Origin of the sequence: Kitasatospora sp. NPDC058048, assembly GCF_042885555.1 — a bacterium.
Lineage (GTDB): Bacteria > Actinomycetota > Actinomycetes > Streptomycetales > Streptomycetaceae > Kitasatospora > Kitasatospora lactacystinica.
In genome coordinates this window covers 1-54368 of sequence record NZ_JBHVRT010000015.1, presented here as the reverse complement: position 1 = coordinate 54368, position 54368 = coordinate 1, and the positions used below count along the sequence as shown (strand labels likewise).

Annotated in this window: 55 protein-coding genes and 2 pseudogenes (1 of these 57 running past the window's edge); 33 read left to right on the top strand and 24 right to left on the bottom strand. The window is 74.1% G+C overall.

The features are described from left to right. Window positions 1-94 (top strand): annotated as a pseudogene (locus ACFVVA_RS17700) (lasso peptide biosynthesis B2 protein); its annotated part reaches 245 nt to the left of the window's first position; the annotation flags it as partial. Between the two features lie 213 nt (window positions 95-307). On the opposite strand, the gene ACFVVA_RS17695 reads toward ACFVVA_RS17700, so the two are convergent. Beyond that, on the bottom strand, window positions 308-1093 hold the full coding sequence (locus ACFVVA_RS17695; RefSeq protein ID WP_387690472.1) for a MerR family transcriptional regulator: 786 nt from the start codon (window positions 1091-1093) through the stop codon (window positions 308-310). 4 nt (window positions 1094-1097) lie between these two features. Continuing rightward, window positions 1098-2270, bottom strand: coding sequence for a serine hydrolase domain-containing protein (locus ACFVVA_RS17690; RefSeq protein WP_387690470.1), 1173 nt, complete (start codon window positions 2268-2270; stop codon window positions 1098-1100). A gap of 406 nt (window positions 2271-2676) precedes the next feature. On the opposite strand from ACFVVA_RS17690, the gene ACFVVA_RS17685 reads away from it, so the two are divergent. Continuing rightward, window positions 2677-3267: a hypothetical protein gene (locus ACFVVA_RS17685; protein ID WP_359906603.1), complete on the top strand. Its 591-nt coding sequence runs from the start codon at window positions 2677-2679 to the stop codon at window positions 3265-3267. 52 nt (window positions 3268-3319) lie between these two features. On the opposite strand, the gene ACFVVA_RS17680 is transcribed toward ACFVVA_RS17685, so the two are convergent. The 3 genes from ACFVVA_RS17680 to ACFVVA_RS17670 all read right to left on the bottom strand — a co-directional run bounded on the left by ACFVVA_RS17680 (window position 3320) and on the right by ACFVVA_RS17670 (window position 6180). Further along, the gene (locus tag ACFVVA_RS17680) at window positions 3320-3952 is read right to left on the bottom strand and encodes a flavin reductase family protein (RefSeq protein WP_359906600.1); all 633 of its coding nucleotides are present in this window, start codon (window positions 3950-3952) and stop codon (window positions 3320-3322) included. A 183-nt stretch (window positions 3953-4135) separates the two neighbouring features. Then, a complete protein-coding gene (locus ACFVVA_RS17675) occupies window positions 4136-4714 on the bottom strand; it encodes a carbonic anhydrase (RefSeq protein ID WP_387690730.1) in 579 nt (192 codons plus the stop codon). A 293-nt stretch (window positions 4715-5007) separates the two neighbouring features. Beyond that, window positions 5008-6180, bottom strand: a complete 1173-nt coding sequence (locus ACFVVA_RS17670; RefSeq protein ID WP_387690468.1) for a PP2C family protein-serine/threonine phosphatase — start codon at window positions 6178-6180, stop codon at window positions 5008-5010. Window positions 6181-6453: 273 nt separating this feature from the next. Here ACFVVA_RS17670 and ACFVVA_RS17665 point away from each other — a divergent pair, with 273 nt between their 5' ends. Together ACFVVA_RS17665 and ACFVVA_RS17660 are read left to right on the top strand one after the other, a co-directional pair. After that, window positions 6454-6924, top strand: a complete 471-nt coding sequence (locus ACFVVA_RS17665; protein WP_387690728.1) for a helix-turn-helix transcriptional regulator — start codon at window positions 6454-6456, stop codon at window positions 6922-6924. A gap of 5 nt (window positions 6925-6929) precedes the next feature. Further along, on the top strand, window positions 6930-7346 hold the full coding sequence (locus tag ACFVVA_RS17660) for a VOC family protein (protein ID WP_387690467.1): 417 nt from the start codon (window positions 6930-6932) through the stop codon (window positions 7344-7346). 38 nt (window positions 7347-7384) lie between these two features. On the opposite strand, the gene ACFVVA_RS17655 is transcribed toward ACFVVA_RS17660, so the two are convergent. Beyond that, the gene (locus ACFVVA_RS17655; RefSeq protein ID WP_387690465.1) at window positions 7385-7768 is read right to left on the bottom strand and encodes a VOC family protein; all 384 of its coding nucleotides are present in this window, start codon (window positions 7766-7768) and stop codon (window positions 7385-7387) included. A 149-nt stretch (window positions 7769-7917) separates the two neighbouring features. On the opposite strand from ACFVVA_RS17655, the gene ACFVVA_RS17650 reads away from it, so the two are divergent. Then, window positions 7918-8310 (top strand): RidA family protein, encoded by a 393-nt coding sequence (locus ACFVVA_RS17650; RefSeq protein ID WP_380633774.1) that lies wholly within the window; start codon window positions 7918-7920, stop codon window positions 8308-8310. Between the two features lie 173 nt (window positions 8311-8483). Then, a complete protein-coding gene (locus ACFVVA_RS17645; RefSeq protein WP_387690463.1) occupies window positions 8484-10700 on the top strand; it encodes an MMPL family transporter in 2217 nt (738 codons plus the stop codon). A gap of 73 nt (window positions 10701-10773) precedes the next feature. Here the strand turns inward: ACFVVA_RS17645 and ACFVVA_RS17640 are convergent, their stop codons facing one another. Beyond that, window positions 10774-11580: an NAD(P)-dependent oxidoreductase gene (locus ACFVVA_RS17640; RefSeq protein ID WP_387690461.1), complete on the bottom strand. Its 807-nt coding sequence runs from the start codon at window positions 11578-11580 to the stop codon at window positions 10774-10776. 65 nt (window positions 11581-11645) lie between these two features. On the opposite strand from ACFVVA_RS17640, the gene ACFVVA_RS17635 reads away from it, so the two are divergent. After that, window positions 11646-12533: a LysR family transcriptional regulator gene (locus ACFVVA_RS17635; protein ID WP_387690459.1), complete on the top strand. Its 888-nt coding sequence runs from the start codon at window positions 11646-11648 to the stop codon at window positions 12531-12533. A gap of 157 nt (window positions 12534-12690) precedes the next feature. Here ACFVVA_RS17635 and ACFVVA_RS17630 read toward each other — a convergent pair whose 3' ends face one another. Further along, a complete protein-coding gene (locus ACFVVA_RS17630) occupies window positions 12691-14238 on the bottom strand; it encodes an alpha/beta hydrolase (RefSeq protein ID WP_387690457.1) in 1548 nt (515 codons plus the stop codon). A 141-nt stretch (window positions 14239-14379) separates the two neighbouring features. On the opposite strand from ACFVVA_RS17630, the gene ACFVVA_RS17625 reads away from it, so the two are divergent. Both ACFVVA_RS17625 and ACFVVA_RS17620 read left to right on the top strand, forming a co-directional pair. Beyond that, window positions 14380-14844: a MarR family transcriptional regulator gene (locus ACFVVA_RS17625; RefSeq protein WP_387690455.1), complete on the top strand. Its 465-nt coding sequence runs from the start codon at window positions 14380-14382 to the stop codon at window positions 14842-14844. Window positions 14845-14964: 120 nt separating this feature from the next. Further along, on the top strand, window positions 14965-15468 hold the full coding sequence (locus tag ACFVVA_RS17620) for a cupin domain-containing protein (protein WP_359906572.1): 504 nt from the start codon (window positions 14965-14967) through the stop codon (window positions 15466-15468). A gap of 314 nt (window positions 15469-15782) precedes the next feature. Here ACFVVA_RS17620 and ACFVVA_RS17615 read toward each other — a convergent pair whose 3' ends face one another. Then, the gene (locus ACFVVA_RS17615; protein ID WP_387690453.1) at window positions 15783-16565 is read right to left on the bottom strand and encodes a hypothetical protein; all 783 of its coding nucleotides are present in this window, start codon (window positions 16563-16565) and stop codon (window positions 15783-15785) included. Window positions 16566-16785: 220 nt separating this feature from the next. Here ACFVVA_RS17615 and ACFVVA_RS17610 point away from each other — a divergent pair, with 220 nt between their 5' ends. Beyond that, window positions 16786-17184: a bleomycin resistance protein gene (locus ACFVVA_RS17610; protein ID WP_387690452.1), complete on the top strand. Its 399-nt coding sequence runs from the start codon at window positions 16786-16788 to the stop codon at window positions 17182-17184. A gap of 49 nt (window positions 17185-17233) precedes the next feature. On the opposite strand, the gene ACFVVA_RS17605 is transcribed toward ACFVVA_RS17610, so the two are convergent. The 3 genes from ACFVVA_RS17605 to ACFVVA_RS17595 form a co-directional block, all read right to left on the bottom strand. After that, the gene (locus ACFVVA_RS17605; RefSeq protein ID WP_387690450.1) at window positions 17234-17734 is read right to left on the bottom strand and encodes a hypothetical protein; all 501 of its coding nucleotides are present in this window, start codon (window positions 17732-17734) and stop codon (window positions 17234-17236) included. Between the two features lie 91 nt (window positions 17735-17825). Further along, window positions 17826-18482: a hypothetical protein gene (locus tag ACFVVA_RS17600; protein ID WP_387690448.1), complete on the bottom strand. Its 657-nt coding sequence runs from the start codon at window positions 18480-18482 to the stop codon at window positions 17826-17828. Between the two features lie 157 nt (window positions 18483-18639). After that, window positions 18640-19596: an alpha/beta hydrolase gene (locus tag ACFVVA_RS17595; RefSeq protein ID WP_387690446.1), complete on the bottom strand. Its 957-nt coding sequence runs from the start codon at window positions 19594-19596 to the stop codon at window positions 18640-18642. Window positions 19597-19639: 43 nt separating this feature from the next. Here ACFVVA_RS17595 and ACFVVA_RS17590 point away from each other — a divergent pair, with 43 nt between their 5' ends. The 7 genes from ACFVVA_RS17590 to ACFVVA_RS17560 all read left to right on the top strand — a co-directional run bounded on the left by ACFVVA_RS17590 (window position 19640) and on the right by ACFVVA_RS17560 (window position 24900). Then, window positions 19640-20122 carry a MarR family winged helix-turn-helix transcriptional regulator gene (locus ACFVVA_RS17590; protein ID WP_387690444.1) on the top strand — a complete coding sequence of 161 codons (483 nt, stop codon included), beginning with the start codon at window positions 19640-19642 and terminating at the stop codon, window positions 20120-20122. A gap of 128 nt (window positions 20123-20250) precedes the next feature. Further along, window positions 20251-21264, top strand: coding sequence for a questin oxidase family protein (locus ACFVVA_RS17585; protein WP_387690442.1), 1014 nt, complete (start codon window positions 20251-20253; stop codon window positions 21262-21264). Between the two features lie 206 nt (window positions 21265-21470). After that, a complete protein-coding gene (locus ACFVVA_RS17580) occupies window positions 21471-21695 on the top strand; it encodes a holin (RefSeq protein WP_387690440.1) in 225 nt (74 codons plus the stop codon). A gap of 210 nt (window positions 21696-21905) precedes the next feature. Then, window positions 21906-22895 carry an SDR family NAD(P)-dependent oxidoreductase gene (locus tag ACFVVA_RS17575; RefSeq protein WP_387690438.1) on the top strand — a complete coding sequence of 330 codons (990 nt, stop codon included), beginning with the start codon at window positions 21906-21908 and terminating at the stop codon, window positions 22893-22895. Window positions 22896-23337: 442 nt separating this feature from the next. Then, entirely contained in the window at window positions 23338-23586 is a 249-nt protein-coding gene (locus ACFVVA_RS17570; RefSeq protein ID WP_387690437.1) for a hypothetical protein, read from the top strand. Window positions 23587-23604: 18 nt separating this feature from the next. Further along, a complete protein-coding gene (locus tag ACFVVA_RS17565) occupies window positions 23605-24390 on the top strand; it encodes a helix-turn-helix transcriptional regulator (protein WP_359906539.1) in 786 nt (261 codons plus the stop codon). Window positions 24391-24486: 96 nt separating this feature from the next. Further along, a complete protein-coding gene (locus ACFVVA_RS17560; protein WP_387690435.1) occupies window positions 24487-24900 on the top strand; it encodes a sigma factor-like helix-turn-helix DNA-binding protein in 414 nt (137 codons plus the stop codon). 60 nt (window positions 24901-24960) lie between these two features. On the opposite strand, the gene cynR is transcribed toward ACFVVA_RS17560, so the two are convergent. Next, entirely contained in the window at window positions 24961-25869 is a 909-nt protein-coding gene (cynR, locus tag ACFVVA_RS17555) for a transcriptional regulator CynR (RefSeq protein WP_387690433.1), read from the bottom strand. 126 nt (window positions 25870-25995) lie between these two features. Between cynR and ACFVVA_RS17550 the strand changes: the two genes are divergently transcribed. From ACFVVA_RS17550 to ACFVVA_RS17505, 10 genes and pseudogenes are all read left to right on the top strand, one after another. Continuing rightward, window positions 25996-26583: a carbonic anhydrase gene (locus ACFVVA_RS17550; RefSeq protein WP_387690431.1), complete on the top strand. Its 588-nt coding sequence runs from the start codon at window positions 25996-25998 to the stop codon at window positions 26581-26583. A gap of 78 nt (window positions 26584-26661) precedes the next feature. After that, window positions 26662-27132 (top strand): cyanase, encoded by a 471-nt coding sequence (gene cynS / locus ACFVVA_RS17545; RefSeq protein WP_387690429.1) that lies wholly within the window; start codon window positions 26662-26664, stop codon window positions 27130-27132. 120 nt (window positions 27133-27252) lie between these two features. After that, window positions 27253-27768, top strand: a complete 516-nt coding sequence (locus ACFVVA_RS17540) for a nucleoside deaminase (RefSeq protein ID WP_387690428.1) — start codon at window positions 27253-27255, stop codon at window positions 27766-27768. Between the two features lie 20 nt (window positions 27769-27788). Beyond that, entirely contained in the window at window positions 27789-28358 is a 570-nt protein-coding gene (locus ACFVVA_RS17535; RefSeq protein ID WP_387690426.1) for an ATP-binding protein, read from the top strand. A 54-nt stretch (window positions 28359-28412) separates the two neighbouring features. Beyond that, entirely contained in the window at window positions 28413-29015 is a 603-nt protein-coding gene (locus ACFVVA_RS17530) for a hypothetical protein (protein WP_387690425.1), read from the top strand. Between the two features lie 214 nt (window positions 29016-29229). Next, window positions 29230-29550 (top strand): annotated as a pseudogene (locus tag ACFVVA_RS17525) (trypsin-like serine protease); the annotation flags it as partial. 127 nt (window positions 29551-29677) lie between these two features. After that, the gene (locus ACFVVA_RS17520) at window positions 29678-29977 is read left to right on the top strand and encodes a trypsin-like serine protease (RefSeq protein ID WP_387690726.1); all 300 of its coding nucleotides are present in this window, start codon (window positions 29678-29680) and stop codon (window positions 29975-29977) included. A 65-nt stretch (window positions 29978-30042) separates the two neighbouring features. Continuing rightward, on the top strand, window positions 30043-31053 hold the full coding sequence (locus ACFVVA_RS17515; protein ID WP_387690724.1) for an aldo/keto reductase: 1011 nt from the start codon (window positions 30043-30045) through the stop codon (window positions 31051-31053). 92 nt (window positions 31054-31145) lie between these two features. Then, window positions 31146-31970 carry a DUF4253 domain-containing protein gene (locus ACFVVA_RS17510; protein ID WP_387690423.1) on the top strand — a complete coding sequence of 275 codons (825 nt, stop codon included), beginning with the start codon at window positions 31146-31148 and terminating at the stop codon, window positions 31968-31970. Between the two features lie 228 nt (window positions 31971-32198). After that, entirely contained in the window at window positions 32199-33458 is a 1260-nt protein-coding gene (locus tag ACFVVA_RS17505; RefSeq protein WP_387690722.1) for an SLC13 family permease, read from the top strand. 135 nt (window positions 33459-33593) lie between these two features. Here the strand turns inward: ACFVVA_RS17505 and ACFVVA_RS17500 are convergent, their stop codons facing one another. From ACFVVA_RS17500 to ACFVVA_RS17490, 3 genes are all read right to left on the bottom strand, one after another. Then, window positions 33594-34019: a spore-associated protein A gene (locus ACFVVA_RS17500; RefSeq protein WP_387690421.1), complete on the bottom strand. Its 426-nt coding sequence runs from the start codon at window positions 34017-34019 to the stop codon at window positions 33594-33596. Window positions 34020-34261: 242 nt separating this feature from the next. Further along, complete coding sequence (locus tag ACFVVA_RS17495) at window positions 34262-36076, bottom strand: beta-galactosidase family protein (protein WP_387690419.1); 1815 nt, start codon at window positions 36074-36076, stop codon at window positions 34262-34264. Window positions 36077-36170: 94 nt separating this feature from the next. Next, entirely contained in the window at window positions 36171-36644 is a 474-nt protein-coding gene (locus ACFVVA_RS17490) for a hypothetical protein (protein ID WP_387690417.1), read from the bottom strand. Between the two features lie 343 nt (window positions 36645-36987). On the opposite strand from ACFVVA_RS17490, the gene ACFVVA_RS17485 reads away from it, so the two are divergent. Beyond that, a complete protein-coding gene (locus tag ACFVVA_RS17485; protein WP_387690416.1) occupies window positions 36988-37539 on the top strand; it encodes a hypothetical protein in 552 nt (183 codons plus the stop codon). Here the strand turns inward: ACFVVA_RS17485 and ACFVVA_RS17480 are convergent, their stop codons facing one another. Then, window positions 37540-38277 carry an MBL fold metallo-hydrolase gene (locus ACFVVA_RS17480; RefSeq protein WP_387690414.1) on the bottom strand — a complete coding sequence of 246 codons (738 nt, stop codon included), beginning with the start codon at window positions 38275-38277 and terminating at the stop codon, window positions 37540-37542. A gap of 131 nt (window positions 38278-38408) precedes the next feature. Between ACFVVA_RS17480 and ACFVVA_RS17475 the strand changes: the two genes are divergently transcribed. Then, a complete protein-coding gene (locus ACFVVA_RS17475; protein ID WP_387690412.1) occupies window positions 38409-39254 on the top strand; it encodes a class I SAM-dependent methyltransferase in 846 nt (281 codons plus the stop codon). Window positions 39255-39445: 191 nt separating this feature from the next. On the opposite strand, the gene ACFVVA_RS17470 is transcribed toward ACFVVA_RS17475, so the two are convergent. Next, entirely contained in the window at window positions 39446-40390 is a 945-nt protein-coding gene (locus ACFVVA_RS17470; RefSeq protein ID WP_387690410.1) for an NAD-dependent epimerase/dehydratase family protein, read from the bottom strand. Between the two features lie 251 nt (window positions 40391-40641). On the opposite strand from ACFVVA_RS17470, the gene ACFVVA_RS17465 reads away from it, so the two are divergent. Further along, complete coding sequence (locus ACFVVA_RS17465; RefSeq protein WP_387690408.1) at window positions 40642-42027, top strand: ALF repeat-containing protein; 1386 nt, start codon at window positions 40642-40644, stop codon at window positions 42025-42027. 97 nt (window positions 42028-42124) lie between these two features. On the opposite strand, the gene ACFVVA_RS17460 is transcribed toward ACFVVA_RS17465, so the two are convergent. Further along, a complete protein-coding gene (locus ACFVVA_RS17460) occupies window positions 42125-42340 on the bottom strand; it encodes a hypothetical protein (RefSeq protein ID WP_387690406.1) in 216 nt (71 codons plus the stop codon). A gap of 171 nt (window positions 42341-42511) precedes the next feature. Here ACFVVA_RS17460 and ACFVVA_RS17455 point away from each other — a divergent pair, with 171 nt between their 5' ends. From ACFVVA_RS17455 to ACFVVA_RS17445, 3 genes are all read left to right on the top strand, one after another. Continuing rightward, window positions 42512-43033 (top strand): peptidylprolyl isomerase, encoded by a 522-nt coding sequence (locus tag ACFVVA_RS17455; protein WP_387690404.1) that lies wholly within the window; start codon window positions 42512-42514, stop codon window positions 43031-43033. A 4-nt stretch (window positions 43034-43037) separates the two neighbouring features. Continuing rightward, entirely contained in the window at window positions 43038-43439 is a 402-nt protein-coding gene (locus tag ACFVVA_RS17450) for a hypothetical protein (protein WP_387690402.1), read from the top strand. A gap of 223 nt (window positions 43440-43662) precedes the next feature. Next, window positions 43663-44160, top strand: a complete 498-nt coding sequence (locus ACFVVA_RS17445; protein ID WP_387690400.1) for a hypothetical protein — start codon at window positions 43663-43665, stop codon at window positions 44158-44160. Window positions 44161-44220: 60 nt separating this feature from the next. Here the strand turns inward: ACFVVA_RS17445 and ACFVVA_RS17440 are convergent, their stop codons facing one another. From ACFVVA_RS17440 to ACFVVA_RS17420, 5 genes are read right to left on the bottom strand one after another with little or no spacing between them, the layout of a single operon-like run. After that, a complete protein-coding gene (locus ACFVVA_RS17440) occupies window positions 44221-47055 on the bottom strand; it encodes a hypothetical protein (RefSeq protein WP_387690398.1) in 2835 nt (944 codons plus the stop codon). Between the two features lie 31 nt (window positions 47056-47086). Further along, the gene (locus tag ACFVVA_RS17435) at window positions 47087-50392 is read right to left on the bottom strand and encodes a hypothetical protein (protein ID WP_387690397.1); all 3306 of its coding nucleotides are present in this window, start codon (window positions 50390-50392) and stop codon (window positions 47087-47089) included. Between the two features lie 18 nt (window positions 50393-50410). Continuing rightward, window positions 50411-50830: a hypothetical protein gene (locus ACFVVA_RS17430; protein ID WP_387690396.1), complete on the bottom strand. Its 420-nt coding sequence runs from the start codon at window positions 50828-50830 to the stop codon at window positions 50411-50413. Between the two features lie 13 nt (window positions 50831-50843). Next, a complete protein-coding gene (locus ACFVVA_RS17425; RefSeq protein ID WP_387690395.1) occupies window positions 50844-53750 on the bottom strand; it encodes a hypothetical protein in 2907 nt (968 codons plus the stop codon). 36 nt (window positions 53751-53786) lie between these two features. Next, window positions 53787-54260 carry a phage tail protein gene (locus tag ACFVVA_RS17420; protein WP_387690393.1) on the bottom strand — a complete coding sequence of 158 codons (474 nt, stop codon included), beginning with the start codon at window positions 54258-54260 and terminating at the stop codon, window positions 53787-53789. Window positions 54261-54368 lie beyond the last annotated feature (108 nt).

Genomic DNA, 54368 nt, shown 5'->3' with positions numbered 1-54368 from the left:
GCGCACCGCCCCCTTCCGCGCCCACGCCTGGATCGAGGCCGAGGGCGAACCCGCCGCCGAACCCGCCGAACTCGCCGAACTCGCCCACTTCCAGCGGCTGATCACCGTCGCACCGCAGCCCCGCCCGGGGCACCCGGGACGCCCGGGACGCCAGCCGGGCCCGGCCGAGCGGCGCAGGAAGTCGGCGGGGCCGACTTCTCGTGCGTTCGGGGTGCGGGTTCGCCGTCCGGGTGTCGGGCGCCGCCGGTCGCGCCGGTACGTGGGAAGTCGGGCGGGCCGACTTCCCGTGCGCGCCCGGCCGGGGCCGCTACCGGTGCGGGGCCGGGACGCCGGCGGCGCGCAGCCTGGCCTCGGTGAGGGCGGTCAGCCGGGCCGAGACCGGGGCCTCGTCGTCGCGGTGGCGGTCGATCAGGCGGTACTGGACGGAGGCCCTGGCCCAGGCCCGCAGGCTGTCGGGGTCCCCCAGGAGCGCGGGGTTGGCGAGGCAGCGGTCGGCCATGGCGGCGGCGAGCTCCTCGATCCTCGGATCGTCCGGCGCCCAGGCCTCGGCCTCCTGGCCGCGTCTGGCCAGATCGACGAACTCCGGGTCGTCCAGGCGGTGTTCGAGCTGGGCCAGGAAGCCGTCGAAGCCCTCCGGCACCAGGGCCCGCGCCAGCACCAGGGCCTCGCGCTGCGCCGCCACGTAGTCGGGGCCGAAGCCGAGCCCGGGCATCCGCTCCAGGGCCGCGCAGGCGCGGTCGGGCAGCAGGGCCCGGTCGCCGTCGGCGAGCCGGTGCAGGGTGTCGCGGCGCGCGGTCAGTTCCGCGATCCGCTCGTCCAGCCGCCGCTCCACGTCGGCGAGGGCGGCGGTGAACCGCTCGCCGTCGGCGCCGAGCAGCGGCCCGATCTCCGCCAGCGGCACCCCGGCGGCGGCCAGCGTCCGGACCTGCACCAGCCGCAGCAACTCGCCTGACCCGTACCGCCGGTAGCCGGAGGCGTCGCGCTGCGGCTCGTCGACCAGCCCCTGCCGGTGGTAGTGCCGCACCGTCTTCACCGTGACGCCGACGTACGCCGCCGCCTGCCCGATCGTGACTCCGTCGAATCCGTTCGTCATTCGTTCAGCCTGCCGTACGACCGGATGCCGCGGGGCCGGTCCCGGTGCCGAACACCTCGTCGACGAGCCGCCGCTGGGCGTCCTGGAACGCCGCCGCGATGGACACGTCGGCGTCGTCGACATAGTTCAGCCCGGCGGTGAGGGTCGTGCCGCCGTCCGGCGAGCCGTACATCAGCGCCGCGGAGCCGATGGTGGCGCCGTTGTGGTGGAAGACGGTGCCGCCCTCCCTCTCCTGGGCGAACAGCCCCAGTCCGTAGCCGACCGTCGCCTCCGGCGTGCGCATCTCGGCCAGCAGGCCGGGCGGCAGCAGCCTGCCGCCGAGCAGCGCGGAGACATAGGTGTGCAGGTCCCGGGTGGTGGAGATCATGTCGCCGCCGGCCGCGACCCAGGACGGGTCGTGGCGGGTGACGTCGAGCGTCCGCTCCCGTCCGGCGTCCTCGTAGCGGTAGTAGCTGCGGGCGTGCGGCGCGGGGACCTCCGGCGAGGCGCCCGGCGCCACCGTGCCGGTCAGCCCCAGCGGATCCAGGACCAGCCGCCGCAGCTCCTCGGCGAAGGGGCGGCCGCCGACCCGCTCGACCACCAGCCGGGCCAGCACGTAGTTGGTGTTGGAGTAGCTCCAGCCCGCCCCCGGCGCGAACCGCGCCGGCCGGGACAGCGACAGCCGCACCAGCTCCTCGGGCGGGTACGTGCGGAAGCGGGCGTCCACCCACTCCTTGCCCCGCCACGGGACGCCCGGCACGAACGTCCCGTCCTCGGTCAGCTCGCCGGTGTGGTTGAAGATCCCGCTGGTGTGCTGCAGCAGCATCCGCACCGTGATCCGCCGGTCCAGCCCGAACCCGGGCAGGTGGTCGCCGGCCGGGTCGTCCAGGGCCAGCCGCCCCTCGGCGACCAGCAGGAGCACCGAGGTCGCGACGAAGCTCTTGGTGACGCTGCCGACGCGGAAGTGCCCGTCGGCCGGCGGCCTGCCGTCGCGGCCCAGCTCGCGGGCCCCGGCGCTGCCGACCCACTCGCCGTGCGCGTCGTTCACCCGCACCTGCACCCCGAGGAAGCCGGATGCGGCGATCTCCTCGATCGCCCGCCGCAGCTCCGGGCGGTCCGGACCGTGGCCGAGGTGGTGGCCGAGGTGGTGGCCGAGGTGGTGGCCGACGTGGCGGGTGGAGTGGTGGGTGGTGGACATGCTGCCCCCTCGTATCCGTGGGGCCCGCGTGGTCGTCGTCGGGCCCGATGAGGGGAGCCTGCACCCTGACCCGAGGTCAACCTCAACCGTGATCCGGCTCACAGCCGCAGCGTGGACGGGGGACGGGAGGACGGGGGGCGGGAGGACCCGGGACCGGGGCCGCCGTCGGCACGATCGGGAAGACGGCGGCCCCGGCCCCGGTACGGGTCCGTACGGGCGGGGCATCGACCGCGGGGTTGCCCGTACGGCTGCGGTCGGCACCCATTCCACGACTTCAACAGGACTTGAAGTCAAGCCCCGTCCGAGGCGAGGCCCCGCCCGAGGGTGCCGTTCCGGGGCGGGGTAGCCTCGCTGCGGCGGGGGACTGCGGAGGACAGACACGGACAAGACGGACAGGGGCGGGCGGATGACGGAGCAGCACAGCTACTGGCGGGTGTCGGACGGCGCGGCGGTCGGCGCCACCCAGGCGCACATCGTGTGGACCAGGGCGGCCTACCCCGCCCTGGTGGAGGTGGCGCGCCGCTACCACGCGGTGATCAGCTACGCGGACCTGGCCGAGGCGGTGCAGGAGGCCTCCGGCGTACGCACCCGGGTCAACCAGCGGCACTGGATCGGCAAGGTGCTGTCCCTGGTGATCCGCGAGGCGCACCGGCGCGGCGACCCGCCGCTGACGGCCCTGGTGGTGCACGCCACGGACGGCCGGGTCGGCCCCGGCTACCAGGAGGTGCTGGCGGTGGCCGGACAGCCGCCGGTGGCCGCGGAGATGGACCGCGAGCAGCACGCGGCCGCCGCCCGCCTGGCCTGCTACCGGCACTTCGGCGCCGACCTGCCCGCCGACGGCGGCACCCCCGCCCTGGCCCCGCGCCTGCGCGCCTCGGTGGAGCGCAAGGCCGCCGTCGCCGCCCCGCCGCGCCCGCCGGCGATCTGCCCGACCTGCTTCCTGGAACTGCCCGCGACGCGGGTGTGCGACTCCTGCGGGGCGACCGTCGCGCCGTGAGCGGGGGAGCGCGGCCGTGAGCCGGCGGCCCGAGGGCTGAGCGGACGTCCCGTCACACGGCGGCGGGCAGCCGCCCGGGCATCTGCCAGCCCTCGGCGAGGCGGGACGGGGACAGGCGCCGCCCGTCGCCGAAGAACTCGCAGAACTTCATGATCAGCGGGTCCCAGCCGACCGGGTCGACGTAGTGGTCGCTGCCGGGCACCAGCAGGCTCTCCTCGACGTGGGCGCGCACCACCGACACCTCGAAGGCGGTGCGCCCGCCGCCCGTCAGCGCCGTCGCCGACTCCACCCGGCACTCCAGCTGCACCGGGCACTCGGCCGCGCGCGGCGCCCGCACCAGCTCGCCGGGCAGCTCGGTCATGCCGGCGGCGGCGAACTTCCGCCGCTCGTGGCGGTAGCCCTGCTTCAGCCGGTACTCGGCGATCCGCGGGGCGGCGGTCAGCAGCGCGAGGGCGTCCACGGCGTCCACCTGCGCGGAGGAGGGCAGGTTGAGCACGCACTCGCCCTCGCGCCGCAGGTTGGCGGCGGTCTGGGAGCTGTCGCCCAGGCCCAGCACGCAGGACTGCCCCAGCCACCACGCCGAGGACATCGGCATGAGGTTGGCGCTGCCGTCCTCGTTGCGGGATCCGATCAGCACCACCGGGGTGCCGAAGTAGAGAACCTTGAGATCGATGACCTTGTGCACGGGAACTGCCGTCCTCGGGATGGGGAATCGTTGCGGTCACCGACTCTGCCCCGGCCCGGCCGGGGGCGCTGGCGGTGATCGGACATCGCGTTTCCGCAGGTCCCGCAGCTCCCGTAGGTCCCGAAGCTCCCGCAGGTCCTGCGGTTCCCGAGGACGGCACGGCCCGCCGCGGCGGGCGCTCCGTCAGCCCACCGGCCCCCGGGCGGCGACCAGCCGGGCCCGGCCGTCGCGCAGCCGGTAGGACAGGCCCACCACGGACACCTTCCCCCCGGCGACCTTCGCGGCCAGCGCCTGCGAGCGCTCCACCAGCAGGTCCACGGTCTGGCGGATGTGCTCGTCCACGATCCCGTCGCTGTCCTCGATGCCCGCCGCCTTTGCGGACAGCACGCTCGGGGTCACCCGCTCCACCACGTCCCGGACGAAACCGCCCGGCAGCTGCCCCTGCTCCAGGGATTCCAGCGCCGCCGCCACCGCACCGCAGGAGTCGTGGCCCAGCACCACCACCAGCGGGCAGTCCAGCACGCTCACCCCGTACTCGATGCTGCCCAGCGCCTCCGCACCGGTGACGTGCCCGGCGGTGCGCACCACGAACAGGTCGCCCAGGCCCTGGTCGAAGATGATCTCGGCGGCCAGCCGGGAGTCCGAACAGCCGAACAGCACCGCGAAGGGCCGCTGCGCCGGGGCGAGCGCCGCGCGGCGCCCGGCGTCCTGGTTGGGGTGCTCGGGGTTGCCCGCGACGAACCGGGCGTTGCCCTGCATCATCACCCGCAGCGCCTGGGCGGGGTCGGTCAGGAAGTCGTCCGTGGGGCCGTCGAGCGGGCCGGGCTCGGGCGCGGATATCGGTGTGGGGATCATGTCTGCACCCTAGATCGCCGCAGGTCGAGCCCGCAGCCGGGGGTCAAGGGTCGGACGGCCCCACGGACGGGCCCGTACGACCCCGTGTGATCCGCACGCGACCCCCGTACGGCCTCATGCGCCCCGTGCGGGTTCGTACCGCTCCGACGGGCCCCGGCCGCGGGTCCGTCGGCCATGGGGCGGGGCCGCGGGTCCGTCGGCTACGGGGCGGGGCGCAGGGCGAGGACGGTGACGTCGTCGCGGCTGTGGCCGCCGCTCCAGCGCCGGGCCCGCCGGTCGAGGGCCTCGGGCAGGGCGTCGGCGGGGGTGGCGGCGAGGTCGGCCAGGCCCTGTTCGACCGGGTAGAACGTGCCGGAGTTGTCCTGGGCCTCGGTGATGCCGTCGGTGAGCAGGACCAGCACCCCGTCCCCGGGCAGCGCGAAGCGCCGTACGGGGCGCGGCTCGCCGGGGGCGGCCAGGGCGGCGAGGCCGAGCGGGATGCCGGCGTCCAGGGGGACGGGCTCCACGCGGCCGTCGGGGTGCAGCAGGTAGGGGGAGAGGTGGCCGCAGTTGACGGCCCGTACCTCGGTGGCGGAGCCCTCCCGGGCCCGGGACCCGATCCCGTCCGCGTTCCCGTCCGCGTTCCCGTCCCCGTTCCCGTCCGGGCTGCCGACGCACAGCACGGTGGCGGTGACGAACCGCTCCTGCTCGCCGCTCTGCACCGCGTACGCGTTGTGCCGCTCCACCGCCGCCTCCAGGGCGTCGGCGACGGCGGGCAACCGCGCCTCGCGGAAGGCCGCCTCCCGGAAGGCGCTCAGCACCGCGAAGCCCGTCCCGATCGCGGGCAGGCCCTTGCCCTGGACGTCGCCGACCAGCACCCGGGTGCCGTGCGGGGTCTCGGCGACGTCGTACAGGTCGCCGCCGACCATGGCGTCCTCCTCCACCGGCCGGTACAGCCCGTCCAGGCGCACGTCCGAGGTGGTGACGGGCAGCGGGCGCAGCAGCTGGCGCTGGAGGGCGACGGCGCTCTGCCGCATCCGCGACAGCTGCCGCTCGCGCCGCACCCGCCGCGCGCACAGGCCGATCACGGCAGCCTCGGCGGCGACCACGCCCACCAGGGTGCCCAGCCGGGCCGGCAGGTCGCCGGGCGGGACCACCAGCGAGTGGAGCACGACCACGGCGGTCACCCACACCGAGACGGCCACCGTCTGGGCGATGGTGCCCAGACCCGCCATCAGCGCGGGCAGGAACACCAGCAGCAGCACCAGGCGGGAGCTGGTGCCGCTGGCCGCCTGGACCAGCAGCACGGCGGCGGTGGCGGCCAGCACGCCGAGCACCACCGTCCGGTTGGCGGGGGCACGCGGGGCGGCGGGCTGCTGATCGTTGCGGTCCACCCCTGCCGTCCTCTCCGCCGCCCGGCCGTCCCTCCAGGGTGGTCGGCGCGGCGGGGCGGGCGCGAGCGGGCTGCGCCGGGCGGGGGACGGCGACTGTCGGCGGCACTCGGTACGGTGGCCGGTGTGTCCTCCCCGTCCCCGTCCCCGCCCCCGTCAGCGCCAACGCCGCAGCCTGTGTCGCCGCCCCCGCCTGTGCCGCCGTCCTCCCGTGCGACCCCGGCGGGCCGGGTGCCGATCGACGACCTGGTGCGGCTGCGCCGGGCCCGGGACCGGATGGACCGCGAGTACGCGCAGCCGCTGGACGTGCCGGCGCTGGCCCGTACCGCGCTGATGTCCTCCGGCCACTTCTCGCGCAGCTTCCGCACCGCCTACGGCGAGACCCCGTACAGCTACCTCATGACCCGACGGATCGAGCGGGCCAAGGCGCTGCTGCGGCGCGGGGACCTGAGCGTGACCGAGGTGTGCATGGCGGTGGGCTGCACCTCGCTGGGCTCCTTCAGCACCCGCTTCACCGAGCTGGTCGGGCAGAGCCCCAGCGCCTACCGGGTCGGCGACCACGAGCCGGGCGCGGCGATCCCGGCCTGCGTCGCCAAGGTCCGCACCCGCCCGGTGCGCCGCGCGGAGGCCAAGGGGGCGAAGGAGGTCGAGGAGGCCACGGGGGCCAAGGGGACCAAGGGGGTCAAGGGTGCCGAGGACGCCGAGGGTGCCCGGCGGGACGGCGGCCCCGGCGCTCCCGTAGCGTGACGCGCATGAGCATCGAACTCGCGCAGTGCTTCATCGCCGTCGACGACCACGACCGGGCGCTCTCCTTCTACCGCGACGTCCTCGGCTTCGAGGTGCGCAACGACGTCGGTTTCGAGGGCATGCGCTGGGTCACCGTCGGCTCGCCCGACCAGCCCGGCGTGGAGATCGTCCTGGAGCCCCCGCTGGCCGACCCGCACGCCTCCGAGAACGACCGCCTGGCCGCCGCCGAACTCCTCGCCAAGGGCCTGCTGCGCGGAGTCATCTTCCGCACCGACGACTGCGACGCCACCTTCGAGCGGCTGCGGGCGGCCGGTGCCGAGGTCCTCCAGGAGCCGATGGACCAGCCCTACGGGGTGCGCGACTGCGCCTTCCGCGACCCGTCGGGCAACATGCTGCGCTTCAACCAGCCGCGCACGAGGTAGCGGCCGGCCGGCCCTCGGCCTGTGCGGCCTGGGGCGGGTCAGACGGGCTGGAGCCGGGTGCGCAGGAGGCAGAACTCGTTGCCCTCCGGGTCGGCCAGGACGTGCCAGGCGGCGTCGGCGGGCTGGCCGACGTCGACCGGCACGGCGCCGAGCGCGAGCAGCCGCTCCAGCTCGGCGTCCTGGTCGCGGTCGGTGGGGTTGACGTCGATGTGCAGCCGGAGCTTGCCGGGCCGCGGCTCGCTGTTGGGGAGGAAGAAGAGGGTGGGCTGCGGGCCGCCGAAGCCGGTGCCGGGCGGCCCGATCTCGATGGTGCCGCCGCCCTCGCGGCCGACTTCGACGTAGCCGAGGACCTCGCTCCAGAACGCGGCGAGCCGCTCGGGGTCGGCGGTTTCGATGACCAGTTCACTGATGCGGCATGCCATGGTCCGTCAGCCTACGTCGATCATGTCGCGGCGCAAGGGAATTGATCCGCCCGCCCGGACGACGGGGCGCCTCGGGGGCCGGGCGGCGCGCGGGGGCGTTCGCGCAGGCGGACGGCCCGGCGCGCACCCCGGTGCGGCACGATGGGGCGATGGAGAGCACTCGACAGACAGTCAGTTCCGGCTCGCCCCTCGAACCGCGGATCGGTTTCTCCCGGGCCGTGCGCAAGGGCGATTACGTCGCGGTCGCGGGCACCGCCCCGATCGGCGAGGACGGTGCGCCGGTCGGCCAGGGCGACGTCCACGCCCAGACCGTCCGCTGCCTGGACATCGCCGAGGCCGCCCTGCGGGAGACGGGCGCCACACTCGCGGACGTCGTGCGGACCCGCATCATGCTCACCGACATGAGCCAGTGGCGGGAGGCGGCGCGCGCCCACGGCGAGCGCTTCGCGCAGATCCGCCCGGTCACCACCTTCGTGGAGGTGTCGCGCTTCATCGACGAGCGGTGGCTGGTGGAGGTCGAGGTGGACGCGGTGATCGGCTAGCGGGCCGGCCGGGCCGACCGGCGGCCCCCTGGCGGCACCGGGCGGGGCCGTCGGGCGGTGGCCGGCCGGTGGGGGAATGAATCGCGGGATGGGTGCTGTTGTCGCAGGTCGAGATACCCCCACCCGTATTTTTTCGGGCGTCCGTACCCCGGACACCCGAGAACGGAGCCCCCGTGAACCGCCCCGCCGAAGCCGTACGGCCCGACGCCCCGCCCCCCGACGCCCCCGCGAGCGGAGGCGCCCCCGAGGGCGGCCGACCCGGGCCGCTCGGCCGCCTCGGCGTCTGGTCCACCCGGCACTTCAAGGCCGTCCTGGTCGGCTGGCTGATCGTCGTCATCGGCCTCGGCGCCTTCGCCCCCAAGGTCACCACCGCACTGTCCGGCGCCGGCTGGCAGGCCAACGGCTCCCAGTCCGTCCAGGTCCGCGAACTCGCCGAGCGGCACTTCGCCGGCAACGCCTCCTCCGCGATCCAGATCGTCGTGGCCGCCGACCGCCCCGTCACCGACCCGGCCGTCCAGCAGGTGATCACCGCGGCCGGCGCCCTCGCCGCCGCCGACCCCCGGGTCTCCACCGTCATCGCCCCCCAGCCCGGCGCCACCATCAGCCCCGACGGCCGCACCGTCGTCCTGCTCGCCGGCGCCAAGGCCTCGCCCGACGACATGGTCCGCGCCGCCGACGACCTCAAGGAACCGCTGGGCGCCCTGTCCACCGACGGCGTCAGCGTCCACGCCACCGGCGCCTCCGTCCTGTGGAGCGACTTCAACAAGGCCAACCACGACGCCATGATGAAGTCCGAGTTCATGTCCTGGCCGGTCACCCTCGCCATCCTGGTGCTCGCCTTCGGCTCCCTCGTCGCCGCCGGCCTGCCCCTGCTGCTCACCATGGCCGGCCTCGCCGCCTCCGCCGGCTCCCTGGTACTGATCAGCCACCTCTTCCCGGTCTCCGTCTGGGCGATGAACTTCGCCATGATGTTCGCCCTCGCCCTGGGCATCGACTACGCGCTCTTCCTCGTCGTGCGCTTCCGCGCCGCCCGCCGGGCCCCCACCGCGCGCGGCGCCGCCGGGGCCGCGGACGCCGTGCGCGCCGTCGCCGAGACCATGGACACCGCCGGCAAGGCCGTCCTGCTCTCCGGCGCCACCGTCCTGATCAGCCTCTCCGCCGTCATGCTCGTGCCCTCCCCGGCGTTCCGCTCGATGGCCGGCGGCATCATGCTCGCCGTCCTCTTCGTCCTCGCCGCCACCCTCACCCTGCTGCCCGCCGTCCTCGGCCGGCTCGGCCACCGCGTCGACGCCCTCGCCCTGCCCCGGTCCAAGTCCGCCCGATCCGACACCTCCGCCTCCCCGCGCTTCGCTGCCTGGGGCGAACGCCTGTGGAAGCACCCGCTGCGCTACGGCGCCCTCGCCCTCGCCGCGCTGCTCGCCCTCGCCGCCCCCGTCATCGGCCTGCGCACCGCGATGCCGTCCATCACCGTCCTGCCCGAGGACGCCAGCGCCCGCGCCGGCTACACCGCCGTCCAGCAGGCCTTCGGCCCCGGCGCCCCCGGCACCCTGCAGATCCTCACCCCCACCGACCGGGCCGCCGACGTCACCGCCCGGGTCGCCGCCACCCCCGGCATCGCCGCCGCCATGCCCGCCCAGCCGGCCGCCGACGGCTCCGGCTGGTCGATGATCCAGGCCGTGCCCACCGTCGACCCCTCCAGCCCCGACCTCTCCGGCACCGTCCAGACCCTGCGCGCCGAACTGCCCGCCGACACCATGGTCGGCGGCGCCGCCGTCGAGAACCTCGACCTGCAGCACCTGCTCACCGAGAAGACCCCGCTGGTCATCGGCGTCGTCATGGCCCTCGGCTTCCTGCTGCTGCTCGCCGCCCTGCGCGCCCCGCTGATCGCCGCCCTCGGCACCGCCGCCAGCCTGCTGTCCACCGGAGCCGCCTTCGGCGTCGCCCGCCTGGTCTTCCAGGACGGCCACGGAGCCGGCCTGCTGGGCTTCACCCCGCAGGGCTTCCTGGACGGCTGGGCACCGGTGTTCTTCTTCGCGATGATCTTCGCCATCGCGATGGACTACACCGTCTTCCTCCTCGCCTCCGCCAAGGAGCACTACGAACGCACCGGCGACCCCAAGGCCGCCATGACCGGCGCCCTGGCCCACTCCGGCCGGGTCGTCTTCGCCGCCGCCGGCGTCATGGTCGCGGTGTTCTTCACCTTCGCCCTGTCCGGCCCGCTGCCGCCCAAGGAGATGGGCATCGTGCTCGGCACCGCCGTCCTCCTCGACGCGGCCCTGGTGCGGCTCGTCCTGCTGCCCGTCCTGCTGCGCCTGACCGGGCGCGCCGCCTGGCACACCCCGCGCTGGCTGGACCGGGTGCTGCCGCGGATCACCTTCTCGCACGACTGACGGGCCACCCGCCCCGCGCACCGGTGCCCCGGCCCCCCGGTCGGGGCGCCGGTGCGCGGGGCGGTGGGCCGTCCTACCGGCCGCGCCGCAGCGCCCCCGGCACCGCCGACAGGTCCTGCTCGGCGATCTCCGGGTGCGCCAGCAGCACCTCGCGGGCCGCCGCCAGCACCGGTCCGCCGCCCGCCAGGGCGAGGTCCTTGGCGGCCAGCCGGACCGGAAAGTCCGACCCCGTGCCGAACGCCCGGGCCGCCACCCCCGCGAGCGGCCCGGCCGACAGCACCTCCCGCGCCTGCTCCTGCGGCACGCCCAACTCCTCGGCCACCGCCAGGACTTCGCCCAGGGCGGTGACGCAGGCGACGATCGCGCCGATCACCACCACCTTCAGCGCCGCGCCCGAGCCCGGGCCGCCGCAGCGCCGCACCCGGCCCAGCTGCTCCAGGACCGGCTGCGCGCGGTCCAGGTCCGCGTCCTCTCCGCCCGCGAAGACCGTCAGGCCGCCGGTGGCCGCCGGGCCCGTGCTGCCCAGCACCGGGGCGTCCACCAGGGCGACGCCGTCCGGCAGCCCGGCGCGCAGGTCGGCGGTGGCCCGCGGGCCGATCGAGGACATGTCGATCCACAGGGTGCCCGGGGCCAGCTCCGCCGCGCACCGCCCGGCCACCTCGGCGACGGCCGCCGGGTCGGACAGCATCGTGACGACGACGTCCGCGCCGCGCACGGCCTCGGCCGGGGTGGCGGCCTCGGTGACCCCGGTGACCCCGGCCAGGTCCTCGGCGCGGCCGGGGGAGCGGTTCCAGACGGTCAACGGGTAACCGGCGGCGGCGAGTCGGCGGGCCATCGGCAGGCCCATCCGGCCCAGTCCCAGAAAAGCGATCTTCTTCATGGCCGCCACGCTAGGCAGCCACGAGCCAGGCGACAAGCGAATGTCCGGCATGGTAGTCATGCGCAATGGACATGGCTTGGCTGGACGTCTTCCGCACCGTCGCCCACCTGGGCTCCTTCACCGCCGCCGGTGAGCGACTGGGCTACACCCAGTCCGCGATCTCCCGCCAGATCGCCACCCTGGAAGGCGAGTTGGGCACGCCGCTGTTCGACCGGCTGGCGCGCGGCGTACGGCTGACCGAGCACGGCCGCGCCCTGCTGCCGCACGCCGAGGCGATGCTGCAACGGCTCGACGCCACCCGGCGCGACCTGACCGCCCTCACCGAACTCACCGCCGGACGGCTGCGGGTGGGCGCCTTCGACAGCGCCAACGCCGACCTCGTCCCCGGCGCCCTCGCCGCCTTCCGCGCCGCACACCCGGACGTGGAGACCGGCCTCACCGAGGGGCTGGCGGCGCACCTGCTGGACCTGCTCGCCGAGGGCGCCGTCGACCTCGCCCTCGTCGCCTCGTACACCGAACCCGCCGACGACGGCGACCGCTTCGACTTCCGCCCGCTGATGGACGACCCGGTGCTGGTCGCCCTCCCGCGCGGGCACCGCCTCGCCGGACGCCGCCGACTGCGACTGGCCGAACTCGCCGACGAACCCTGGATCGCCGCCCGCCGCCACGCCGAATCCACCCTCCTCGCCGCCTGCGTCCGCAGCGGGTTCCAGCCCCGCATCGAGTACACCGTCGCCGCCTGGACCGCCAAACTCGGCCTGGTGGCAGCCGGGTTGGGCGCCACCCTGATCCCCTCCCTCGCCGCCCGCGTCAGCCGCCCCGGCATCGCCCTCGTCCCCCTGCACCCGGACGACACCCCGGTCCGGCAGGTGTACACGGTGACGCGGCGCGGGCAGCGGGTGCCCCCGGCGGTGGCGGCCTTCGAGGCGATCCTGCGCGAGGGAGCCGGTTAGCGGCGCACGGCGAGCCCGGCGGTCAGGGCACTGACCGCCGGGCCGCCGAGGAGCAGGACGGCCGGATGGCGGGGCCGGGACTGCACGGTCGGGCGGAAGCCGCCCACGCGGAACTCCAGGAACGGGCGAGGGGGACCGCTGTGCAACGAGCGCCGGCTCAGCAGGCGGTGTCCGCGTCCGGCAGCGCCCCCGTCGACAGGTAGGCGTCCACCGCCGCGTTCGCGCACGGGCTGTAGGCGTTGAGGTAGAGGGTGTGGACGCGGCCCGGGACGGTCACCAGGCGGGAGCCGGGCAGACGGGAGTGCAGCGCCAGGGCGCCCCGGTAGGTCGCGTGGGTGTCGCCGGTGGCGTGGAGCTGGAGGGCGGGGACGGCGTTGCGGACCTCGACGGGCGGCTCCAGCGGGGCGCTGCGCCAAGCGGCGCACGGCACGGGGGCGTTGTAGACCGGGCCGAAGACCGGTTCGGCGGCGCGGGAGCGCTCGACGGCGTCGCGGTACCAGGGGGCCGAACGCGGCATCGCCACGTCGTCGCACAGGATGCCGAGGGTGGACGACAGGCCGGCGCCGGCCTCCGGGCCCGGGGCGAGGAGCATGGTCAGCAGCTGGTGCAGGGCCGGGCCCGCCTGGACCGGCCGGCCGTCGGCGGCGTCCAGCAACTGCCGCAGCACGTCCGCGCACAGGGCGCCGTCGCGGTCGTCGCTCAGGCAGACCGCGAGCAGCACCGGCAGCAGCGCCCCGTCGAGCCGGAAGCCGTCGACGGCGATCGGCGCCGCCTCGGCCCGGCGCGCCAACTGCTCGACGGTGGCCCGCACCGCCGCCGGGGTGGCGCCCAGGTGGTAGGCGCCGTCTTGCGGCGCGGCCCAGGCGGCGAAGTCGTCCAGGGCGCGCTCGTTGGCGCCGGCCATGTCCTGGAACGCCCCCATGCCGTACCGCGCCGGGTCCAGGGCGCTGTCCAGCACCAGCCGGTCGACGCGCTGCGGGAACAGCTGCGCGTACACCGCGCCCAGCATCGCGCCGTAGGACTGCCCGAAGAAGGAGGTCCGCTGCTCGCCCAGCGCCGCGCGCAGCACGTCGACGTCCCGGGCGGTGTTGCGGGTGGTCAGGTGGGGCAGCAGATCGGGATACTTGTTCCAGCAGGCGTCCGCGTCGGCCTTGGCCAGGCGCCAGGCCTGCTCGAAGCCCGCCCGGCCGCTGCCGGCCGAGCGCAGCCACGTGCCGCGGGTCAGGCCGCAGTCCGGGCCGCCGGCGCCGACCCCGCGCGGGTCCATGCCGACGATGTCGTAGGCCGCCGCCGTCCCGGGGGCCAGCTGCTCCCGCAGCGCGACCGGCATGTCCAGCCCGCGGTCGCCGGGGCCACCGGGGTTGGTCTGCAGGACGCCCCGGCGCTTGGCCGGGTCCGCGGACCTGATCCGGGAGACGGCCAGGGACAGGGTGCGGCCCCGCGGCTCGCGGTAGTCCAACGGCACGGTCAGGGAGGCGCATTCGGCGCCGGCGGCGGCCAACTGCGGCTCCTGGCAGGCGGACCAGGCGAGCGGCTGGCGGCGGTAGGGCTCCAGCTGATCGGCGCCGGCCGAGGAAGCGGGGGCGGCCGAGGAAGCGGAGGAGGCGGGGGCGGCGAAGGGCGCCGAGGAGGCGGGGACGGCTGCGGTGAGCACGGTGGCCGCGGACAGGGCGAGGGCGGTGGCGAGCGCCGGTGCGGTCTTCATGTCGGCCAGCCTAGAAGGGAGTTGGCCACCACCGGGGATCCGGCCCGCCGATCCGCCTTGACCTCAAGTCGGCTTGAGGTCCTACGGTCGGTCGCGTCCTGACGATCAGTCGATCGTCGATCGGCCGAAGGAGCACCGGACATGACGATCAAGACCTACGAACCGCAGATCATCGCCGCCCAGCCCATCGGGGCATGGACGGGCGAGGTCTACCGCCGCCTGGTGGTGGACGGCCTGCGCGAACAACTGGCGGTGGAAGACCTCACCCAGCCCCACTGGTGGACGCTCAACCACGCCGCCGGCCGCCCCGGCGGATGGACCCGCACGACCCTGACCGAGCGGCTCACCCCCTACGACGACCAGGACACCGCCTTCGACACCGTCTACGACGACCTGATCGCCCGCGGCTGGCTGACCGAGGACGCCGACGGCGCCCTCACCCTCACCGAGGAGGGCGAGGCCGGCCGCCTGCGCGCCCGCGAACGCAACCTGAGGATCAGCGAACGCGCCCACCAGGGCATCGACACCGACGAGTTCGTGACCACGATCAACGTGCTGCGCCGCATGGTGGCGAACCTGGGCGGCAACGGCAACCTCCCCGACTGACCGCCCTGGCAGGACGGTACGGCAGGACGGTACGGGCCCGGTCGCAGGACGGAATTGACCCATGGAAACGATCGCCGATTGCCACCCGATCAGCGGTCTTTCCGCCCATAGGCTGGTCACATGACGACGACGAAGAACACCGCCGCCCCCGTCCTGACCCGCTGCGCCGAGGCCGAGACCTGCACCGACCCGAGCTCCACCATGACCCTGCTGGCCGACTCGGCCCCGGAGGAGGGCGGCTTCACCGTCTACCGCTCCACCTTCGCCGCCGGCGCCCCCGGAGCACCCGCCCACTTCCACACCCGGGCCTGGGAGCTGTTCTTCGTGATCAGCGGTTCGCTGCGGGTGCTGGTCGGCGAGGAGGTCTCCGTGCTGGGCGCGGGCGACTTCCTCGCCGTGCCCCCGCACACCCCGCACGCCTTCGCCGCCGCCCCCGGCGCCGAGGCCGACGTGCTGTGCGTGTTCACCCCCGGCATGGACCGCTTCGACTACCTGCGCCTGCTGGGCAGCGTCATGCGCGGCGAGAGCGACCCGGGCGCGATCGCCGCCTCGGCGGAGCGCTTCGACAACCACTACGTGGACAGCCCGGCCTGGCGGGCGGCCCTGGCGGGCGACGGCGCCTGAGCCCCGCACACCGCCGCCGGACGGGGCCGGGCCGCCCGACGGCTCCGGTCCGCTCGACGGGCCGGGCCCGCCCGGGTGTGGAACGGTGGTAGCCCGGGAGCGTCCCGGTCGCGAGAGGAGTGGCCATGTCGTCGAAGCGCCGCCGCAAGAAGAAGGCCAGGGCCAGGCGCGGGGCCAACCACGGCCGCCGCCCCCAGTGCTGAGCCGCGGCTGAACGGGTGAGGCGCGCCCGGGCGGCCTTCCCGGCCGCTCCGGGCGCCGCCCGGTCGCTGTCCGGGCGCCGCCCGAAGAGCCTTTGCCCCCGGAGCCCCGGCTCAGAGCCGCCCGCGTCCCAGGAAGCCGCCGCGCGCCACCTTGTGGTACTGGCAGTAGCCGACCCAGTTCGCACCGAACGCCAGCTCCAGGACCACGCCCCGCCCGTCCGCGCGGACCTCGCTCAGCAGCTGCGCCGCGTCCACGTCCGCCGGCGTCTGCTCGAACACGTAGAGCCGGTTGATGTACGGGCCCGCCGGGATCGGGTCCCGGTGGGGGATGCCGTCCCGGTCCCAAGTCAGCGTCGTGCCGGGGCTGGACAGGCAGGGGGACTGCATCCGCCAGCCGTCGGCGTCGACTCCGCCGTCGCGGTGCCAGCGCAGCGCGTGGTCGAGGCTGCCGGCCGGGTCCGGCCCCTGGCCGTGGGCCTGCCACGGGACCACGTTCGCCGCCTCGATCCGCCGCAGGACGTCGAGGACGTCCCCGGCGTCCCCGGCGTCCTCCCGGACGACGAAGTAGGCGCGGGCGTAGATCCGGCAGACCAGCAGGGTGTCCCGGGGGTGGTCCAGGCCGTAGGAGGACGGGAGGGTGGACTGGTCCAGGACCTGGGTCAGCACGTGCTCGACCCCCTCCACCGCCCCCAGCGCCTCGACCAGCCCCCGGATCCGCTCCCGCTCCGCCGCCCGGGCCGCCCGCGCCGCCGGCGAGTCGATCAGTTTCAGCCTGCGCCGCTCGGTGGGCCAGTGCATCGCCCGCAGCGACTGCACACCGTTGAGGACCGGGTTCACCAGCATGACGACGAGATGGACGAGGCTCGTGGCCACGTCCTTCAGCAGCTTCTTCACCAGCAGGGGGTCCTCTCGGGTCGCACGCGCGTCTGCGCCCCACACCCTGTCCCGCCCGGACCCGGCCCCGCAATCCGCGCCCGTACTCAACTCCCCTCCGTCCCCGGCCGGTTGCCGAGCGCGTCCACCGCCGGCCGCCGGGTCGATTCGGAGCGGTCTGGCCGCAGCGGCCACCGGTCCACCGGTCAACCGCCCCGGCGGCGGGGCGATCGTCGGCGGCGTGACCTACGGTGGCGCCATGGACGAGTACGCGGTGCCGGTCCTGCCCAGCCGGGACCTGGACGAGACCCAGGAGTTCTACGCCCGCCTGGGCTTCGAGCCGCGCGGGCGCTGGGACGGCGAGGACGGCTACCTGATCCTGGTCCGGGGCACGGTCGAACTGCACTTCCGCCACGACCCCGGGGTGGACCCGCTGTCCACCGCCGCCGGTTGCTACCTGCAGGTGCGGGACGCGGACGCACTGCACCGCGACTGGGCCCGGCTCGGCGTGCCCACCGACCCGGCCACCGGCAGCCGTCTGACCCCGCCCGCCGACACCGCCTACCGGATGCGGGAGTTCGCCCTGGTCGACCGCAGCGGCAATCTGCTGCGGATCGGCAGCCCGCACGGGCCCCGGTAGGCCCGGGCCGCTTAGGTACGGCGACCCGTTCGCGAGGGCCCGCGCATGCTCAGGGGCTCGCGGGCTCCGCGGGCCGGTCCCCGGGGGCCGGGGACGGCGTACGGGAGCGGCTTCGCACGCCGGTGACGACGAACCACAGGCAGGTCAGCAGGGCCATGGCGGAGAACGTCGCGATGAGCAACTGGGTGTCGGGCATGTCGTCGTCGGGGTAGTGGGTACCCAGCACGCGGGCCGTCGCCGGGTGGTCCGCGGCCACCTCCAGGGGAACGGTCACGCCGACGGCCGGGTGGGCGACGGCGCGCCCGACCTTGAGCGAGGTCGTACTGTACTCGCGCTCGCCGACCCGGTACGTGAGGGTGCGCTCCACCCCGCTCTTCTCCCTGTTCCGCTCGGCGCTGATCGTGGCGTCCACGCGCAGTGGCGAGGCGTCGATGCGGTCCGCCGCCCGGTGCTGCGCGAGCATGCCGGACAGGCTCAGGCCGAACACCAGCAGCGCGAGCGCCGCGCCCGCCAGCGGCAGCGGCCACCTCCGGCGGATCAGTTCCTTCATGGCCCGACGGTATCCGCCACGACCCGGGCGGGTCCACGGAGTTGAGCGAACGGACGCCCATGTGATCGCGCGTCATCGCTCGTCGGCGCCGTCAGCGCGTGGCCACGGTGGTCGTCACGCGGACGAGCGAGGGCCGCCGCGGGGTGGAACCGAAGCCGAACCGCACCGGTGCGACCGGTGCGAGCGGGCCGAGCCGTCGGCCGTCGAGCACGGCGGTCACCGCGGTGACCGCGTGGAGGTCGCGGACGCCGTACCACTCGCGCCGGCCCCGGCCCGCGGTGCCCCGGGTCCGCACGCCGAGCAGGAGCCGGGCGAGCGGGTCGGTCACCGCGGTCCAGCCGGGCCGGGCCGCGATCGGCCCGGGCACCGCCCTGAGCGCGAGCCCCAGAACGCCGCGCCGCCCGGTGGTGAAGCGCAGGTCGAGCGGGCCCGCCGTGACCCGCCAGCGCGTCGCGCCCCGCTGCACCGCGACCGGTACGACCCGCACCCGGTCGAAGGCGTACGTGCCGGCGATGAACTCCGCCGTCCCCTCGGTGGGCGCCAGCAGGATCCGGGTCCCGTCGGCGTGCTCGACCATGACGTCGGAGAACGGCCCGAACGGCGAGGCCGCCCAGTGGCCCACGACCACGCGCGTGCCGGAGGCGGTGCCGATGCCGGCGATCCAGCCGTCGAACCGCAGCCGGCGCGGGCCCGCAGGCCCCCGGGCGGTCGCCGGGCGACGGGCCCGGGCCGTGTGCGGTGGATCCATCGTTCCTCCTCGCCCGCCCGGCGGGACGCCTGCGGCATCCATCCTCGACGGCTCCCCGGACCGTGTCCACGCGGGACCGGGCGGCGCCCGGGGGAGGGGGCCGGGCCCCGGGCCGCTCGGCCCCGCCCGGCCCCGCGGTCGGGGCCGAACCGGCTTGCTACACCGTGCCGTTGGTTCGTGGGGCGGCTGCCGCGCGGACTCGCCGGCGCAGGAACAGGGCGGCGCGGTCCAGCGCCTCGTCCGCCTCGTCGAGGACGCCGGCGAACGCCTGGAACACGTGCGGCACGTCGGCGGTGACGTCGAGGACGACGTCCACGCCCGCCGCGCTCGCCCGGGCGGCCAGGCGGGTGGAGTCGTCCAGCAGCATCTCGTTGCCGCCGACCTGGATCAGCATCGGGGGGAAGCCGGTCAGGTCGGCGCAGACGGCCGGGCTGAGCAGCGGCTGGTGCGGGTCGGCCCCGGCGAGGTACATGGCTCCGGTGCGTTCCAGGCCCGCGCGGGTGAAGACGGGGTCGACGCCCTCCCTGGTCTCCATGCTCGCGCCGCTGCGGGTCGCGTCGAGGCCCGGGGAGAAGGCCAGCAGGGCGGCGGGCAGCGGCAGGCCCGCGTCCCGCGCGGCGAGGCAGGTGGTGACGGCCAGGCCACCGCCGGCGGAGTCGCCCGCGAAGACGACGGCCGAGGGGTCCTCGCCCCGGTCGAGCAGGGCGCGGTAGGCGCTCAGGGCGTCCTCGATCGCGGCCGGGAAGGGGTGCTCGGGGGCGAGCCGGTAGTCCAGCGAGTACGCCCCGAGGCCGGTCCTGGCCACGAGGTTGCCGGTCAGGGAGAGGGCGGTCCCGGGCGAGCCGAAGACCCAGCCGCCGCCGTGGAAGTAGAGGATCGTCCCGGCGGCGCCCGGGGCCGCCCGCTCTCCCGTGCCGGGCCCGCCGACCGGCTCCACCCGCAGGGCGGGGCGGCCGCCCAGCGTCGTCGGGGCGGTGCGGATGCTGTCGTGGGGCACGATCATCCGGGCCATCAGCTCCCGGAATCCGGCCCGGACCTCCTCGACCGACCGGGGCCCCGCGGGGCCCTGCTGCCGCAGGATCCCGTCGACCCGGATGCGCTGCTCCCTGCTCATGGGCGTGCTCCTGCCGTAAGTAGCTTCCGGTACACTATATGCCGTGGAATATACATCGAGCGGTGACCGTGCCGGGGCCGGGCTCCCCGGGCTCTTCGCCGACCTGGTCCGGTGCGAGACACGCCTCTACAACGACCTCGGCGAGCGCCTGCGCGAGCGGCACGGGATCGTCCTCTCGCAGTACGAGTTCCTCGGCTACCTGCGCGACCACCCGGGCTGCCGAGTGGCTGACATCGCCGCCGAGTTCGCCATCGGCGTCGGCGCGACCAGCAAGGGCGTCGACCGCCTGGAGAAGCAGGGATGGGCGGCCCGCCGGCCCAACCCCTCGGACCGCCGGTCCTCGCTCCTGGACCTCACCGACGCCGGCGCGCGGCTCGTCCGGGACGCCGAGCGGACCTACACCGGCGGCCTGGCCGAGCTGCTCGGCGGCGCCCTCGACGCCCCCGCGCTGGCGGCGGTCGCACAGGCCCTGTCGACCCTGCGGTCCGCCCTCGAACGCGACCGGGTCGGCACGCCCACCGGCTGACCGGGGCCCGGCCCGGGAGCCCGCGCCCCGACGTCCGAGGTGGCCGGACGGGCAGGCGGGCGGCCCGCGCCGGGCCTAGGACTCCAGCCCGTTACGCCGCCCCGGCGTCCCGCCTACGGTCCTTTCCCGTGGACACGACAGGGATTCTGGACGAAGCGCTCCAACGACTGCACGCCTGCGGGCCCGAGCGGCTCGGACGGCTCACCAACCACGCGCCGATGGCCGTCGAGGCCCTCACCGCCCGCGGACAGGCGCCGTCGGTGCACCGCTGGCTCGACCTCTACGCGCGCAAGCTGGAGGACCTCCCGCCCCGCGTCGAGCCGGTGACGGACACCAACTGGCGTACGGCGCTGGGCGATCCGAGGCGTGCGGCCGACTGGATCGGCCACTTCGAGCGGGAGGTCGCCGAGCGTCCCTGGCGCGAGGTGCTGGCCCGGTGGTGGCCGCGGCTGCTGCCCGGCCTGTACGGCGGGTCGACGCACCCGGTGATCCGGGTGGGCCACGCGGTGCGCACGCTGCTGGCCGGTGAGGCCACCGGGCCGCGCCTGGCGGAACTCGCCCACGGCCTGGGCTACTGGGCGGCCCGCCACCGGAGCGTCGCGGTGCCCGCCCGCCTGCCGGGTGCCGCCTCCGCGGCCGCCGCCCTCGACGCGGTGCCGGCCGTCGACGTCCGGGACGGGGGCTTCCCGGAAAGGCTCGGCCGCGTCACGGCCCTGCCGGTGTGGGCCGGGGCCGAGGCACCCCTTCCGGGGGAGGTGCCCGGCCGCCTCGCCGAACTGGTCCGGGCGGCGACCCACCGCTACGCCACCCACGGCCACGGCGAGGAGACGATGCTCGTCCACGCGGCCACGGCCCCCAACGCCGTGCTGCGCACGCTGCCCGCGCTGCCGCGGGCACTGTGGCCGGCGAGCCTGCGGGCGGCCTGGACGGCCTCGGCGGCGGTGACGGCGATGTACGCGCCCGCCGCGCCGGCCGGGTACGTCCCGCCCGGCGCGTTCGCCCCCGAGGAGGTCTTCGAGCGGGCGCTGGCGCACGGCGACGAGCACGTCATCAAGCTGACGGACACGGCCCTGGACGTCGGCGACGCACCGGCCCTGACGGCGGCCCTGCGCGCCATGGAGCTGAGCACCCCGCTGGGATGAGGCGTACGGCGCGGGGCCACCGGAATCGCCCGCCGGAATCGCCCGCCGGGACCGTCGTCGGAATCGACGGCGTGAACGTGTACATGAGGGGCGGCAACTCCCCGACGGCGCCTGCCGCATGCCTTCCGAACGCCGACCCCGACGCCCGCGCGACCGTCGCGCACAGACCGGCACCTCACCGCCTCCACCGCGAAGGAGTCCTGACCATGCGGAAGTTCATCCTCGATCTGGTCGAGCGCACCGTCGCCACGTACGCCGCGGCGTTCCTCGGCCTGCTGCTGGCCGACAGGTTCGACCTCACGTCGATCAGCTCACTCAAGGCGGCGGCGGTCGCGGCGCTGCCGGCCGCACTGACCGTGCTCAAGGGGGCGGTGGCGACCCGCGTCGGCGACCCGAGCTCGGCCGCCCTGCTGGGCCGCCCCCGCGAGTAGCCGGACCGGCCGGCGAGGGGCGGGGCGCGCCACGGGGCGCCCCGCCCCTCGCCTCGGGCGTGCCCGGTGCCGGTGGGCCGACAGTGAGGACGGTGAGCTGCCGGTGGGATGCGAGTGGCCCGCGGGAGCGTGGGAACCGGGCGGGACCGGCGGCGATGCGCGGGTCCGCCCGTACCGCCGGATCACCGTGCCGAGTTCCAGGAGCCCGCCATGCCCTCCCAGCCCCAGTCCCAGTCCCAGCGCCAGGCCCAGTTCCAGGCCCGGCGCCAGGATTCGCCGTGGGACGTCCACCGGCTGCCCCGGGCCGAGGGGAGGAACGTTCTGGTCACCGGCGGCAACGCGGGCATCGGGTACTTCGTCGCCGAGCAGCTCGCCGCCGCCGGGGCCACGGTCGTCCTCGGCAGCCGTGACCGGGCGAGGGCCGAAGCGGCGATCGCCTCCATCGGCTCGCGCGTCCCCGGGGCCAGGGTGGAGCACCTGCCCCTGGACCTGGCCGACCTCGCCTCGCTCGGCCCGTCCGTGGACGCGCTCGGACTGGACCGGCTCGACGCGGTCGTCCACAACGCCGGCGTGGCGCTGGACCACCCGCCGCGCCGCGAGACCGCCGGCGGCCACGAGCTGATGCTCGCCACCAACCACCTCGGGCACTTCGCGCTGACCCACCACCTGGCACCCCTGCTCGCGGCCGCCCCCGCAAGCCGCATCGTCACCACCGGCAGCTTCGCCGCCAAGTCCGAACGCCTGGACCTCGACGACCTCCAGAGCACCCGCGACTACCGGCCCAAGCGCGCCTACGCGCGCTCCAAGCTGGCCCAGATGCTCTTCGCCCTCGAACTCGACCGCCGCCTGCGCGCCGCCCGCAGCACGACACTGAGCGTGCTCGTCCACCCCGGCGGCGCGCTCGACTCCCTCACCCCCTCGCGCCCGCCCGTCCACGTCCGCACCACCGGCGAGCGGCTGCGCCACCTGCCGCTCGGGCTCGTCGTCCAGGGCAAGGACGCCGCCGCCTGGCCCGCCGTCCGGGCCGTGCTCGACCCGGCCGTGCGCGGCGGTCAGCTGTGGAGCCCCCGCGCGTTCGGGCTGCGCGGCACGCCCAGGACCGAGCCGCTCTGGGACCACCTGGCCGACACCGCGACCGCCGCGCGGCTGTGGGCGGCCAGCTGCGAGCTGACCGGTCACGACCCGACGCCCGCCCACTGAGTGCCGCCGGAACGCAGAGAGACCGCTCGGGCCACCAGGGCCGGGCGGTCTCTGCTGTTCGGGCGGACCCATGCGCCAACACGGCCCGCTGCCGATGTTCCCGAGTTGTTGGAGTGCACAGCGCCCCGGGTTCCGGACCCGCGGGTCCGGGTGACGCCGCTGCAAATCGTCACATCCAGCCAGGACGGCTCACAAGGGCATGCTGCACAAAGGCGCATCAAAATCCGGTTTCAGTTCGTTGAACTGTGCGTTTCTGATAGGGCGTTCACGAGATTGCGGCCAGGGGCCGGGACCGTGGCGCATCAATCTTCGCGATGTTCACCGAACCGATTGGGATTCACCCGTACGCCTGACAGAGTGTGTGCCCACCGGGCACACAGTGCGACGCCAACCGCACAAGTGCCCGCCAGTTGGAGTGGACAGTGATATGGAGGACTCCTCGATGACGAGGAAGCGGAACAAGCGCGCCCACACCCCTACCCACTGCGCGGCGGCGCAACCGGTACCGCCGCGCCCGCGCCCGTACCGGCCGCTCGCGGCCGGTGAAGCGGCCGTGGTCGTCGTCGTGGTCGTCCTGACGGTCGCACTGGCCGCCGCCCTGGTGGCGACGGGCATGTCGGCCGGGGCCGCGCTCGAACTGGCCACGGGCGGATGCCTGTTGGCCGCGAGGCTCCGACGGGAGCGGGCCTAGGAAGAGCGCCTGCCCGAGATGGGACGCCGAGAGAATCCGATCGGGGCGACCGAGCCGGCGCTGGGCCGGCTGGCCGTCTGGCTGCGGGAGCAGCGCGAGCAGGCCGGGTTGACGTACCGTCAGCTCGCCGCTCGGACCAACTACCACCCCACCACCCTGCAACGGGCCGCCGGCGGGCGCTCCGTACCGAGCTGGAAGGTCGTCGAGGCCGTCGTGCGCGAATGCGGCGGCGACCTCAAGACCGCCCGGCGCAAGTGGGTCCAGGCCAACTACTGGGCCCACGTGCCGCGCCCCTCGGGCAGCCGGCGGCTGCGCGCACCCCGGCGGGTCGACCCCCAGCAGGTCGACTCCTTCGCGGACCTGCGCCGGGCGATGCACGAGATGCGCCGCAAGGCCGACTGGCCGTCCCTGCGGGAACTGGACCGCCGGGCCCGCGACCGGGGCGGACGCCTGCCCTCCAGCACGCTGGCCCTGGTCCTCAAGGGCGAGGCCCCGCTGCGCAAACCCGTCTTCCTCGCCTACATGGAGGTCTGCGGGGTCAAGGAGGCCCGCCGCGCCCTGTGGGCGGCGGCCTGGGACCGGACGAACAACGCCCGCACCCCGCTGCCGGTCAACTCGCGTACGTACCACAGCGAGTTCGTCCGGGCCATGCAGTCCTCCAGCGCCGGCACCCCGACGGACATCCTGTTCCGCCTGTGGGCGACCCTGCGCACCAGCCTCGCCGCCGAACGGGGCGAGGGCCCCGGCCACCCCGCGGCGGCGGGCCGCGAAGGCACCGACGACAACCCGTCGGTGCTCGTGTGACCCGGTCCGCGGCCGGGACGCGCCACCCGCGCCCCGGCCGCGGACCGGGCACCCGCCGCGGACCAGCACCCACCCGCGCCACCTCGGGACACCACCATGCCGACACCACGACGCCGATCGGCAGCCCCCGGGCCCGCCCTGGGCCTGTGGGCGCTGCACGACCTGCACCTGCGCCACTACCTCGACTACGCCGAACTGCTCCTGCCGCCCGCCGACGCGCCCCTGGCCGTCCGCGCCGCCTTCGAGGAGCTCGGCGGCCACTGGCTCGACGCCCTGTCCACCGCCAGCCCGGCCGCCTGCGCCTGGCAGGCGGTGCGCCGCCGGGTCTGCACCCTGGCCGGCCCCCGGCCGCTGGGCCCGGTCGCCCACCTCACCGCCGCCCAGCAGGACGTCCTGCTGCTGCACCTGGTCCTCGACCTGTCCGCCGCCGAGATCGCCGCGCTCACCGGCACCGAACCCGCCGCCGTCCACGTCCAGCTCCGCTCCCTGGCCGCCGCCGCCCGCCGCTGACCGGCCCGGTGCCGGCCGCCGCTTGCCGAGAGCCCGTCAGGGGCCGGGGCGCCGTGCGGGCTACGGGGCCGGCGGGTAGCCGCGGGCGTGGACGAGGTCGCGGGTGAGGCGGGTGAAGGCGCGGGCGGCGGCGCTGCGGTAGGCGCCCTCGCGGTGCAGGAGGGTGACGGTGCGGGTGGGCAGGGGAGGGTCGAGGGGGACGGGGGCGAGGTGGGGGTGGTCGTGGGCGAGGGCGTCGGGCAGGACGGTGGCCAGGCCGGTGCGCCGGACGATCTCGGTGAGGGCCTGGACGGAGTTGGCCTCGACCGTGATGCGCGGGGCGGCCCGGTGGCGGGCGAAGTAGCCGTCGATGTGCGCCCGGGTGGCGAAGTCGCCGCTGAGCAGGGCGAGTTGTTCGTCCTTGAGGGCGTGGACCGGTAGCGGGTCGGGCAGTGTCCGGGCGCGCGAGGTGCCGGTGACGAGGCTGAGGGTCTCGGTGAACAGCGCGGTGGCGGTGAGGCCGGGCGGGTGGGTGCCGGCGAAGGCGATGCCGAGGTCGAGGTCGTCGGCGAGCAGCGCGGCCTCGATGCGGTCCTGGGTGGTCTCGGTCAGGGTGAGGCCGACGCCGGGGTGGCGGGCGTGGAGCTCGGCGGTGAGCGGGCCGACCAGGTAGGCGGTGAAGGTGGGGGTGACGCCCAGGCGCAGGTGGCCGCGGGAGAGGTCCTGGACGTCGTGGACGGCGCGTTCGGCGGCGGCCAGGTCGCGCAGCGCGCGCCGGGCGTGGTCGGTGTAGACGGCGCCGGCGTCGGTGAGCCGCACGGTGCGGCCGGTGCGGTCCAGCAGCTGCACGCCCAGGGTCCTCTCCAGCTGCCTGATCTGCTGGGAGAGCGTGGGCTGGGAGATGTGCAGCTCCTCGGCGGCGCGGGTGAAGCTGCCGTGTTCGGCGACGGCGAGCAGATAGCGCAGGTGACGCAGTTCGGGAGCGGCCATGGAACACACTATAGATGCGACCAATGACTTCCATGCCTGACAGCTCTTGGACGCTATAGGCACAGGTCATGCATGGTGGATCTCACCGGCCCACCGGGGCCGGCCACCACCCGAAGGGAGTGACCAGTGCAGGACCTCACCGACGGCGTCGCCCGTTTCCAGCGGGACGTCTTCCCGGCCAAGGCGGAACTCTTCGCCCACCTGGCCACGCACCACGCCCCGGACACCCTGTTCATCGGCTGCTCCGACGCCCGCGTCGTCCCCGAGCTGATCACCGGCACCGAGCCCGGCGACCTGTTCGTCATCCGCACCGCCGGCAACCTGGTGCCCGCCCACACACCCGAGGCCGACGGCGTCGCGGCCAGCATCGAGTACGCCGTCGCCGCACTCGGCGTGCGGGACATCGTCGTCTGCGGTCACTCCGCCTGCGGCGCGATGACCGCCCTCGCAGAGGGCCACGACCTCAGCGGAGCCCCCGCGGTCGCCACCTGGCTGCGCCACGCCGACGCCTCCGTGGCCCGCACCGCCGCCGACGGCGACGTCCCCGCGCTGGTCCGCCAGAACGTGCTCGCCCAGCTGGCGAACCTGGCCACCCACCCCTCGGTCGCACGCGCCCTCGCCGCGGGCGGGGTCGCCCTGCACGGCTGGGTCTACGACATCCCCACCGGCCGCGTCGAGGTCCTCACCGCCGGCACCCCCGCGCTCGCCGCCTGACCCCCCGACCCCCCGTACCCCCTCGCGTCGCCCCGTCCCGGGTGACGTGGACCCCTCGCAGAGAGAAGGACAACCGCCATGGTGCACGCCCAGTTCAACCAGAGCGCCCGCGAGGCGCTGGCCGACGCCGCCGTCGACGCCAAGATCCGCAAGAACCTCTCCTGGAAGCGGATCGCCGAGGCCTCCGGCCTGTCGGTGGCCTTCACCACCGCCGCCGTCCTCGGCCAGCACCCGCTGCCGGAGGAGTCCGCGAAGGCCGTGGCCGAACTGCTCGGCCTGGACGAGGACGCTGCACTGCTGCTGCAGACCGTCCCGGCCCGCGGCTCGATGCCCAACCGCATCCCCACCGACCCGACGATGTACCGCTTCTACGAGATGCTCCAGGTCTACGGCACGACCCTCAAGGCCCTGGTGCACGAGGAGTTCGGCGACGGCATCATCTCCGCGATCAACTTCAGGCTCGACGTGCGGAAGGTCGCCGACCCCGAGGGCGGCGAGCGCGCGATCATCACCCTGGACGGCAAGTACCTGCCGACCAAGCCCTTCTGACCGGCCCCTGCGGCCGAGCCCTGCCGATCGGGGGCGGGCCGGGACCCCCACCCCGGCCCGCCCCTTGCCCCCCGTCCCTTACCTCTGCCCCTTCCCCCCGCTCCCGCCCCGGAGGCCCTGATGGACTTCGTCCAGCGCACCATCGACATCGCCCGCCAGAACGTCACCGAGGGCGGCCGCCCGTTCGCGACCGTCATCGTCAAGGACGGCGAGATCCTCGCGGAGAGCCCCAACAGGGTCGCCCAGACCGGCGACCCCACCGCCCACGCGGAGATCCTCGCCATCCGCGAGGCCTGCACCAGGCTCGGCACCGAGCACCTGACCGGCACCACCGTCTACGTGCTCGCCCACCCCTGCCCGATGTGCCTGGGCTCGCTCTACTACTGCTCTCCCGACGAGGTCGTCTTCCTCACCACCCGCGACGCCTACGAGCCCCACTACGTCGACGACCGCAAGTACTTCGAACTGGGCACCTTCTACGACGAGTTCGCCAAGCCGTGGCAGGAGCGCAGGCTGCCGATGCGCCACGAGCCGCGCGAGGACGCCGTCGAGGTGTACCGCCTCTGGCAGGAGCGCAACGGCGGCGAGCGCCGCGTGGCGGGCGCCCCGCGCCCCCAGGGCTCCGCGCGGGACTAGGCACGCCCTAACATCGAGCCGTGATCGTATGGCTCAACGGTACCCACGGCGCGGGCAAGACGACGACCGGCGCACTCCTGCAGCCGCTGATTCCGGATGCGCGGGTGTTCGACGCCGAGAAGGTCGGCGAGACCCTCATGGACATCACGCCGGGGCTGCCCCGGACGGACAACTTCCAGCACTGGCCGCCGTGGCGGCAGCTCGTGGTCGAGACCGCCCACCGGGTGCTCGACTACACCGGCGGCACCCTGGTGATGCCCATGACCGTCCTGGTCGAGCGGTACTGGCGGGAGATCAGTGCGGGCCTCGCCCAACGTGCCATCCCGGTACGGCACTTCGTCCTCCACGCCGACCAGGGGACCCTCCGCGGACGGATCGAGGGGGACACCGTCCTCGGCCCCTCCTCCTTCCGCCTCAGGCACCTCGAACCCTACGCCGAGGCGGCCCGCACCTGGCTGCACGCCGAGGCCGAGGTCCTCGACACCACCCACCTCACGCCCGCCCAGGCCGCCCGACGGATCGCGGCGGCCGTCACGGGCCGGGGCCCCACCCTCCCAGCCGTTGAGCCGGGGGCCGGGTCGGGGCCGTAGTCGTGGAAGGGGCGCCCTCTGCCGGAGCGGGCGCCGCGGCGTCAGGAGGCAGGCGTGCTCAGGTTCCACGGAGCATGGCGGATCACCGTCGTCGGCAGGAGCGCCGACTTCGACCAGCGGGCCGTCGTGCGCGGCGCGTACGGGCTGCGGGTGCTGGCCGGGCGGGTCGGCGCCGCCATCGAGGTGGACGAGGAGAGCTGGACGCTGTCCCTGGAACACCACCTGTGGGGCCGCAGCTGGCAGCCCAACCTGCGCACCACCCCCGGACCGGTCACCGAACACGGCGGCCTGCGCAGCCAGTTGCTCACCAGCAACGACTGCCACTGGCCGGGCAAGCCGCTCGACTACGTCAACTTCGTGCTGCGCCTGGACCAGGCCGTCACCCCGGCCGTCACTCCGGCCGTCATCCGGACCGCCGCGCCGGTGCGCGCCGCCCGTCCGCTGGAGGCGCCGATCGCCGCGCCCGTCCAGGCCGTCCGCACCTCCTCCTCGGGCTGGCCCGAGTCCGGGCCCGCGACCGGGCCCGAGCGCGAACACGAGCGCGGCACCGCCCCCGAGCGCGGCACCGCCCCCGAGCGCGGCACCGCCCCCGAGCGCGGCACCGCCCCCGCGTCGCCGTCGGTGTCGCCGAGGGAGAGCGGGCGGCCCGCCTGGTAGCCCGACGGCGCGAGCGGGGGATACCCCCAGGTCACGGCGGCCCGCTGGCCGGGTGTTCCGGCGGGCCGGCGCCGGGTTGGCTGGAGCCGTCAGCACCAGCCGAACCGAAAGGCCGTCACCCGTGCCCTTCCGTACGACCGTCCGCACCACCGCCCGCGCCGCCGCCCGGGCCGCCGCCGTCACCGCCCTGGCCGCCGCGCTCGGCGCCACCGCCATGAGCACGAGCGCCTCGGCCATCGTCAACGGCCGCGACTCCACCGAGCGCTACCCCTTCATGGCCACCCTCCCGCTGAGCGCCGAGCAACTCGCCGACGGAGCCTGCGGCGCCACCCTGATCGACCGCCAGTGGGTGCTGACCGCCGCCCACTGCGTGGTCGGCACCGAGGACACCGGCGTCACCCTCAAGGGCACCGTGCGCATCGGCAGCGCCCACCGCGACAGCGGCGGCACCGTGCGCAGGGTCGACCGCGTCGTCGTCCACCCCGGCTTCGAGTTCGGCGACGGCGCCACCCGCCCCAACCGGAACGACCTGGCCCTGGTCCGCCTGGACCGCCCCGCCCCCCAGCAGCCCGTCCGCGTCGCCGAACACCCCGGCAGCCCCGGCACCCCCCACCCGGCTGCTCGGCTTCGGCACCGTCGTCGACACCACCGACTACCAGCGGATGGTCTTCCCCGACCGCCTCCAGGAACTGCCCACCCGCATCGGCGCCACCACCGACTGCGCCCCCGGCTGGGCCGACCCCACCCGCCTGTGCACGCTCAGCCAGGTGCCCCGGGCCATGGCCTGCTTCGGAGACTCCGGCGGCCCCCAGATCCAGCGCGGCCGCGGCGGCCGCTGGGAACTCGTCGGCACCACCTCCGGCCCCGGCGCCCCCGGCGTGCCCTGCGCGGGCGGCCCCGGCCTGTACACCGACGTGCCCGCCTACGCCCCCTGGATCAGCGGCACCCTCGCGGCCGGCTGACACCCCGACCCCACCGCGCGGCTAAAGTCCCAGGTGAGAACCGTCGCGCCCGAGGAGAGCCCGCCATGCCGACCGACCCCGCCGCCACCGCGATCCCCGCCCCCGCCGCCGCGCGCCCGCACCCCGCGCGCCTCGGCCTGGGCACGGCGGCCGTCGGCCGGCCCGGCTACATCAACCTCGGGCGCGACGCCGACCTGCCCGCCGAACGCACCGTCGACGCCCTGCGCGAACGCACCCACACCCTGCTCGACGCCGCGTACGCCGCCGGCGTGCGCTACCTCGACACCGCCCGCTCCTACGGCCGCGCCGAGGAGTTCCTCGGCCAGTGGCTCGCCGAACACCCCGAGGCCGCGGCCGAGGTGACGGTCGGCAGCAAATGGGGCTACACCTACACCGCCGACTGGCAGACCGACGGAGTCGCCGCGCACGAGGTCAAGGAGCACTCCACCGCCGTCTACGACCGTCAGATCCACGAGACCCGCACCCTGCTCGGCGACCACCTCGACGTCTACCTCGTCCACTCCGTCACCCCCGACAGCCCCGCCCTCACCGACCCCGCCCTGCACCGGCGCCTCGCCGACCTCGCCGCCGAAGGCGTCCGGGTGGGCCTGTCCACCAGCGGCCCCGCCCAGGCCGACACCATCCGCCGCGCCCTCGCCGTCACCGCGGACGGCGGACCGCTGTTCACCGCCGTCCAGGCCACCTGGAACCTGCTGGAGACCTCCGCCGCCCCCGCCCTCGCCGAAGCCCACGCGGCCGGATGGCTCGTCGTCGTCAAGGAGGGCATGGCCAACGGCCGCCTCGCCGGCCGCAACGCCACCGGCCCCGACACCGCCCCGCTGCGCACCCTCGCCGACCGCACCGCCGCCACCCCCGACGCCCTCGCCCTCGCCGCGGCCACCGCCCAGCCCTGGGCCGACATCGTCCTCTCCGGCGCCGCCACCCCCGGCCAGCTCGCCTCCAACCTCGCCGCCACCGGCCTCCGCCCGACCCCCGAGGACCTCGCCGCCCTCGGCACCATGGCCGAGCCGGCCGGGGCGTACTGGCGTACGCGGGCCGGGCTGCCCTGGTCCTGAGGCGTCGCGGGCGGGGGCGCCGCGTGAGAAGTCGGCGGGGCCGACTTCTCGCGCCCCGCCCGTTGTCGGTGCCCGCCCCTACGGTGAGCCGCATGACCGAGCACCTGGACCTCGTCGCCGCCCTCGCCGCCCTGCCCGTCGACCTGCCCGTCGACCTGCCGCCCGGCCGTACGGTCACCGCGGACGACGGGCCCGAGCCGCTGCTGTGGATCAGCGACGCCCCCGCCCCCGCCGGGCTCTGGCGCCAACTGCACCGCGCCCACCCGCAGACCGGGCTGTGGCCGCTGCTGCTCACCCCGCTGGACCCCGCCGGCCCCGACTACCGGCCCTGGCTGTCCGGCGAGCTGTACCCGGTCGACGCCGCCGTACCCGACCTCTACGACCCGGCCGCCCTGCTGGCCACCTGGTGGAAGCAGGTCGACGAGGACGAGGACGGGGAGGTCAGCGAGGACGCCGAGATCCTGGACGAAGCCCTCGCCCCCTACGGCCGCACCTGGCCCGGCCCCGCCCCCGCCGCCACCGTCCCCGAGGGCGCCGCCGGCACCGAGGCCCGGGAACTGGCCGAGGTGCTGCGGTCCGTCAAGGACGCCCGCCTCGGCCTGGTGCGGGCCGACAGCGGCGCCCAGGCCCTCGCGGTGTGCGGCTGGAGCGGCCCCACGAACCACGACGACATCGCCAGGATCGCCACCGTGCTCGCCGACTGGGAACGCCGCTTCGGCGCCCAGGTCGTCGAAGTCGGCTTCGACACCCTGGAGTTGAGCGTCCCCGTGCCGCCCGCCACGCTCGCCGAGGCGCTCCCGCTGGCCGCCGAGCACACCGCCTTCTGCCCCGACCTGGTCTTCCAGGGAACCGGCAGCCTCACCGAGTACGCCGAGGGGCTGGTGGGCGCCCACCAGTGGTCCTTCTGGTGGGACTGACCTGACCCGACCTGACCTGACCTGGCCCGATCCGGGGCCGGGGCCGGGCGCAGGGAGCCGCTTGGGCACGACGGACCCGGGCACGACGGACCCGGGCGGGCAGACCCGGGCGCGCCGACCCGCCCGGCGCCCGCCGGCCACCCGTGTGGCATGCTGCGCCGGGCCGCGAACCGGGCCCGAGCACCGCCCACCGCACGGACACCCGTCCCGGCCCCCGAGGAGTACCCCCTGAACACCGCCTGCGCCGAAGCCCTGTCCGCAGGCCTGCTGGTACTCGTCCTGGTCTGCGCCGTCGCCCGCCCCTGGGGCTGGCCGGAGGCCGCCGCCGCGGTGCCGGCCGCCGCCCTGCTGGTGGCGACCGGCGCCGTCCCGCTGGAGCACGCCACGGCCGAGGCCGCCCGCCTCGGACCGGTGATCGGCTTCCTGGCCGCCGTCCTGGTCCTGGCCAAGCTCTGCGACGACGAGGGGCTGTTCCGCGCCTGCGGGGCCTGGATGGCACGCAGCGCCGCCGGCCGCCCGCGCCGACTGCTGGTCCAGGTGTTCACCGTCGCCTCCCTGGTCACCGCGGTGCTCAGCCTGGACGCCACCGTCGTACTCCTCACCCCCGTCGTCCTCGCCACCGCCGCCCGCCTGGGCACCCGGCCCGGGCCGCACCTGTACGCCTGCGCCCACCTGTCGAACACGGCCTCGCTGCTGCTGCCGGTCTCCAACCTGACCAACCTGCTCGCCTTCACCGCCAGCGGCCTGAGCTTCGGCCGCTTCGCCGCCCTGATGACACTGCCGTGGCTGGCGGCGGTCGGCGTCGAGTACCTGGTGCTGCGCCGCTTCTTCGCCGCCGACCTGGACGCCGCCCCCACCGCGGCGCCCGAGACCGGACCGGCCCCCGCCATGCCGCTGTTCGCCCTGGTCACCGTCGGCTGCACGCTCGCCGGGTTCGTCCTCGCCTCCGCACTGGACGTCGACCCGGCCTGGGCGGCGGCCGCCGGCGCCACCGTCCTGGCCGCGCGCGCCCTGGCCCGCGGCCACGCCACCCCCGCGACGGTGGTGCGCTCGGCCGCCCTGCCGTTCCTGGCGTTCGTCCTCGCCCTGGGCATCGTGGTGCGCGCGGTCGTCGACAACGGCCTGGCCGCCGGCCTGGCCCACCTCGTCCCCGACGGCACCGCCCTGCCTGCCCTGTTCGCCACCGCCGCCCTGGCCGCCGTCCTCGCCAACGTCATCAACAACCTGCCCGCCACCCTGGCCCTGGTGCCGCTGGCCGCCCCGGCCGGACCCGGCGCCGTCCTCGCGGTCCTGCTCGGGGTGAACATCGGCCCCAACCTCAGCTACGCCGGCTCGCTGGCCACCCTGCTGTGGCGCGGCATCGTCCGCGACCGCGGACTGCCGGTGGACCTGCGCGAGTTCACCCGCCTGGGCCTGCTCGCCGTCCCCGCCACCCTCACCGCCGCCGTCCTGGCCCTGTGGGCCTCGCTGCGCCTGATCGGGCCCTGAGCGGGGCCTGAACGGGGCCGGCGCCCGGCGCCGCATCGCGGGATGCGGCGCCGGGCGCCGGCGCACTCACCGATCGGTCTCAGTGGGCGCGGAATTCCGTCGTCCGACCGCTGCCGCTACCGGGCCACCGGCCGCTCAGCTGCACCAGCTCGGGCCCTTTCCCCACCAGTCACCGGAGTTGTAGTCCCGGCCGCCGTAGTAAATACACTGTCCGGGTGCGGACAGGTAGGCCGTGGCGTAGTAGCTGTAGTTCCCCAGGTCCTCCTGCCTTCCGCTGCCGTCGCCGAAGGTCAGGTAGGCGCCGGTCAGCGTGGGGGTTCCGGTCCTGGTGTTCTTGATGGTGGCGACGCAGTTCTTGCCGGTCGTCCTGCTGTAGGTCAGGTAGACCGTCGAGGTGCCGCCCGGCAGGTTGAAGGAATCGAGCGTGGCGTAGCTGGACCCGCAGGCCGTCTGCGGGGTGTAGGCGGTGGTGGACGCGTCGGCGGTGGCGGGCACCGCGAGCAGAATCGAGCCGGCCATCACGGCGAGGGCCGCCGTACGAGCGGAATTCCTGCGGAACATCCTGGCTCCTTCGTGCGACTCGTACTCCTGGCAGTTCACGTGCCGGACAAGGACACAGGAATGTTCGGCGATGACGGGTCGCCGGCCGCGCGATTGTCCGGATCGGCGCCAGGACGGTCCGGTTCCGTGCCGGGTACGTTGCCGGGGCCGAAAGCGGAACCGTTCGACCCGGCCGGTTCCCGGGAGTTCGGGAACGGAACACATCCGCCTTTCCGTCCGGCGCGGGGGGCGTACCCGGCCGGTCAGTACTCCGAGCTGGGCGCGGCCGTGACCGGGCCGAGGTCCGGCCGGTCGCGCAACTCCAGTGCGGTGCCGTGGTGTTCGAGTTCCAGGACGATCAGTTCGTTGGCGCCGGGCCGCCACAGCGGGGCGGGGGCGTAGAGGGTGCGCTGGGGGCCGGCGGCGCAGTGGCGGCCGAGCAGGAAGCTGTTGAGCCACAGCAGTCCGCGGCCCCAGTCGGGCAGGGCGAGGAACGCGTCGGCGGGGGAGGGGAGTTCGGCGGTGAAGCGGTGGAAGGCCGGCTCGCCGTCGCCCGGCCCGCCGTCGCGGGCCTCGGCATTCTCCGTATTCTCCGTGAAGCGCAGTGCGGACAGGTCGGTCAGCGGCAGCGGCCGGATCTGCCAGTCGAAGAGCCGCTGGTGGCCGTGCGAGACGCCGCGGGTGATGCCCTTGCGGTCGTCCATCTGCGGGCCGTAGTTTACCCGTCCCAGCGCCTCGACCAGGATGTCCAGCACCACCCCGTCGGGCCCGGTGGCCAGCGGCAGGGTCGCGCCGGGGGAGTTGCGCTCCAGCACCCCGAGCGGGCGCCCGTCCGCGAACACCTGCGCCCGGTCGGCCAACCCGTCGATGCGCAGCGGCAGTTCGGGGCGGGGGCCCGGTACGCGGGTGCGGTAGTGGATCAGGCCGCGGTCCTGCCCGAGCCGTTCCATCGGCAGCGGCGCCGCGTGCCGAAGCGGCTGCGACAGCGCGTCCAGGGCCTGCGCCAGGGGCGCGTGCCCGTCGGCCCGTTCCAGGCGCTGCGGCGCCACCCGTAGCGGGGGGTCGGGCAGTTCGCCGTCCGGCAGGGGAAGGTGGCGGCCGATGACCTCGCGCAGGGCGTGGAACTTCTCGGTCAGCTCGCCGGCCTCGCCGATCGGCGCGTCGTAGTCGTAGCTGGTGACGGTCGGCTCGTAGCCGGCGTCCAGCGGGTGGGCGCCGGAGTGGTTGGCGCCGGACCACAGGCCGAAGCTGGTGCCGCCGTGCGCCATGTAGAGGCTGACGGAGGCGCCGGTGGCCAGCAGTTCGTCCAGCGAGGCGGCGGTCTCCTTCGGGTCGCGGACGTGGTGCGGCAGGCCCCACTGGTCGAACCAGCCGATCCAGAACTCCATGGCGGTCAGCGGGCCTTCGCCCTGGTGGCGGCGGAGCACCGCGAGGCGCTCGGGGGCGCGCGAACCGAAGGTGGCGGTGGCGAGGAGGCCGGGGACCGTGCCGCCCTGCTGCATGGTGTCGTGGGCGCCGTCGGTGGTGAACAGCAGGCAGTCCACCCCGCGCCGCAGCAGGCCGTCGCGCAGGTGGGCGAGGTAGGCGGCGTCGTCGCCGTAGCTGCCGTACTCGTTCTCCACCTGCATCGCCACCACCGGCCCGCCCCGGCTCGCCAGCAGCGGCAGCAGCTCGGGCACCAGCGCGTCGAACCAGCCGTCCACCTCGGCCAGGTACGCCGGGTCCGCGCAGCGCAGCCGCAGCCCGTCCGCCGCCAGCAGCCGGGCCGGCAGCCCGCCGAACTCCCACTCCGCACAGATGTACGGGCCCGGGCGCAGGATCACGTCCAGCCCCAGGCCGGCGGCCAGGCGCACGAAGCGCGCCACGTCCCGCCAGCCGGTGAAGTCCACGGTGCCGTCGGGCAGTTCGTGGAAGTTCCACGGGACGTAGGTGTCCACCGTGTTCACACCCAGCGCCCGCACCCGCCGCAGCCGGTCCTCCCACAGCTCGGGGTGCACCCGGAAGTAGTGCACCGCCCCGGCCACCACCCGGTGCGGCACCCCGTCCCGCACGAACCCGTCCGCGTCGTACCCGAGCATGCGCGCACCCGCCTTCCCGCAGGAGACCCCGAGGCCGCGCGGCCCCCGGCACCGCCGAGCCTAGCGAGGAACGGGCCGCGCGGGCCGCCGCCGCTCAGGTGTCGTAGCAGCCGTCCCACGGGGCGAAGAAGCCCAGGCCGTCCGGGTAGAGCTCCAGGTGCACGCGGTCCTCCTCGTCCTCCTCGTCCTCGTCCACCTCCACGACCAGGCCGAACAGGGCGCCCTCGAAGCGGACCTCGAAGGGGGCGATGGCGATGTCCTGGTAGTGCCGCCCCGGCAGGGCGTCCAGCCACTGCTCCAGCAGCAGCGAGGCCGCGTCGACCGCCTGCCGCTCGCCGTCCGCCGTCGTGCCGGTGGACTCGATGCGCGAGCCCAGGTGGCGGCCGGCCTCGTCGAACCGGTGCAGCACGGCGTGCCAGCGCTTCACGGCCTGCCAGTCGTCGCCGCTCCAGCCCTCGGGGAACGCCGCGACGACGGTCGCGTAGAACTGGCCGCCCTCGCACCGCCCGATGGTGTCCGTGCGGTAGTCGGGCTCGTGGCGGATCGGTATGACCTCGGGAACGTTCATGCCCCGCACCTTAGGGTCTGTCTTCAACCCCCCGCCTGCGGGGCGACGCCGGGGCACGCACCTCGCCGCGTTGTCGTCGGTCGCCAATGCTCCGCAGTGGCTCCCTCCTCCGCCTTGCGATGCACGCACCCCAACACCGCCCCGCCCGCCCTCCGGGCGGACGACGGGGGTTTGAAGACAGACCCTAGGCCCCACCTGCGACAACGCCCCCCGGCGGGGGCGCGGGCGCCGGTGTTGCGCCCGGCGGCGCGGGTGCGGTAGTCAGATGGGTCGCCACGCGCGGGGCCCGACCGACGGCTCTCCTCCTTCCGGCAGGACGCGCGAACATCACGGAGGTGGGGCCATGGACGTGCCGCAGACGATCGCCCGGCTGATGCTCAGGCTCCCGGGGCTGACCGCCGCCGCCGGTGGCCGCGACATCGACTGGGCGGCGATCCGGGACGGGATCGGTACCGGACTGCCCTCCGACTACCGCGAGCTGTCGACCCGCTGCCCCAGCTTCTCGGTCGACGAGTTCCTCCTCGTGTCGACCCCGGTGCCCGGCTCGGAGGCGGCGTTCGTCTCCGGCGTCCGCTCCGACCGGGAGATCCTGGAGGACGACCTCCGGGAGGGGGACGTCCCGGCGGAGTACACCACCGGCGAAGGGGACGGGGCGCGGCCCGCACTGCTGGCGTGGGCGGGCACCCCGGACGGCGACGAGATCCTCTGGCACACCGCCGCTGCCGACCCCGACACGTGGCCGGTCGTGGTCCGGAGCCGCGGCGGCGGCTGGTGGTCGTACCCGGAGGGGGCCGTGTCCTTCCTGGAGGGCCTGTACGCCGGACGGATCGCCGTCCCCGGCTTGCCGGCGTCGCTGCCGTCGGGCGACAGGAGGGTCTCCTTCCACGCCTTCTAGCTACAACGGGAGCACCATGCCCTCCTCGGCCGCGATCACCTCGCCCGAGAACCGGCTCCGGGCCTCGGCGGTCGAACGCGTGCGGTCGCTGCCGGGCCAGAAGTGCGTGAGGAGCAGGCGCTCGGCCCCGGAACGGGTCGCCCACGTCCCGGCCTCCGCGGCGCTCATCAGGTGGGGGTCGCCGCCGTCGGCGGACGGGCCCTGGAGGGTGGCTCCGGCGATGAACAGATCCGCTCCCGCGGCCAGCCGGGCCAGGGCGGGGTCCGCTCCCGCGTCGCCGCTGTAGGCGAGGGTCAGACCGGGCGCGGTCAACCGCACTCCCGCGTGCGGAACGTGATGCGGCAGCAGCGCGGCATCGAGCCGGAACGGCCCCACCCGGTGGCTCGAAGGAAGCGCGTGCACGTCGAAGACGTCGAGCAGGTCCTCGGTCGGTTCCATCGCCTGGACCCGGCCGATCACTCCGGGGGTGCAGTACAGCGGCAGGCGGGCGCCCCGCTCCTGCGCGAAGTAGCGTGCGCGGCACAGGGGACTGAGGTCGGCGCAGTGGTCGGGGTGCTCATGAGTGATCACCACGGCGTCGACGTGCCCGGCGGCACAGTGCTCCAGCAACCGCGGGAACGTCGCGTAGCCGAGGTCCAGCACCAGCCGGAACCCGTCGTACTCCAGCAGGAACCCGCTGGCGCCCCGCCCGGCCTCGGGCCAGGCGCCGCACGTCCCCAGGACCGTCAGTCTGCGCACCGGCCGATGCTCTCACGGGTGGCTCCACCGGCGGAACTCGCACGGTCCCGGTCCTGGTCCCGCTCCGGGCACCCCGCCGCCGCGCCCGGCCCGTACGGTGATTCGCAGAAGGGCCCTGTCAGACTGCGGACATGAACGGAAAGTCTCTCGACGACGGGCTCGCCGCGAATCGCGCCCTCTGGGACGCCCGGGCGAAGGCGCACGGGACGACCCCCGATGACGTGTTCTACGACGTCGATTCGTTCCTGGCCGGGCGGCAGACGCTCCACGGGATCGAACGGGAGCTGGCCGGTGAGGTGGCCGGTCGGGACCTGCTGCATCTGCAGTGCCACTTCGGAATGGACACCCTGAGCTGGGCCCGCCTCGGTGCCCGGGTGACCGGGGTCGACTTCTCGCCGGCGGCGATCGCCCGGGCGCGTGAACTGGCCGGGCGCGCCGGTCTGGTGGCCGATTTCATCGAGGCGGACACGCAGAACCTGCCGTCCGGCCTGGCGGACGGGTTCGACCTCGTGATCGCCACCTACGGGGTGCTGTGCTGGATCGGTGACCTCGACGCGTGGATGCGCGGTGCGGCGATGGCGCTGCGGCCCGGTGGCAGGCTGGTGCTGGTCGACCTGCATCCGGCGTTCCAGACCCTGGCGAGCTACGAGCCGTTCGTGGCCGACTGGCCCTACGGCGGCGGGGAGCCCCAGCGCGAGGCCGTGACGGGCACGTACGCCGACCCGGACCTGCCGATGGCGGCGCAGGAAGTGGTGCAGTACCCGCATTCGGTGGGCGAGATCGTGACGGCGGCCGCCGGAGCGGGACTGATCGTGGACCGGCTCGCCGAACACACCGAGGCCGCGTTCGACGCACGCCGCATCCTGCCCCAGGGACCCGACGGCACCTACCGGCTCCCGTTCGGCGACTCCTACCTCCCGGTCCTCTACTCGCTGCGGGCGGTGTCACCCCCGGACCCCCGTCGGACGGCCGGGTGACCGGGGTGGGAGAAAGCCGCGGGCGCGACGAACGGGACGCCGTGGACGGCGAGTTCGCCGCCCCGCACGCCCCGCACGCCCCGCACGCCCCGTAAGCCCCCGTTCGCGCTGTTCCCGAGGCCCGGCGGGCCGCTGATCCGCGGAGCCACCGGGCGCGGTGACTTCCGCGCAGGCGGGTTGCCCGTGCGGTGCTACGGCTGTGCGCGCTCGCGCCACCAGGCGACCGTCGCCCGCAGTTGCTCCTCCAGCGGCGTGGCCCGCACCGCGAACGCGGCCTCGTACGCGGAGCTGTCCACCACGAACGGCCGGTCGAACTGGTAGCGCACCTCCCGCAGTTCGCGCAGCAGCGGGGAGAACAGCCCCGCCACGGCCAGCGCGGCCGAGGGCAGGCGGCGCACCGCGACCGGCCCGCCGCCGGCCTCGGCGGCCAGCCGGTCGACCATCGCGCGCGCCGACAGGGGAGGGGCGGTGGGCACGTGCCAGGCCCGGCCCCAGGCCCGCTCCTCGCCGGCGATCTCGGCCATCGCCCGGGCCACGTCCGGCAGGTAGGTCCAGCTGTGCGCGGTGTCCGGGTCGCCGAGGGCGGCGATCGGGCGGCCCTTCAGCAGACCGGGCATCACCCGTGCCGCCAGGTGGCCGCCGTCGGTGACGCCGGGGCCGAAGAAGTCCGAGGCCCGCACCTCCACCGCCCGGATCCGCCCGGCCTCGTGCAGCGCCCGCGCCTGCTCCCAGGCCGCCGCCCGTACCCGTCCCTTGGGGCCGGTCGCGGCGAGCGGTAGGTCCTCGGTCATCGGGCCGGTCACCGGCCCGTAGCCGTACAGGTTGCCGAGCATGACCAGGACCGCGCCGCTGTCCTCGGCCGCCGCGCACAGCGAGGCGGTCAGTGCCGGCCACAGCCGCGCCCACTGCGGCAGCGGCGGCGCGGCGCAGCCGTGGACGGCGGCGGCACCGCGGGCGGCCGGTGCCAGCTGTGCGGGGTCGCTCGCGTCCAGGGCGAGATGCTCGACGCCGGGGACGGCCGGCCCGGCGGGGCGCCCGGTGCGGGTGACGACCCGGACCTCGTGGCCCTGTTCGGCCAGCAGGCGGGCGGTGGCGGCCCCGGCGGGCCCGTGTCCGACGACCAGGTGGAAGCTCATCCGCCAGAGCCTAGCGGCGGCCTCCGACGGGCAGGGGGCGCGGTGCGGCCCGCTGCGGCCCGGTGCGGCCCGGTGCCGGAAGAGGGAAGGCGGAAGGGGAGGCCGGACAGATCGGGGCAGGTCAGGGCAGGTCGGGGCGGGTCGAGGACCGGCACTTATTTGGTATGCCGATCGTAAAAGTGGATCTATGCTGTGGGTCGTTCATGATCCCTTCACACGAAGCAGGTTTGCTCTCGATGAAGCTGCCCCGGGTGTCCGCAGTCGTCGCCGCCGCGGTCCTGGCCCCCGCTGTCCTCTTCCCGTCCACGGCCTCCGCCTCCGACGCCCCGAAGCCGATCGGCCTCTCCGGTCCCGACACCGGCTCGGACTCCGCCAAGGACACCGCCCCCGAGGACGGCACCCCCGGGGCCGGCAGCGGACAGGAGCAGCGCGACCGCGCCGAGGTCCAGCGCATCCTCGCCGACCCGGCGAGCGGCTTCGGCGTGCGCGAGGCCGCCGAGAAGGCCCTCAAGGGCGGCGCCGCCGAGCTGCGGCACTTCCTGGAGGTCGAGCTCGCCGAGCAGCGACAGATCGACGACCAGGTCAAGGTCTCCCAGATCTACGCCGTTGGCGGCCCGGCCGTGCAGAAGGCCGCCAGGGCCGCCCTCCGCGGCACACACCAGGACATCCTCGACTTCCTGAAGACCGGCCAGTACGTCGCCCGCGCCGAGGACGAGGACCGCGCCAAGGTCGAGGCCCTCCTCGCCGACCCCAAGACCGGCCGCGGCGTGCGCGAAGGCGCCGAGAAGGCCCTCAAGGGCGGCGCCGCCGAGCTGCGCCACTTCCTGACCGCCGAGCTGCCCAGGCTGCGCGCCGACGACAACCGGGTCAAGCTCAGCCAGCTCATGAGCCAGGGCGGCACGGCCGTGCGAGAGGCCGCCGGCAAGGCGCTGGACGCCGGCACCGACGAGGCCGTCGAGGCCTTCCTCAACGAGGGCTTCGCCAAGGCCCAGTTCGAGGACGACCGGGTCGAGGTGCTGCGCATCATCGCCGACAAGGAGACCGGCCCGGCCACGGCCGCGGCCGCCCAGAAGGCCATGGACGGCAACGCCGAGGCCGTGCGGCGCTTCCTGACCGTCGAGCTGCCCGTCCTGCGCGAGAGCGACAACCGGGTGAAGGTCTCCCAGATCATCGAGACCGGCGGCCCCGCGGTGAAGAAGGCCGCCCTGGCCGCCTTCGAGGGCAGCTACGCGGACATCCTGGCCTTCCTCAAGGACGGCTGGGCCAAGGCCAGGGCCGAGGACGAGGCCGCCACGACCAAGCCGGGCAACGGCGCCGGTACGGGCATGGGCACGGGCACGGGCACGGGCAACGGCACCGGCACGGGCACCGACGGTTCCGGGCAGCAGCCGCAGACCGTCCAGCCCGCCGGCCTCACCCAGACCACGACCGGCGGCGGCACCACCGGCACCGGCGGCACCACCGGCACCACGACCGGCACCCGTACGGGCACCGGCACCACGGGCAGCACCGGCTCCGGCACGCTCGCCGCCACCGGCAGCGACGGGCTCGGCTGGGAGGCCGGCGGCGCCGCCGCGGCCCTCGCCGCGGGCGCGGCGATGGTCGTGGCCGCCCGCCGCCGCTCCACCAAGAGCTGACACCCCGGGAGCCCGCCTCCCCGCGCGTCCCCGCCCGCCGTCACCCCGGCGGCCGGGGGCGCGGTGCGTTCCGCCCCGCCCGCCCCCGCCCGGCGGCTCAGCCGCCGTCCCCGCCGTCCCCGCCGCTGTCCCCGCCGCCGTTCCCCACCCGGCGGGGCCGCCGGCGCTGGTAGCTGCGCACCGCCTTCCCGGCGCCGAGGGTGAGGGCCGCGACCACCCGGGTCCAGGGCGGCCCGCCGCGGTCGGCCCACACCACGCAGCCGCACCCCGCGACGACCAGGACCAGCACTCCCACCAGAACCGCACCGACCATCACGACCACCCGCCTTTCGCTCGACGTCCTGTTACGTCTGACGTCCGGATCGTCCCACCCGGTTCGGCCGTGCGGGCGGAGGCTGTGCCAGGATGCGGTAGCCGAACGGCCCAGGTCACCGCACCGGGCCGTACGGGCCCCACCCGTCAGCCGTACCCGAGGAGTCACCCAGTGGCCACTGCCCGGTTCGCCACCCTGCACACCACGGCGGGCCCGATCCGCCTGGAGCTGTTCCCGTTCCACGCGCCGAAGACGGTCCGCAACTTCGCCGAACTCGCCGAGGGCACCCGGGAGTACACCGACCCGCGCACCGGCGGGCCGGGCCAGGGCCCGTACTACGACGGCACGCTCTTCCACCGGGTGATCGCGGGCTTCATGATCCAGGGCGGCGACCCGACCGGCACCGGCGCCGGCGGCCCGGGCTACTCCTTCGCGGACGAGTTCCACCCGGAGCTGTTCTTCACCAAGCCGTACCTGCTCGCGATGGCCAACGCCGGCCCGGGCACCAACGGCTCGCAGTTCTTCATCACGGTGGGCACCCCCGCCCACCTCAACCGCAAGCACACCATCTTCGGCCAGGTCGCCGACGCCGCCTCCAAGGCCGTGGTCGACGCCATCGCCACCACCCCCACCGACAGCGACCGCCCGGTCGAGGACGTGGTGATCACCTCCGTCGAGATCGAGCACTCCTGACCCGGTGACCGCCGAGCAGCAGGCTTTCCCGCCCCGCCCGGTCCGCGGCGTACGGGCCCGCTACGTCCACCAGACGAGCTGCCCGGGCGACGTCGCGATCGTCACCGTGGACTTCGAGCCCTGGGAGGAGGGCCTGCACGTCGAGTCCGCCCCGGACGCGACGGTCCGGGGCGACCCGGAGCCCGGGGACCTGGAGCGCTTCCACGCCGCCCTGGCCGAGGGCGTGCGCGCGGAGCTGTCCGAGCAACTGCCCGGCACCCCGGTGGCGTTGGCGCTGGTGGTGCACCACACCGTGGTGCACCTGGTCGACTCCCGCGAGCACTCCTTCCGCACCGCCGGCCGCCTGGCGGCGCGCGAGGCGCTGGCCATCCTGGGCGGCGGAACACAGGGGTTCCCGCAGCGCTAGGATCTGCCGGACGCTGTCCTGGACGCCGTGGCCGTCCACCTGACCCGGCAGGTCTGCCTCGCCGCTGAGGCATGCGACACCGGCCACGGCGTCGCATACTGAACGCAGCGCCCGGATCGGTTCACGCTCGTCCGACGTCGTTCCGCGCCTCACCGGTTCGATGGCTGCGCCTGCTCGACGGCCGCCACCGTGCCGGTCGGCTGACAGGCATTCAGGAGCAGCGATGGTGTACAAGAGCGCCAAGAGGAAGTCGAAGGCCGCCGGCAAGGGGAAAAGGGCGGAGGCCGTCACGACCTCCGTGGCTGGTGCTCCGGCGATCGTCCCGCAGACATCGCCGCGCCGCGCACCGGTGTCGACCGTGACCACCGGCCCGGCTGACGTGCGGGAGATGAGAAGCCATGGACGGAGCCGGGGCGTCAAGGTCGAGATCCGGGTAGAGGCGACTCGCGCGGACGGTGCCAGGAAGGAACAGACCCTGCGCGAGGTCTATGGATTCGATCCGGATCCGCACGACAATCCGCAGTACAGCAAGGACCCCCAGGGGTTCTACGGCCGGGTCGGCCAGGAGTTGGCCAAAGACGTCGAGAAGCGCCACTGTCTGCCCGCTCCCGAGGACGGATTCAAGGTCGAGGTCGGCAAGTGGTGGCACGCATTGGTGCCTTGGGGACACGACGTCGGCTACGGGTTCGAATCGCGGCGGACGCTCGACCCAGAGGCCTGAACCGTACGAGCCGTGGGGAATGCCCGCCGGCGTGGTCTCCCGGGGGCCCTGCGATCCTCGTCACCAGTGGCGGAACTTCTTGGTGCGGGTATCGAAGACCATGAGCTCCGGAGCGGCCGTGGTGCGGCCGAGGTCGGCGATCTGGACGAGGAGAGTGCCGTCGGGGCCGGCGGTCACCCGCTCGATGAAGGGCGCCTTGTCGACCGTGACACTGTCTCCGTTCTGGGTCGTGACGTTGTACGTTCCCGGGGTGTCGGTGTAGTCGGCGGACACCACCGGGATGCTCTTGTCGCTCCTCAGGCGCAGCTTGAGCTCGCTCAGGAACTCCTGCCGGATCTCGACGGGCACCTCGCTGCGGTGGAATGGGCTGGGACTGTTCTTGTGCACCGTCCCCCGGTAGAGCTCCTTGTCGCGCTCGATGTCGAAGCGGACGAACGTTCCGTCGCGGTATTCCGCGTAGATGACGTGATCGTCCCCCGGGGCGGCGTAGGTGCTGGTGAGGTTGTCGAACGCAAGGCCACGCGGGAAAGGAGTGATCGTTCTGGCTTTCGGGTCGGTGCTGTCGATGTCGCCGTACTCCGCCAGAAAATGATCTCCTGATTTTTCGGTGGGGAAAAATCTGCGCTTGTAGTCGAACGCGTAGGATTTTCCGCCGCGCGTGTACGAGGCAACCGGTGCGTCCTGCCCGGTCGGACCCTGCCAGTGTCCGGCGTTGAGCAGTCGCTGTTTCTCCCCCAGTTTTGACAGCTCCGTTCTGTTGCTGAGGGAGAGGCCGGTGCGAATCTCCTCGGAGAGGGGGACGGAGTACACGCGATTGTCATTGAGCCGCAGGAGGAGCCGTGCAGGGTCGGTGGGGTGCGCCTCGTAATATCCTTCGACGGTGTAGTTCTGGGGCTCGGGGTGCCACGCCGGGTCGTAGTGCGAGTACGGTTCTCTCATGGGCGGCAGCGGCGGCATCGATGCGGAGGAGCGGGGGGCCGGCGGCAGGGGGAGGAATGTGCGCTTCTTCCGGTCGAACTCCGCGTACGTCCAGTCGGCGCCTTCGGGCGTCACGATTTCCAGAGTGACGATCACGATGCCAGGGGTCGAAGCGGGGGAAATTGCGACGGCGGAGTACGGGTTCGCGCCGGCTCTCTTGCGCCGCCAGTTCTCCTCGCGGACTGCTCTCCCTATCTCTTTGCGCAGGGGTGTGATTTTCTCTCTCCTGCGATGGCCGGTCTTTCTGGCGGGGTGGTACTTCTTGAGGACCTGACCCGTCGTCGCATTGAATCGCATCCGAGTCCCGTTGTCATACTCGGCCTCGAAGACGTATCCGCTTCCCTGGAAGGAGTACATGATCGTCATGTCGTCGGCGGTGAAGTTGACGGGGAGTTTGAGTGGTACTGCCTTCGGGCTGGGCGACAGGGGGTTCTCGATGAGTGTGAGGACGGTGCCTTCGGGCTGCCCCTCGCCGCCGTATTCGAACTTCCACTTCGTGTCCAGTACGACGAGTGCGTCATTGTGAGGGAACACGGCGAGTGGATAGGCGTCGCTCCGGCGGCTCTCGCCGTACCGGCCGCTGGCGAGCCGGGTCGTCGACGCCAGCTGGTCCAGACGTCTTTCGGGACCGAGGGAGAGGCCCGAGGTCGCCGTCGCCTCGTGTGCCGTGAACGCGCCGTAGTTGTAGGCCGTCAGGATCCCGGACGAACGGGGAACGGCCGCGAAGAACATCTCAACAGGCCAGGTCGATGCCGAAACGTTCGTCGTGGGGGCGGCGAACGATCCCTCCGGCAGGGAGGCGGGACCGTGGACGAAGGGTTCCTCGAGAAGGACCGGCGGCCCGGCGGTCCGGCGCCATGGCACCGCCTCAAGCGGCCAGGACTGCTGCTTCTCGATCGCCTGTTTGGATTTCGGCATGTCGTCGTCGACGGTGCGGGGTTGGCCGCGACGCTTGGGCTCCGGGACATTGGACGCCTTGACGCATGCCTCCCACATCCTCTGCCGTCGACGTCGGAGACCCTCCAGAAGCTCTCTTTCGCCTTCAGTCCTCTTGTTGCCCCAGACCGTCGCGTTGACGTGCTCGCTCCCCAGGAGGATCCGTCGGCGGCCCAGTTGGGCTTCCCCTTCGATTACCAGGGCAGCGGCCTCGTCACACTTCGCCATGAATTCCTCGTAGGTCTTCGCCTCCCGGTAGACGTTGATCAGGTGTCCCCCGAGCAGGTCGAGTGCGAGCGACGCCGGTCCGAGCCAGGGTTGGGCCAGGGAGAGGGCCTGCATGAAGAGGATCGCCGTCTGCAGAACCACTTGGGAGGAGTCCCGTTTCTCCGCGGCGTCCTTGACGCTGAGCAGGGGTCCCGCGCCCACGGGTACGTTGCGGATGTACGCATCGAGGGGGTGGCTTCCCTGGTGGGTGTCGTACCCCGCCTTGATCTGGCCGCTGTACCCCGTCCCCCAGTGGACGACGCGGTTCGCCATGCCCGGGATCGACACGGCGTCGGCGCCGGGAGGCCATGACAGCGATGGGAGCGATGGCAGCCAGGCCCCGATCTCGTCCGCGGCCGGGAACCACGTACCGGTCGCGGAGGATGTGCCGAGATCCTCGAACGGGCCGGTGGTACTGGCCTGTTCGGGCACCGGGGCTTCCCTGTCCTCCCGTTCACCGGGCCGGCCGGCTCCCCGGGGGCGCTGTTCGGAGGGCGGGAGGAGACCCTCGAACTGACTCAACAGGAAGAGCCCGAACACGGCTTGCTCGGCGGCTGTCCACTGTCTCTCCGGCTCCCGCCTCCGGTTGCGTTCAGTCTCCCGACGTTCTCGCTTCGATGTCCTGTGGGCCTTGCGGTTGCCCCGTACCTTCCCCGACCCGTCCCGTGTCATGTACCTGTACGCGCTCGCGCGGAAATCGCTCTGCCAGCTCATGGTGCTCTCCCAACGGGCTTGTCTCGCAGGCTCAGACGAGTCGGCGGGATTTGTTGCGGGTGCCGGCGAACCTGGGCGGGCGCCGGGCGCCCGGTGCCTGCGGTGTGGGCGGAGTGGGCACGCCGAGCACCCGGGGGGCGATGGGCCGGCCGTTCCACGGGTCCTGCGGTATCTGTGTGCTCGGCCCCGGGACGGGGCCGGTGTCGGGGAGGATGGTGTCCGCGGTACCGGTCTGCCGTGCGCCGTCGTCCTCGCGCTCGGGGGTGAACACCACCCGGGCCCGGCGGCCGGCACCGGTGCGGGGGCTGTCGGGGTCTTCCAAGGACACCGTCTCCAGGGCGTCGGCGAGGACCTCGTCGAGGTGCTCGGAGAACGCGTCGCTCGACTCCGGCGCCCATTCCTCGGCGGCGGGTTCCCGGCGTGCGCCGCGGCGGGGCCGGTAGTAGCGGCGTTCGATGGCGGCGAGGTGCCGGACGCGATTGATCACCGAGGCGCGGAGGAACAACTTCCCCACCAGCGAGACGGCATGGCCCCCGAGGGTACCCGCGACCGCTTTGCCGGCCAGCTTCGGGTAGTACATCACCGCCGGTCTGCCATAGCGTTTGGCCACCAGGGTGCGTCGGCGCTCCGCGGGCAGCAGGTCACGGCGGATGTCGACCCTGAGGCCCTTCTTCGCGACCTTCTCCTTCTTGAGCTTGTACACCTCGTACGGCGGTCCGCGGAACGTCACGGCCCGGCGGAACAGGCCGGGCTTCCTGGCCTCGGCCATCGGCGCCAGCAAGGTGGCCAGGCGTTCGAGCGTCTCGCGGATGTCGAGTTCCTGGGTGTACTGCTCCTTGTCGCGGAAGGAGCGCTGCGGGTCGAGCCCCAGCTCCTCGGCGATGGTCCGTTCGGAGATCCGTGAGGTGCGGGTGCGGACGTCCTTGAGGGACGGTCCCGCGGTCTGTGGCCCTTCGAACGCTTCCGGGTCCACCTCGTCCGCCTCCCAGGGACGGAGGGCTTCGGCCGCGGCGATGCTCCGGGCGATGGCGGGCTGGGTCGGGGCGTGTCCGGTGGAGTACGGGTGAATGCCGCGGGCGAGGTGTTCGTACTCGTGCCCGGGCAGGTAGGCCGTACGGCGGCCCGCGACACGCGTGGTGGTCTCCTCGGGGTCGAGGCAGCCGTGGTGGGCGTGTGCGACGTGCACCAGCTGGTGGCCGAGGAGCACCGCGGGATGCATGGGGTAGGGGCCCTCGGTGTAGGTGCGGCGGTACGGCACGGACGTGATCGACCAGGTCCCGGAGCCGTCGCGGGCACGTCGCGCGTCGCCCGGGGCGGACCACCAGTCCCACCCGTCGGAGCCCATGGCGACGACCACGCGGATGTCTGCGGCGGGCTGCCAAGGAGTGTCGTCCGGGTCCGTTTCCAGCTGTCCCTCCTGCCGCAGCGGTCCGGCTTCCGCGACGCCGCGCAGCAGCAGTTCGGCGGAGGGGCTGTGCGTCAGCGTGTCGAGCAACTCCGTCACGTAGTCCACGAAACCGGCGTCGACGACGGGTCTGCCGGGTGCCTGCTCCTCGACACGCTGCCGGGCCGGGGCGGGCAGCGGGGTGCACTCCCGGGTGCGCCGGTCGAGGAGACCGGTGTGTTCGGCCAGTTCCCGGGCGCCGTGCGTGAGGGCGACGGCGATTCCCGGGAAGCCGGGCAGGACGGCGACGGGGATCCGGAGGGGTTCGTTGCCGTCGTCGCGCGGCAGGAGGACCGTCGTGCGGTGCTCGGCTGCCGGGGTGGCGGGCACCTCGGCTGCGGAGGGGCCGGCCGGGGGCTGGAGCTCCGGGAGTCCTCGCGGCCTCCGGGTGAGCAGGGATTCCTTGAGGTTCCCCATTGTGCGTCGCACCCCGGGCAGCGCGTTGTACCGGGAGGCCTCGGTGGCCCAGACCAGGGCGGCGCCGACGACGGCCACCAGCGCCGAGGCGGTGAGGCCGCCGACGAACGTGGCGGGATTGCCCATCAGGAGGAGCAGCAGCCAGCTGAGGTGCGTCAGGGCGACCGGTGACCACACGAGGTTGTGGATGGCCTGGTAGATGCGCTTCTGCCGGCTGCCGCTGATGAACAGGTCCTCCCACTGTTTGATGTCGCGGCCGATCTCGATCAGGCCTTGCCCGATCAGGCGGTTCAGTTCCCGGTTGGCGGGTCGGTGGCGGAGGAACCGTCTGACCGAGTTGGGCTTGTCGATCGCCACGGTGCGGCCCCGGTGCGACTTGATGCCCGTCTGCCGGGCGATCTTCGTGTTCAGCCGGCCGAGGGCGCTCCGGAGATGGATCTCGTACGACACCTGTACGTCGTGGCGGAACGGCTCCTGATAGGGGAGATTGAGGTGCTTGGCGATGACCCGCTCGGACAGGTCGGCGGTGTCCCGACGCGCCCGGTGCAACTCCTCGACCGGGTCGAGCAGGCCCCGCCCCGCCGGGTTCGGGGTGGAGTCGCTGACGAGTTCCCCCACGAACTCCAGGGCTTCGCAGGTGCGTTCGGGCCGTAGTGCCGTCGCCGTCGTGTCGGTGGCGGATTCGCCGCCCAGGGTGAGATGGCGCAACTGCGTGGCCTTGCCGCGCGCCTCGATCTCCGAGACGGGCATGTCCGCCTTCTTGAACTGACGGCCACCCGCCTGGATCACGCCGGATGCGACGCGCGGGTCGTAGCGGCCCTGGTTCATCTGTACGGCGTGGACCAGCTGGTGGGCGAACAGAGTGGTCGGCGGGATGACGTAGGAGTCCTCGCTGAAGGTGCGGCGGTAGGGCACCGAGACGACCGACCAGGTGCCGGTCCCGTTCTGGGAGTGCTGCGCGCTCCCCGGGGCCGTCCACCAGTCCCAGCCGTGCTGGCCCATCGCGATGACGACGCGCAGCCGGGAGGGAGTGCCCTCGGGCGTGGTGAGCGTCTGCCCCGGGGCGTGGACGAGCCGGCGGGTCCCGGGGTCGGACCCGCCCCCCGGGAAGGCGCCGGAGGCGAGGGCGTCGACGAGCGTCCGGCCAGGGTGGCGGCCGACGGCCGCGGCGGCGCGCGGGACGGCGGGTGGTCCGCGCAGGTCGTCCAGCAGCTCCCGCACGTAGTCGACGAACCGGTGGTCGGGAGCCCACGAGGTCTCGACCGTCCGGAGCTTCTCCGTCTCGGCTTCGGACGCCACCGTGCATCCCAGGGTGCGGTGGCCGAACGTTCCGGTGCGGCGGGCGAGTGTCTCGGCGTCCGCACCGAGTGCGACGCCGATGCCGGGAGCGACCTCCACCACGTCGGCGTCGGGCGGGTCGGCTGATGCGTCGGGCGTGGTGAGGCGGACGGTCCGGGTCTCGGGATCGGAGGGCATGGGCCGGGGCTCCTCCCGTTACCGGGCGCTGGTCGAGCGGTTCGCCGTGACGAAGTGCGCGGTTCCGGACTTGAGCAGGTCCGGGTCCGAGGAATTCGACTGCTTGGCGGGGTTCTTGGACACGTCGAAGGTCGCCTTGAATTCCGCGCCCGCGGTGAGCAGCGTCTTGCCGTCGCAGGTGGTCGTCCCGGTTCTGTCGTCGCTGCCGAGGGTGAGGGTCAGGGTCCCGCTCCCCCCGATGTAGGCCGTCGTGGAATAGGGCAGGGGGCCGCGCAGTTCGGCGGGCAGTTCGTCGCCCTCCAGACACGCGGTGCCCTTCTCGACGGAGGTCGTCCGGCTCGAACCGGTGAGGGGTACGGGTTTCAGGAGGGCGGGGATGATCGCCCCGGGGATCTCGACCACCAGGGTGTCGCCGGTACGGATGACGGGATTGCCCATGGGGAGCCGTCCTTCAGACGAAGCGGACCGTGTGGCCGACGGACAGGACCGTCTCGTGCGGTTCCAGCGGGAGCACGGTGAACGTGCCCCGGCGCGAGCCGGTGTGGAGGTCGACCCGGTAGAGGGTGATGGATTTGATGAAGCGGATGCCCGCCAGGGGCTCCAGCAGCGCGTAGACGTCCCCGACGTGCAACGTGGTGCCGGCGGGCCAGCCCGGTACGGCGGGGGCGCCGGTGTACGGGTTCAGACGTCCGTTGAGCACCCGCTTCACGGAGTCGACGAGGTCGCGACGGCCGTGCTCGTCCAGGCCGGCCGGCACGAGCTCGCAGTCGACGGAGACACCGATCAGGGCCGGCGGCAGGATGTGCAGGCCGATACCCGGGGCCTGGTAGGCCGCCAGGTGGTCGGTCAGGACCAGGATCTCCTCCGGGGAGACGATGAGCTGGTCCGGGCGGAGCTCGTTGTCGGGCCCGGGCGAGGCGGTGGGGGTCACCACGAGGCTGACGACGGGGGCCGGGAGCGGCCCGTACCGGCCGGCTGCGCCCGGCACCGTCGTGAGGGAGGTCTGGACGAGGTCCTGGGCGAGGGCGCCCGAGTGCCACTGGGTGGTCGTGCCGAGCGGTTTGTGCGTACGGGAGGGATAGGCACCGGTGGCGACGTCGATCGTTGTCGGGTGGCCGTCCAGGAGAAGGAAGACGTCCCCCGTGCCGCGGTCGAGCATGGCGTCACAGCTGGGGTCCGCCGCGAGGAGGCTGTCCACCAGGTTGTACGGGGCGTTGCCGACGGTGAGGGTGGGGAGTTCGTCGTCGGGCGCCGGGCTGAAGACCGTTGCCTTGTACAGGCCGTCCTGAACCTTCGTCAGCGGTACGGAGTGGCTGCCCGTGGGAGGCACCAGTTGGTCCTGGACGAGGTCGACGGTGCGGTTGGTGAAGTAGACCGACGCCTGTTTGTGAGGGGACTTGCTTCCGGGGTAGCTGGAGACCCGTATCCACAGGTCGCCTCCGGCGGGAACGGGAAACGGCGTTTCCACGCCGCCGTCGGGAACGACCGCCCGCAGCCAGACCGCGCCAAGCTCCGCGTTCTCAACGGTCCACCGAAAATCGGATGCGAGTACGGAGCTGTTCCAGCCACCGCGCAGAGTGCTCACGGACCATGTCTTGGTGTCGAGCTGATCGTCGGGGTGGGTGAAGCGGACCCAGATGTTCAAGGGGGAGTCACCAGGGCTCAGACGACCGAGTGTTGCTCCTGGCACTCTGATGTACACCGTGGGGTAGTCCACCGTGGTTGTGTCGCTCGTCTCGGTCTCGACGAGCTTGCCGCCCTTGTCGATGTAGGTCTGGGCCGTCACGGCGATGTCGAGGTTCGCCTGGCTGGTCCAGGTCGTCGTCGTTTTCGTTGTGGTGTCCGTTCCGGTGAAGACGGTCCCCGCAGGAAGCCTCAGCGGGGCCTTCGACGTGCTCGTGGGCGTCCACGTGAAGCCCAGCGTCGCGCGGGTCGGGGTGCCGGGCTGCCAGGGGCCGTGCGGGGCGAGCACCTCGGCCGTCTCCGGCGGGACCCAGCGTGCGGAGGCGATGCCCAGCGGGGCGTGCATGGTGAGGTCCTCGTACTCGGCCGGGGTGACCGCCCGCGGGGGCAGGAGGTCGGTGAGGCTCTGGCGGCGCGCGGCGGAGCCGAGCGGTTCCTGGTCGCGTCCGCCGACGGCGGGGCGGGGATTGGTGACGCCGGTGACACCGGGTACGGCGGTGGGCAGGGTGGTGAGGGTGTTCGCGGGGACGTTGCCGCGGAGGCCGCCGCCGCTGAGGTAGCGCGGCAGGACCAGCTGCGCGCCGACGGGTGGTACCGCTCCGTACTGCCGGTCCTTGTGGAGGGGGCCGAGGACGATCTCGTGCGTTGCCGGGGCGAGGCGGAAGTGCGGAGCGTCGGGCCCGGAGCGGGCGAACGAGGTGACCTGCTGCCAGGTTCGGCGGTCGGTGCCCTGCACGGTCTCCAGGGTGAGGACCTGCCCGGGCAGCGGGGCGCGGCCGAGGGGGAAGCGCTGGGCGGGGTGCCCGGTGGAGAGGCCCACGCGGTCGTCCAGGACGATCTCCGCCTGCAGGACCGGGACGGTGACGCGGGAGACCCGCTGGGCGGCGAGGCCGGCCACCGGGGCCGAGGGGTGGTCCTTGCCGGTGTGACGCACGCGGACCAGCCCGACACGGACGAAGTCGTGCGGTACGAGCAGGAGCGGGGGAGTCACGATCACGCAGTGGCCCGCCACCTGGTCGCCGGGGACACTCACATCGAGGCCGTACTGGCCGACGACCGGTGCCGGGCAGGCCGTCCAGCCGTTTCCGTTCCACGACTCCCAGGTCCACGAGGCGAGTTGCTGCCAGCCGGACGTCGCGGCCGGGCCGACACGGATGTCGTGGCCGGGCACCGGCGCGGGCAGGACCAGGAGCAGCTGCTCGGGATGGGTGAGGACCGCTCCCGGGTCGCCCGCCGGGAACCCGACGAAATCGAGGCCCTGGTCGGTCGCCTGGCAGATCCAGGTGGTGGCGCCGGCCAGTGAGGGCACCGGCATCTCGCGTGTCGTGACGAACGGGACGGGCGCGGCGGGAGCGGTGCTCTGGACGCGGGTGCCGGCGGGGATCCGGAAGGGATCGGCCGGTGGGGTGCCCAGGGTGAACGACACGTCGGTGCGGGCGGCGGTCGCCGGGTAGGGGTGTACCCCCAGGTCGCGGAGGAGCGACCACCATGCCTTCTCCGGGGCCTGGTTGACCCGGTCGGCCGCCAGGGCGGCCATCCGGGCACAGGCCTCGAGCAACAGGTGTCCGGGGTCGTCCGCCTGGTTCTGCCAGTCGGGGTGCTCGTCCTGCAGGAACTTCACGGCCTGTTCGTCCGTGACCGGTCCGACCAGGCGAGGGGGCGGTGGGGCATCCATGGGGGCCTCCTTCGGCGTCACGTGGCAGGGCTCGGCTCAGGGGACGACCTGGAGTCTGAGGTGGGCCGGTCGGTGTGCGGAGGCCAGCGCCCACAGGCGTTCGTGTTGCTTGGGCTTGTCCGCCTCCGCAACGGCAGGGTCGGTGAGGGTGACGACCAGGGTGCCCTCGGTGACCTTCGAGGTGACGGTCCAGCCGTAGACCTCCTTCGCCTCGCGTTGCAGCCCGGCTTCGGTGCCGCGGGCGGCCGCGATCGCGAAGGCCTCGGTGATGGCCTTCCTCCGCTGATCGGGCGTGAAGTCGGGAAGGGTGCGGGCCCCGGCGACGTGGGCGAGCCACGGTCCCGCCGAGGCGGCCGGGTCGAACAGCGCGGGCAATGTGTCCAGGGCCGCCCACTGGCCGGTCAGCATGGTGTCCAGGGCGGCGCAGATGTCGACGATCAACGGCGATTCGAGGTAGACGGCGGGCACCGCGGCGCGGGTCGTCCGGTGGTGTTCGACGGGTGCGGTCATCGGCTCTCCCGGTGTCTAGACCCAGACTTCGCACATGGGGTTTTAGGTTTCCAGCCAGCGGGGTCGGGTTTCGTCGATGTCGAGGAGTTCGAGCAGGTGTGCTTGGAC

Coding starts and splice junctions, on each gene's coding strand:
- cynR (WP_387690433.1), bottom strand. CDS start 25,869: ATGGCCGCTCCCGAACTGCGTCACCTGCGCTATCTGCTCGCCGTCGCC.
- ACFVVA_RS17490 (WP_387690417.1), bottom strand. CDS start 36,644: ATGAACGTTCCCGAGGTCATACCGATCCGCCACGAGCCCGACTACCGC.
- ACFVVA_RS17485 (WP_387690416.1), top strand. CDS start 36,988: ATGGACGTGCCGCAGACGATCGCCCGGCTGATGCTCAGGCTCCCGGGG.
- ACFVVA_RS17460 (WP_387690406.1), bottom strand. CDS start 42,340: ATGGTCGGTGCGGTTCTGGTGGGAGTGCTGGTCCTGGTCGTCGCGGGG.
- ACFVVA_RS17650 (WP_380633774.1), top strand. CDS start 7,918: ATGGAGAGCACTCGACAGACAGTCAGTTCCGGCTCGCCCCTCGAACCG.
- ACFVVA_RS17600 (WP_387690448.1), bottom strand. CDS start 18,482: ATGGATCCACCGCACACGGCCCGGGCCCGTCGCCCGGCGACCGCCCGG.
- ACFVVA_RS17575 (WP_387690438.1), top strand. CDS start 21,906: ATGCCCTCCCAGCCCCAGTCCCAGTCCCAGCGCCAGGCCCAGTTCCAG.
- ACFVVA_RS17430 (WP_387690396.1), bottom strand. CDS start 50,830: ATGGGCAATCCCGTCATCCGTACCGGCGACACCCTGGTGGTCGAGATC.
- ACFVVA_RS17420 (WP_387690393.1), bottom strand. CDS start 54,260: ATGACCGCACCCGTCGAACACCACCGGACGACCCGCGCCGCGGTGCCC.
- ACFVVA_RS17560 (WP_387690435.1), top strand. CDS start 24,487: ATGCCGACACCACGACGCCGATCGGCAGCCCCCGGGCCCGCCCTGGGC.
- ACFVVA_RS17685 (WP_359906603.1), top strand. CDS start 2,677: ATGACGGAGCAGCACAGCTACTGGCGGGTGTCGGACGGCGCGGCGGTC.
- ACFVVA_RS17660 (WP_387690467.1), top strand. CDS start 6,930: ATGAGCATCGAACTCGCGCAGTGCTTCATCGCCGTCGACGACCACGAC.
- cynS (WP_387690429.1), top strand. CDS start 26,662: ATGGTGCACGCCCAGTTCAACCAGAGCGCCCGCGAGGCGCTGGCCGAC.
- ACFVVA_RS17565 (WP_359906539.1), top strand. CDS start 23,605: ATGGGACGCCGAGAGAATCCGATCGGGGCGACCGAGCCGGCGCTGGGC.
- ACFVVA_RS17520 (WP_387690726.1), top strand. CDS start 29,678: ATGGTCTTCCCCGACCGCCTCCAGGAACTGCCCACCCGCATCGGCGCC.
- ACFVVA_RS17540 (WP_387690428.1), top strand. CDS start 27,253: ATGGACTTCGTCCAGCGCACCATCGACATCGCCCGCCAGAACGTCACC.
- ACFVVA_RS17570 (WP_387690437.1), top strand. CDS start 23,338: ATGACGAGGAAGCGGAACAAGCGCGCCCACACCCCTACCCACTGCGCG.
- ACFVVA_RS17475 (WP_387690412.1), top strand. CDS start 38,409: ATGAACGGAAAGTCTCTCGACGACGGGCTCGCCGCGAATCGCGCCCTC.
- ACFVVA_RS17605 (WP_387690450.1), bottom strand. CDS start 17,734: ATGAAGGAACTGATCCGCCGGAGGTGGCCGCTGCCGCTGGCGGGCGCG.
- ACFVVA_RS17695 (WP_387690472.1), bottom strand. CDS start 1,093: ATGACGAACGGATTCGACGGAGTCACGATCGGGCAGGCGGCGGCGTAC.
- ACFVVA_RS17625 (WP_387690455.1), top strand. CDS start 14,380: ATGACGATCAAGACCTACGAACCGCAGATCATCGCCGCCCAGCCCATC.
- ACFVVA_RS17620 (WP_359906572.1), top strand. CDS start 14,965: ATGACGACGACGAAGAACACCGCCGCCCCCGTCCTGACCCGCTGCGCC.
- ACFVVA_RS17655 (WP_387690465.1), bottom strand. CDS start 7,768: ATGGCATGCCGCATCAGTGAACTGGTCATCGAAACCGCCGACCCCGAG.
- ACFVVA_RS17435 (WP_387690397.1), bottom strand. CDS start 50,392: ATGCCCTCCGATCCCGAGACCCGGACCGTCCGCCTCACCACGCCCGAC.
- ACFVVA_RS17445 (WP_387690400.1), top strand. CDS start 43,663: ATGGTGTACAAGAGCGCCAAGAGGAAGTCGAAGGCCGCCGGCAAGGGG.
- ACFVVA_RS17690 (WP_387690470.1), bottom strand. CDS start 2,270: ATGTCCACCACCCACCACTCCACCCGCCACGTCGGCCACCACCTCGGC.
- ACFVVA_RS17515 (WP_387690724.1), top strand. CDS start 30,043: ATGCCGACCGACCCCGCCGCCACCGCGATCCCCGCCCCCGCCGCCGCG.
- ACFVVA_RS17425 (WP_387690395.1), bottom strand. CDS start 53,750: ATGGATGCCCCACCGCCCCCTCGCCTGGTCGGACCGGTCACGGACGAA.
- ACFVVA_RS17440 (WP_387690398.1), bottom strand. CDS start 47,055: ATGAGCTGGCAGAGCGATTTCCGCGCGAGCGCGTACAGGTACATGACA.
- ACFVVA_RS17500 (WP_387690421.1), bottom strand. CDS start 34,019: ATGTTCCGCAGGAATTCCGCTCGTACGGCGGCCCTCGCCGTGATGGCC.
- ACFVVA_RS17630 (WP_387690457.1), bottom strand. CDS start 14,238: ATGAAGACCGCACCGGCGCTCGCCACCGCCCTCGCCCTGTCCGCGGCC.
- ACFVVA_RS17665 (WP_387690728.1), top strand. CDS start 6,454: ATGGACCGCGAGTACGCGCAGCCGCTGGACGTGCCGGCGCTGGCCCGT.
- ACFVVA_RS17675 (WP_387690730.1), bottom strand. CDS start 4,714: ATGATGCAGGGCAACGCCCGGTTCGTCGCGGGCAACCCCGAGCACCCC.
- ACFVVA_RS17640 (WP_387690461.1), bottom strand. CDS start 11,580: ATGAAGAAGATCGCTTTTCTGGGACTGGGCCGGATGGGCCTGCCGATG.
- ACFVVA_RS17595 (WP_387690446.1), bottom strand. CDS start 19,596: ATGAGCAGGGAGCAGCGCATCCGGGTCGACGGGATCCTGCGGCAGCAG.
- ACFVVA_RS17470 (WP_387690410.1), bottom strand. CDS start 40,390: ATGAGCTTCCACCTGGTCGTCGGACACGGGCCCGCCGGGGCCGCCACC.
- ACFVVA_RS17510 (WP_387690423.1), top strand. CDS start 31,146: ATGACCGAGCACCTGGACCTCGTCGCCGCCCTCGCCGCCCTGCCCGTC.
- ACFVVA_RS17635 (WP_387690459.1), top strand. CDS start 11,646: ATGGACATGGCTTGGCTGGACGTCTTCCGCACCGTCGCCCACCTGGGC.
- ACFVVA_RS17495 (WP_387690419.1), bottom strand. CDS start 36,076: ATGCTCGGGTACGACGCGGACGGGTTCGTGCGGGACGGGGTGCCGCAC.
- ACFVVA_RS17580 (WP_387690440.1), top strand. CDS start 21,471: ATGCGGAAGTTCATCCTCGATCTGGTCGAGCGCACCGTCGCCACGTAC.